Annotated in this window: 48 protein-coding genes and 1 tRNA gene (2 of these 49 cut by a window edge); 20 read left to right on the top strand and 29 right to left on the bottom strand. The window is 72.8% G+C overall.

The genetic code is table 11. The annotated features are described in order from the left end of the window. Window positions 1-131 carry the 3' end of a hypothetical protein gene (locus ACH4UK_RS27210; protein ID WP_398360462.1) on the top strand. 535 nt of this gene lie to the left of the window's left edge, so 131 of the gene's 666 nt are visible here — the last part of the coding sequence; its start codon lies off the left edge, out of view; its stop codon occupies window positions 129-131. Window positions 132-201: 70 nt separating this feature from the next. Here the strand turns inward: ACH4UK_RS27210 and ACH4UK_RS27205 are convergent, their stop codons facing one another. Both ACH4UK_RS27205 and ACH4UK_RS27200 read right to left on the bottom strand, forming a co-directional pair. Then, complete coding sequence (locus ACH4UK_RS27205) at window positions 202-984, bottom strand: HNH endonuclease family protein (RefSeq protein WP_398360460.1); 783 nt, start codon at window positions 982-984, stop codon at window positions 202-204. 183 nt (window positions 985-1,167) lie between these two features. Further along, window positions 1,168-2,103, bottom strand: a complete 936-nt coding sequence (locus tag ACH4UK_RS27200; protein WP_398360457.1) for a hypothetical protein — start codon at window positions 2,101-2,103, stop codon at window positions 1,168-1,170. 115 nt (window positions 2,104-2,218) lie between these two features. Here ACH4UK_RS27200 and ACH4UK_RS27195 point away from each other — a divergent pair, with 115 nt between their 5' ends. Further along, on the top strand, window positions 2,219-2,806 hold the full coding sequence (locus tag ACH4UK_RS27195; protein WP_398360455.1) for a TetR/AcrR family transcriptional regulator: 588 nt from the start codon (window positions 2,219-2,221) through the stop codon (window positions 2,804-2,806). Between the two features lie 145 nt (window positions 2,807-2,951). On the opposite strand, the gene ACH4UK_RS27190 is transcribed toward ACH4UK_RS27195, so the two are convergent. Genes ACH4UK_RS27190 through ACH4UK_RS27180 form a run of 3 tightly spaced genes read right to left on the bottom strand, consistent with a single transcriptional unit; the run spans window position 2,952 to window position 6,380 of the window. Next, window positions 2,952-5,012: an NACHT domain-containing protein gene (locus tag ACH4UK_RS27190; RefSeq protein WP_398360453.1), complete on the bottom strand. Its 2,061-nt coding sequence runs from the start codon at window positions 5,010-5,012 to the stop codon at window positions 2,952-2,954. A 52-nt stretch (window positions 5,013-5,064) separates the two neighbouring features. Further along, a complete protein-coding gene (locus tag ACH4UK_RS27185; RefSeq protein WP_398360451.1) occupies window positions 5,065-5,844 on the bottom strand; it encodes a GntR family transcriptional regulator in 780 nt (259 codons plus the stop codon). After that, window positions 5,841-6,380, bottom strand: coding sequence for a UTRA domain-containing protein (locus tag ACH4UK_RS27180; RefSeq protein ID WP_398360639.1), 540 nt, complete (start codon window positions 6,378-6,380; stop codon window positions 5,841-5,843). The genes ACH4UK_RS27185 and ACH4UK_RS27180 overlap by 4 nt, the downstream gene beginning before the upstream one ends. Window positions 6,381-6,523: 143 nt before the next feature. On the opposite strand from ACH4UK_RS27180, the gene ACH4UK_RS27175 reads away from it, so the two are divergent. Continuing rightward, window positions 6,524-6,916 (top strand): ATP-binding protein, encoded by a 393-nt coding sequence (locus tag ACH4UK_RS27175; RefSeq protein WP_398360449.1) that lies wholly within the window; start codon window positions 6,524-6,526, stop codon window positions 6,914-6,916. Window positions 6,917-6,988: 72 nt separating this feature from the next. Here ACH4UK_RS27175 and mfd read toward each other — a convergent pair whose 3' ends face one another. Continuing rightward, complete coding sequence (gene mfd, locus ACH4UK_RS27170) at window positions 6,989-10,522, bottom strand: transcription-repair coupling factor (RefSeq protein WP_398360447.1); 3,534 nt, start codon at window positions 10,520-10,522, stop codon at window positions 6,989-6,991. Window positions 10,523-11,086: 564 nt separating this feature from the next. Here mfd and ACH4UK_RS27165 point away from each other — a divergent pair. Beyond that, on the top strand, window positions 11,087-12,091 hold the full coding sequence (locus tag ACH4UK_RS27165) for a helix-turn-helix transcriptional regulator (protein WP_398360445.1): 1,005 nt from the start codon (window positions 11,087-11,089) through the stop codon (window positions 12,089-12,091). A gap of 61 nt (window positions 12,092-12,152) precedes the next feature. On the opposite strand, the gene ACH4UK_RS27160 is transcribed toward ACH4UK_RS27165, so the two are convergent. Further along, window positions 12,153-12,419, bottom strand: coding sequence for a hypothetical protein (locus ACH4UK_RS27160; protein ID WP_398360443.1), 267 nt, complete (start codon window positions 12,417-12,419; stop codon window positions 12,153-12,155). Continuing rightward, window positions 12,416-13,795: an amidohydrolase gene (locus ACH4UK_RS27155; RefSeq protein ID WP_398360441.1), complete on the bottom strand. Its 1,380-nt coding sequence runs from the start codon at window positions 13,793-13,795 to the stop codon at window positions 12,416-12,418. The genes ACH4UK_RS27160 and ACH4UK_RS27155 overlap by 4 nt, the downstream gene beginning before the upstream one ends. A 196-nt stretch (window positions 13,796-13,991) precedes the next feature. Between ACH4UK_RS27155 and ACH4UK_RS27150 the strand changes: the two genes are divergently transcribed. Together ACH4UK_RS27150 and ACH4UK_RS27145 are read left to right on the top strand one after the other, a co-directional pair. After that, window positions 13,992-14,168, top strand: a complete 177-nt coding sequence (locus tag ACH4UK_RS27150; RefSeq protein ID WP_003968635.1) for a thiazolylpeptide-type bacteriocin — start codon at window positions 13,992-13,994, stop codon at window positions 14,166-14,168. Window positions 14,169-14,420: 252 nt separating this feature from the next. After that, window positions 14,421-14,597 (top strand): thiazolylpeptide-type bacteriocin, encoded by a 177-nt coding sequence (locus tag ACH4UK_RS27145; protein WP_398360438.1) that lies wholly within the window; start codon window positions 14,421-14,423, stop codon window positions 14,595-14,597. Between the two features lie 77 nt (window positions 14,598-14,674). Here the strand turns inward: ACH4UK_RS27145 and ACH4UK_RS27140 are convergent, their stop codons facing one another. The 13 genes from ACH4UK_RS27140 to ACH4UK_RS27080 form a co-directional block, all read right to left on the bottom strand. Further along, window positions 14,675-16,618: a TOMM precursor leader peptide-binding protein gene (locus ACH4UK_RS27140; protein ID WP_398360437.1), complete on the bottom strand. Its 1,944-nt coding sequence runs from the start codon at window positions 16,616-16,618 to the stop codon at window positions 14,675-14,677. Next, on the bottom strand, window positions 16,615-17,370 hold the full coding sequence (locus tag ACH4UK_RS27135; protein WP_398360435.1) for an ABC transporter permease: 756 nt from the start codon (window positions 17,368-17,370) through the stop codon (window positions 16,615-16,617). Before ACH4UK_RS27135 ends, ACH4UK_RS27140 begins: the two co-directional genes overlap by 4 nt. A 53-nt stretch (window positions 17,371-17,423) precedes the next feature. Next, the gene (locus ACH4UK_RS27130; RefSeq protein WP_398360433.1) at window positions 17,424-18,380 is read right to left on the bottom strand and encodes an ABC transporter ATP-binding protein; all 957 of its coding nucleotides are present in this window, start codon (window positions 18,378-18,380) and stop codon (window positions 17,424-17,426) included. Between the two features lie 23 nt (window positions 18,381-18,403). After that, a complete protein-coding gene (locus tag ACH4UK_RS27125) occupies window positions 18,404-19,513 on the bottom strand; it encodes a M50 family metallopeptidase (RefSeq protein ID WP_398360431.1) in 1,110 nt (369 codons plus the stop codon). Next, window positions 19,510-20,616, bottom strand: a complete 1,107-nt coding sequence (locus ACH4UK_RS27120) for a lantibiotic dehydratase C-terminal domain-containing protein (RefSeq protein ID WP_398360429.1) — start codon at window positions 20,614-20,616, stop codon at window positions 19,510-19,512. The genes ACH4UK_RS27125 and ACH4UK_RS27120 overlap by 4 nt, the downstream gene beginning before the upstream one ends. Continuing rightward, entirely contained in the window at window positions 20,613-23,324 is a 2,712-nt protein-coding gene (locus tag ACH4UK_RS27115; protein WP_398360427.1) for a lantibiotic dehydratase, read from the bottom strand. The genes ACH4UK_RS27120 and ACH4UK_RS27115 overlap by 4 nt, the downstream gene beginning before the upstream one ends. Before the next feature lie 13 nt (window positions 23,325-23,337). After that, entirely contained in the window at window positions 23,338-24,930 is a 1,593-nt protein-coding gene (locus ACH4UK_RS27110) for a nitroreductase family protein (protein ID WP_398360426.1), read from the bottom strand. A 56-nt stretch (window positions 24,931-24,986) separates the two neighbouring features. Further along, the gene (locus ACH4UK_RS27105; RefSeq protein ID WP_398360424.1) at window positions 24,987-26,960 is read right to left on the bottom strand and encodes a TOMM precursor leader peptide-binding protein; all 1,974 of its coding nucleotides are present in this window, start codon (window positions 26,958-26,960) and stop codon (window positions 24,987-24,989) included. Beyond that, window positions 26,950-29,166: a TOMM precursor leader peptide-binding protein gene (locus ACH4UK_RS27100; protein ID WP_398360422.1), complete on the bottom strand. Its 2,217-nt coding sequence runs from the start codon at window positions 29,164-29,166 to the stop codon at window positions 26,950-26,952. The genes ACH4UK_RS27105 and ACH4UK_RS27100 overlap by 11 nt, the downstream gene beginning before the upstream one ends. Before the next feature lie 5 nt (window positions 29,167-29,171). Beyond that, window positions 29,172-30,989, bottom strand: coding sequence for a BTAD domain-containing putative transcriptional regulator (locus ACH4UK_RS27095; protein ID WP_398360637.1), 1,818 nt, complete (start codon window positions 30,987-30,989; stop codon window positions 29,172-29,174). 89 nt (window positions 30,990-31,078) lie between these two features. Further along, window positions 31,079-31,327, bottom strand: a complete 249-nt coding sequence (locus ACH4UK_RS27090; protein ID WP_398360421.1) for a hypothetical protein — start codon at window positions 31,325-31,327, stop codon at window positions 31,079-31,081. Between the two features lie 282 nt (window positions 31,328-31,609). Next, on the bottom strand, window positions 31,610-34,195 hold the full coding sequence (locus tag ACH4UK_RS27085; protein ID WP_398360419.1) for an ABC transporter permease: 2,586 nt from the start codon (window positions 34,193-34,195) through the stop codon (window positions 31,610-31,612). Then, window positions 34,192-34,980 carry an ABC transporter ATP-binding protein gene (locus ACH4UK_RS27080; RefSeq protein WP_398360417.1) on the bottom strand — a complete coding sequence of 263 codons (789 nt, stop codon included), beginning with the start codon at window positions 34,978-34,980 and terminating at the stop codon, window positions 34,192-34,194. Before ACH4UK_RS27080 ends, ACH4UK_RS27085 begins: the two co-directional genes overlap by 4 nt. Window positions 34,981-35,374: 394 nt before the next feature. On the opposite strand from ACH4UK_RS27080, the gene ACH4UK_RS27075 reads away from it, so the two are divergent. Further along, complete coding sequence (locus ACH4UK_RS27075) at window positions 35,375-36,979, top strand: MFS transporter (protein WP_398360415.1); 1,605 nt, start codon at window positions 35,375-35,377, stop codon at window positions 36,977-36,979. Here the strand turns inward: ACH4UK_RS27075 and ACH4UK_RS27070 are convergent. Then, window positions 36,969-37,370, bottom strand: a complete 402-nt coding sequence (locus tag ACH4UK_RS27070; protein ID WP_398360413.1) for a hypothetical protein — start codon at window positions 37,368-37,370, stop codon at window positions 36,969-36,971. The two genes, ACH4UK_RS27075 and ACH4UK_RS27070, sit on opposite strands and share 11 nt — an antisense overlap. A 55-nt stretch (window positions 37,371-37,425) precedes the next feature. Next, window positions 37,426-37,965: a hypothetical protein gene (locus tag ACH4UK_RS27065; protein ID WP_398360411.1), complete on the bottom strand. Its 540-nt coding sequence runs from the start codon at window positions 37,963-37,965 to the stop codon at window positions 37,426-37,428. A gap of 116 nt (window positions 37,966-38,081) precedes the next feature. Here ACH4UK_RS27065 and ACH4UK_RS27060 point away from each other — a divergent pair, with 116 nt between their 5' ends. Continuing rightward, the gene (locus tag ACH4UK_RS27060) at window positions 38,082-38,375 is read left to right on the top strand and encodes an ArsR/SmtB family transcription factor (protein ID WP_398360409.1); all 294 of its coding nucleotides are present in this window, start codon (window positions 38,082-38,084) and stop codon (window positions 38,373-38,375) included. Continuing rightward, the gene (locus tag ACH4UK_RS27055; protein ID WP_398360407.1) at window positions 38,372-38,761 is read left to right on the top strand and encodes a VOC family protein; all 390 of its coding nucleotides are present in this window, start codon (window positions 38,372-38,374) and stop codon (window positions 38,759-38,761) included. Before ACH4UK_RS27060 ends, ACH4UK_RS27055 begins: the two co-directional genes overlap by 4 nt. Before the next feature lie 25 nt (window positions 38,762-38,786). Here the strand turns inward: ACH4UK_RS27055 and ACH4UK_RS27050 are convergent, their stop codons facing one another. Next, window positions 38,787-39,311, bottom strand: a complete 525-nt coding sequence (locus ACH4UK_RS27050; RefSeq protein WP_398360405.1) for an ATP-binding protein — start codon at window positions 39,309-39,311, stop codon at window positions 38,787-38,789. A 137-nt stretch (window positions 39,312-39,448) separates the two neighbouring features. Here ACH4UK_RS27050 and ACH4UK_RS27045 point away from each other — a divergent pair, with 137 nt between their 5' ends. From ACH4UK_RS27045 to ACH4UK_RS27015, 7 genes are all read left to right on the top strand, one after another. Then, a complete protein-coding gene (locus ACH4UK_RS27045; RefSeq protein WP_398360403.1) occupies window positions 39,449-40,393 on the top strand; it encodes a Scr1 family TA system antitoxin-like transcriptional regulator in 945 nt (314 codons plus the stop codon). Continuing rightward, a complete protein-coding gene (locus ACH4UK_RS27040; protein WP_398360401.1) occupies window positions 40,356-40,475 on the top strand; it encodes a DUF397 domain-containing protein in 120 nt (39 codons plus the stop codon). The genes ACH4UK_RS27045 and ACH4UK_RS27040 overlap by 38 nt, the downstream gene beginning before the upstream one ends. Window positions 40,476-40,978: 503 nt before the next feature. Then, entirely contained in the window at window positions 40,979-42,847 is a 1,869-nt protein-coding gene (locus ACH4UK_RS27035; RefSeq protein ID WP_398360399.1) for an ATP-binding protein, read from the top strand. A gap of 115 nt (window positions 42,848-42,962) precedes the next feature. Continuing rightward, entirely contained in the window at window positions 42,963-43,379 is a 417-nt protein-coding gene (locus tag ACH4UK_RS27030; protein ID WP_398360397.1) for a roadblock/LC7 domain-containing protein, read from the top strand. Further along, window positions 43,376-43,732: a DUF742 domain-containing protein gene (locus ACH4UK_RS27025; protein WP_398360395.1), complete on the top strand. Its 357-nt coding sequence runs from the start codon at window positions 43,376-43,378 to the stop codon at window positions 43,730-43,732. Before ACH4UK_RS27030 ends, ACH4UK_RS27025 begins: the two co-directional genes overlap by 4 nt. Further along, window positions 43,713-44,327: a GTP-binding protein gene (locus tag ACH4UK_RS27020; protein WP_398360394.1), complete on the top strand. Its 615-nt coding sequence runs from the start codon at window positions 43,713-43,715 to the stop codon at window positions 44,325-44,327. The genes ACH4UK_RS27025 and ACH4UK_RS27020 overlap by 20 nt, the downstream gene beginning before the upstream one ends. Beyond that, window positions 44,324-45,586 carry a cytochrome P450 gene (locus tag ACH4UK_RS27015; RefSeq protein WP_398360392.1) on the top strand — a complete coding sequence of 421 codons (1,263 nt, stop codon included), beginning with the start codon at window positions 44,324-44,326 and terminating at the stop codon, window positions 45,584-45,586. Before ACH4UK_RS27020 ends, ACH4UK_RS27015 begins: the two co-directional genes overlap by 4 nt. A gap of 53 nt (window positions 45,587-45,639) precedes the next feature. On the opposite strand, the gene ACH4UK_RS27010 is transcribed toward ACH4UK_RS27015, so the two are convergent. From ACH4UK_RS27010 to ACH4UK_RS26995, 4 genes are all read right to left on the bottom strand, one after another. Next, entirely contained in the window at window positions 45,640-46,791 is a 1,152-nt protein-coding gene (locus tag ACH4UK_RS27010) for a cytochrome P450 (RefSeq protein ID WP_398360636.1), read from the bottom strand. 228 nt (window positions 46,792-47,019) lie between these two features. After that, a complete protein-coding gene (locus ACH4UK_RS27005) occupies window positions 47,020-47,997 on the bottom strand; it encodes a cellulose-binding protein (RefSeq protein ID WP_398360390.1) in 978 nt (325 codons plus the stop codon). 247 nt (window positions 47,998-48,244) lie between these two features. Further along, a complete protein-coding gene (locus ACH4UK_RS27000) occupies window positions 48,245-50,782 on the bottom strand; it encodes an SUKH-4 family immunity protein (protein ID WP_398360388.1) in 2,538 nt (845 codons plus the stop codon). Next, window positions 50,779-51,756 (bottom strand): SMI1/KNR4 family protein, encoded by a 978-nt coding sequence (locus ACH4UK_RS26995; RefSeq protein ID WP_398360386.1) that lies wholly within the window; start codon window positions 51,754-51,756, stop codon window positions 50,779-50,781. The genes ACH4UK_RS27000 and ACH4UK_RS26995 overlap by 4 nt, the downstream gene beginning before the upstream one ends. Window positions 51,757-51,991: 235 nt before the next feature. Here ACH4UK_RS26995 and ACH4UK_RS26990 point away from each other — a divergent pair, with 235 nt between their 5' ends. Both ACH4UK_RS26990 and ACH4UK_RS26985 read left to right on the top strand, forming a co-directional pair. Next, complete coding sequence (locus ACH4UK_RS26990; protein ID WP_398360384.1) at window positions 51,992-52,516, top strand: YwqJ-related putative deaminase; 525 nt, start codon at window positions 51,992-51,994, stop codon at window positions 52,514-52,516. Window positions 52,517-52,526: 10 nt separating this feature from the next. Next, entirely contained in the window at window positions 52,527-53,024 is a 498-nt protein-coding gene (locus tag ACH4UK_RS26985; RefSeq protein WP_398360382.1) for an SUKH-3 domain-containing protein, read from the top strand. Between the two features lie 339 nt (window positions 53,025-53,363). Here the strand turns inward: ACH4UK_RS26985 and ACH4UK_RS26980 are convergent, their stop codons facing one another. Continuing rightward, a complete protein-coding gene (locus ACH4UK_RS26980) occupies window positions 53,364-54,707 on the bottom strand; it encodes a sensor histidine kinase (protein ID WP_398360380.1) in 1,344 nt (447 codons plus the stop codon). 152 nt (window positions 54,708-54,859) lie between these two features. Here ACH4UK_RS26980 and ACH4UK_RS26975 point away from each other — a divergent pair. Further along, a tRNA-Gln gene (locus tag ACH4UK_RS26975) sits at window positions 54,860-54,932 on the top strand. Window positions 54,933-55,041: 109 nt separating this feature from the next. Continuing rightward, window positions 55,042-56,145: the 5' portion of a bifunctional UDP-N-acetylglucosamine diphosphorylase/glucosamine-1-phosphate N-acetyltransferase GlmU gene (gene glmU / locus ACH4UK_RS26970; protein ID WP_398360378.1), read on the top strand. It continues 345 nt past the right edge of the window; 1,104 of the gene's 1,449 nt are visible here — the first part of the coding sequence; the start codon lies at window positions 55,042-55,044; its stop codon lies beyond the right edge, outside the window.

Genomic DNA, 56,145 nt, shown 5'->3' with positions numbered 1-56,145 from the left:
GGGCGGACGGCTTCAAGGTCCTCGGGCTCGTCAAGGAGAAGACGGACTGCCCGGCGGCGACCACGGAGCCCATGCAGCTGATGATGGCGATCGGCCGCCCGTACAACGTCATCTGCGGCGGCAAGGTCTAGCCGGTCCGGTGCGGAAGGCGCCTCCGGCTGGGCCGTGCCCCCACCCCCGCCGGGGCGACGCGGGTCCGGGTCAGCCGCCGCACTGGGCGAGCATCGCCCGCTTGTCGGCCGTCGTGACCGGGAGTTCGTACTTGAGCGAGACCTGGGCGAACCGCACCGCGTAGGAGCAGCGGACCGGCTTGTACGGCGGCAGCCAGGAGGCGGGGCCCGAGTCCCGCTTGGCGTTGTTGGCCGGTCCGTCCACCGGGACGAGGTTGAGCGGGTCGTTGGCGATCTGCTCGCGCTTCGCCTCGTTCCAGCGGGCGGCGCCCATCTGCCAGTCGTAGGACAGCGGCATCACATGGTCGATCTGCACCCGGGTCGCCTGCTGCTTGCGCCACTCGATGCTCTCGCCGGTGTAGGGGTCCTTGAGAGTCATCGACATGACCACGCAGTCGGATCCGGCCTTGTGCTCGATGTCCTTGCCGTCCCGGGCGAGCAGGTCGTTGCGGGTGTCGCAGCCGTTGCGGGCGAGCGGGATGCCGTCGATCCCGTCCTTCCAGGCGTAGCCGAACTTCTTCCGCTCGTAACCGGTCTTTGGCCCGCGCCCCTTCGTGGCCACCTGCTCGATGACCTTCCGGGCGGCGGCCCGGTCCGCATCGGTGGTGAGAGGGGCCAGCCCCGGCTTCGTCCCGTCGGGGTTCTCGAGCGGACTCACGCCGAAGCCCTCGGCGGACCGCGCGCCGCCGTTCGCCCCGCCGCTCGTGCCGCCGCCGTCGGCGGAGAGGTCGTCGGGGTCGCAGCCCGCCAGGGCGAGCACGACGAGAACGCCGAGGGCGGGCAGGGCCGCTCGGTGCGTACGGGGAGATATCACGTGAAGCCGTCCTGACGGGGAGAGGACCGAACGCCGAGAATCCTATGGTCGTCTTCCCCGCCGGGGGCGCTTCCATGACTGCGCTTCAGCGAACGACGTCCACGGCCGCTTCAGGACCCTGCACGCCCCCGAGCGTGGTGTCGGCCACGCCCGGCCACGCCCCCGGGCACGCCCCCGGGCGGGTCATACCTTCCCGATGCCGAGGGTGTTCTCCGCGGGCAGCATCCCCGAGCCGATGACCTCCAGCCAGGGTTCCCCCAGCAGTTCCACCAGCCGCTCGCGCCCCGGCTCCCCCAGCGCCCGCCACGGTGCGGCGGCCTCCTCGTCGGTGCGCAGCTCCACCTGCGCGCGCAGTGCGCGCCCCGCGTCCGTGGCCGTGCCGTCCGCCGCCTGCAACAGCCCGCGCTCCCGGAGCCGCCCCCGGGCCGCGCCCCACTCCTCGGCGCTCCATCCCCGGCTCGCGAACACCTCGGGGGCCGCCGCGCCGACCGCCGCGAAGGAGACCAGCGACTCGACCGGGTCGAGGCCGGCCGCGGTCAGGGCGGCGATGTGCCCGTCGCCCCGGTGTTCGCGCAGGACGGTCGCCGCGTGCCAGAGCGCCAGGTGCGGGGCGTCCGGCCAGGGCAGGGCGGAGTTGGCGGGCCCGAGGCCGCCGGGGATCCCTGACGCCGCCGACGCCGCTGACGCCGCCGCCTCCGCTGACGCCGCCGCCGACACCGCCGTCACTGCCGACGCCGCCTCCGCGGCGCGGCGCGCCAGCGCGGCGGCCTCGGCGAACTCCGGTCCCTCCACCCGGTCCCCGAACAGCGCCCGGTAGGACCGGTCGACCGCCCGCAGCCGGGCCGCGAGCACGGCCTCGGGGGCGGCGGTCGCCCAGACGCCCGGAACGTGACGCTCCACCATCGCCGGAGCGAAGCTGTGGAACGTCCGCACCGCCTCCTCCGTGCCGACCGCGCCCAGCGGAGCCGCCCGCCAGGCGAAGTAGCCCGCCCAGCGCTCAGCGGTGTCGTACCCCAGCGCGACGGCCTCCTCGACGGCCTCGGGGGCGTAGTACAGCACGGCGTGCAGGGGCTCCAGGAGGTGCCACATCTGCCGCACACGGGCCGGTTCTCCGGTCATGATCTCCACCTTCCCGGACGGGAATCGCTAATCTTGCCAGTGACTAGATCGGATCCCCAGCATGCACACCTCCACCAGAACTTGTCAATGACTAGATGCCGGGTAGGGTGCTGCCATGAACAGCGAGCGCGAGCGCACCTACCACCACGGCGACCTGCGGCGCGCCATCCTGACCGCCGCCCTCGACGCCATCGCCGCCGACGGCCCCGGGTCCCTGAGCCTGCGCGACCTGGCCCGCCGGGCCGGCGTCTCGCACGCCGCGCCCGCGCACCACTTCAAGGACCGCACGGGCCTGCTGACCGCCGTGGCCGCCGAGGGCTACGCCCTGTTCGCCGACGCGCTGGCCGGCGCGCCGGACCTCCGGGAGCGGGGCGTGGCGTACGTACGGTTCGCGGCGACGCATCCCGCGCACTTCCAGGTGATGTTCCAGCCGGACCTGCACCGCACCGACGACCCGGACCTCCTGGCCGCCCGGTCGCGGGCGACCGAGGCGCTGCGCGCGGGCGTGGCGGACCTCCCGCCGGACGGCCGGGGCGAGGACGACCGCCTCGCGGGGGTGGCCGCCTGGTCACTGGCCCACGGCTTCGCGACACTGCTGCTCAGCGGCAATCTGTCGGAGGCGCTGGAGGGCCGGGACCCGGAGGAGACGTTCCGGGCCCTGACCGGCCTGATCTTCGCGCCGGAAAAGCGGCGCGACGGCTGAGGCGGCCGTCCCCTAGGCTGCCCCTCATGGGCGTTTCCTGAGCGACGAACGAGGTCCCGCACCGGGACCGGAAGCAGCCCGGCGTCGGAGGCCGGGCCCCTCAGCCGTGGCTTCTCGGGCTGACGCAAGACGAAGCCCCGCCCTCCTACGGAGTCCGGACCGTGGCAGGGTCAGGCGCAGGTGCGGTGGGATGCGTGAGCGGAGCGGGATGGCGCGTGAGCCACTCCTGGAACTCACGGTGCCGGAACTGGTAGACGCCGCCGGTGATGCGGATCAGCCCCGCCGTGTGACACCAGCCCAGGAAGCGGCTCAGCTTGAACGGGGCTCTGCGGAAGTGAACCAGCAACCAGCACAGGTACATCACCGTGTCCCCGCTGAGCGCGCAATAGAGCAAGCCGAACAGGACAAGGGGAGGCAAGGCAGTCCCCAGTCCCAGACCCGCGCGGAGGCCCAGGCCCAAAAGCACGCCAGCGGGACACAGCAGGGCGAGAGCAACCAGGGCGCCGCCACGAAGCCAGCCCGACGGGCCGATGACGGCAGCGTCCAGGGCGTGCCCGGCGACGAGACCGGCGTACAGAGTGAGCGTGGGCAGGATGGCCAGCGCCATGGTCCAGTCACCCATCCCACCGAGCTGCTCCGGGGCCAAAGTCCGCCACAGGACCAGGGCGGGCAGAACCGACGACACCAGGACGCCCCAGCGGTTGCGTCCCGTCAGGACTGCTTTAGCCGCTACCGCCCATAGCGGGCTGCGCCACGGCGGCAGCCCCATAGTGGCGTGAGGCAGCAGACGTATCCCCCGGGGGCGCAGGAGCAATAGAGCCATCACCGCAATGCCTACAACAAGCAACGAGACTCCCCAGTCAAGGCTTCCTCGGAGCCCATGCGGGAGATAGACCCTCAGCGTGACCAGCGTCAGGAGGCCGACCGTCACGGCGTACAGCACTCGGGCCCACAAAGCTCCTGGGGAACGCGCCAACTCCGGCAGCACGAGCGTGTTCGCCCCTCCGCCCCGCGCCTCCAACCGCAGCGCCAGCTGGTGCAACCAGGCGTGCGCTCTTTCCGGGGAGTACCGAGCGTCCTCATCCACGGCGCGCACGGACGCGGGGATGAAACGGGCGAACATCCTGTCCGTGACTTCCTGCTCCGTCCGGGCCCCCAGCAACTCCCCTGGATCGTTGCCCCGTTCGTAAGCCGTCGCCATGGCTACCAGCCGCCACGGCGTGGAAAGCGATCGAGACAGGACCCCTTGCGGATGGGCACGCAGCTCGTCCAGGACCGGACGCCAATCCCCCTCCCGGTGAACGGCGTCCTGGCGCATCGCGAGGAAGCGAACCGCCTCGTGGGCCTCCACCGGATCGATCTCGACCCGAGCGGAGTCCAGCATGGGCCTGCCAGACGCCTCAAGAACGTCATACAGGTCGGTCCGGCAGGTCAGGACGACCGGTGCCGGCTCCAGCCCGCACTGGTAGTCGGTCAGTACATCCAGCACCTGCTGCGCTCGTGACTCCGGGAGCGGCGTTCCCGGCTCGTCCAGCTCGTCGAGCCCGTCGAGGACAGGGAGCACCAAGCCCAAGTCCATCAACTGGGCGGCATGCGCGGAGGTACAACCGTAGTCCCGAACGAGATGCCTAACGCCCCAGTCGCGAAAGAACTCCTGCCGCCCCCAGTCACCGAGCGGCAGCAGCACGGGCACCGGTTCCTCCTCCGACCGGCTCCTGTTGAACTCCGCGACGAACGCTCGCGCCAGCACCGACTTCCCAGCCCCCGGCTGTCCCGTGATCACCAGGCGGCGAGGGCGGACGGCCCGGTAGTCCGCGCCCAGCCCGTCCAGCGTTCCGTTTGGAACCAGGGGCCTCGTCGCGCTCCTCGCGTGCGGAGAAGGTCGGAAGGTGAACGAGACGCGCACGGGAACCCGGTCGCCGCCGATGACGCGCCGCGACAACAGTTCGGCGCTAGTCACTGCCTGCGCCAGCCTCCCTGTCAGGGCCGCTCTGCCCTCCGCCGGAACAGCTTCCGTGCCTGGCCAAAGAGCGACGGTCTGCGCCAAGACACCCAGCGCCACGGTGACCACGGCCACCCGGTCCGTCAGGTTCTTGGCACCCTCACCGAAGGCCAGTACGTACGTCAGGCAGAACACCAGCATCACGCACGTACCCGTGATCAGAATGGTTCGGGCTCGCCGCCCTGCCAGCCGGTTCCTCTTCATCCATACCACTCTGCCACCCCTCACTGACACCCATGGGGAGAGTGCGCGGGCGTCACTCGGGCGTGAACTCGTACTGCACCTCATACAGATGCCCCGCCTTGACCATCACCGTGGCCTCGATGGGCCGGTCGTCGTCGCTGAACACCACCCGCAGGGTGCGCAGGACCGGCAGATCCCCGGGGAGCCGGAGCAATCGGTACTGCTCCTGGGTCGCGACGCGGGCCGAGACCCGGTCCACGCTGAGCCGGGGCGGGTAGCCGAGCGAGGCCAGGAGGGTGGGCGTGCCGCCCGGGATGCGACGGCGTTCGGTGATGGCGGTGCCTTCGGCGATGTCCAACGGGTAGTACGACGCGACGAGTTCTGCGGGCTCGTCGTCGATCGACAGCAGTTGGTGGCGGAGGATCGCCGTGCCGCCCGGCTGGAGCGCCAGCGCGTCCGCGACATCCGCCGGAGGTTCGGCCTCCGTGACGTCCAGGAGGGTGCTGCGGGCGCGAGCGCCGGAGTTCGCCGCCTCGGTCAGCCAGCGGTAGGGCTCTCCTGACGGGGAGGGCGCCATGTACGCGGCCGGCCGTATCGTGCGCTGCCGGTGTTCGCGTACGGTCACCGACGCGCCTGCCCGGCCGACCACGAGGTGCTCGCCCTTGAGGAGCTGCAAAGCCTTCTGAACGGTGGCGTTCGCAGCGCCGAACCGCTCCTTCAGCTGCGCGGTGGAGGGCAGGCTGTCGCCCGGCGCGAGGTCCCCGGACATGATGTCGTCCCGCAGATCAGCGGCGATTCGCTCGTGCAGGGGGCGGCCGTCGGCCTCTTCCGTCTCCGGTCCGTGCACCGTCATCCGATCCTGATCTCGTACCGCAGGTTCTGGCCTCGGGGAGGCATGACCATCACATCGACCTGGACAGGCCGGCCATCGGCGTCCAGGGTGAGCCGCGTCAGTTCGAGGACCGGCTCGTCCGCCTTCAGGTCCAGGTCAGCCCGCTCGCTCTCGGACGGCATGCGAGCAGCCACGTCCTCTTGCGCCCGGACACCGCTGTGGCCGAGTTCGGCGAGCAGCCGGACGGCTCCTCCCCGGATCTTCGCCGTGGCCGCAAGCCCGGTGCCCCGCGCGATCTCCACGGGGTAGTAGGTGTCGGTCAACTCGCACGGCTCGCCGTCGAGGTGCATGATCCGCCGCCGCGCGACGACAAGTCCGCCCCGCCCCACCGCGAGCAGGTCGGCCACGCGCTCCGGGGCGGTGATTTCCCCGGCACTCACGATCTTCTGCGTGCCCCGCCGCCCCGCCGCCGCTGCCTCGGCGCTCCAGACGTCACCTCCGCCGTCCGCCGGCGTCAGGTAACGAGTGGACGCGCTGATCACTTCACCCTCGCCCATGGCCTCCTCCTTCGCCGACGGCGGACCTTGCCGGTGCACACGGTAGGCGACTCCGTCGAACACCCCAAAGGATACCTTGCCGCCTTTCGCGAATAGCAGTACGGTCATCCCGTTACGGCCCACGAGCAAGGCGGTGAACCACCGTGTCTCTTTCGCAGTTACGGCGCTTCCCCCGACGGCGCACATCCGTCGGTGCCTCACGCACTTTCGTCGTCCACGTCCTCACGGAGTGGCAGCTCACGGATCTGATCGACGACATAGAGCTCTGCGTCTCGGAGCTGGCGACCAACGCCCTGCTCCACGGCGTCCCACCGGGGCGGGAATTCGCCGTTCGGCTCGATCTCGCGGATGACCTTGTGCGGCTGGAAGTCCGGGACACCGGCGACGGGCGGCCGGAGGTTCAGCACCCGGACGAGAGCAGTTGCTCAGGGCGCGGCCTTTTCCTCGTCGGTGAACTCGCCGCAGACTTCGGCATCGACCACCACATCGTGGGCAAGACGGTGTGGGCCGCGTTCAAGCGAACCCCAGCGCCGTAGCGTCGCACTGCCCGACGTATCGGACCCCGCCGGCAAGCCCGGCGGGGTCCGTGGGTTGGGCGCCCCCGAGGCCTAGGACCCCAGGATCGTCGTGAGGAACTCCCCCGTCCACGCCAGCAGTTCGCGGCCGATGACCGGCTTGCCGCCGATCTTCCCGGCCGTCGGGCGCGGGACCAGGATCTGGTGGGCGGTCGGCTTGATGACCGTCTTGGGGTGCAGGCGCTTCAGGCGCAGTTCCTGGGACTCGCGCAGCTCCACCGGGGCGAAGCGGATGTTGGAGCCCTGGAGGACGATCTCGCCGACCCCGCAGGCGCGGGCCAGCATGCGCAGGCCGGCCACCAGGAGGAGGTTCTCGACCGGTTCGGGCAGGGGGCCGTAGCGGTCGGTCAGTTCCTCGCGGACCGCGCGGATGTCGTCCTCCGAGGAGGCCGCGGCGATCGAGCGGTAGGCCTGGAGGCGCAGCCGCTCGCCGGGGGCGTAGTCGTGCGGGACGTGCGCGTCGACCGGAAGCTCGATCTTGACCTCCAGCGGCGGCTCCTCCTGCTCGCCGCCCTCCATCTGGGCCCGGTAGTCGGCGACCGCCTCGCCGACCATGCGGACGTACAGGTCGAAGCCGACGCCCGCGATGTGGCCGGACTGCTCGCCGCCCAGGAGGTTGCCCGCGCCGCGGATCTCCAGGTCCTTCATCGCCACGTACATGCCCGCGCCCATCTCGGTGTGCTGCGCGATGGTGGCGAGGCGCTCGTGGGCGGTCTCGGTGAGCGGCTTCTCGGGCGGGTAGAGGAAGTAGGCGTAGCCCCGGTCCCGGCCACGGCCCACGCGGCCGCGCAGCTGGTGCAGCTGGGAGAGGCCGAAGTTGTCGCCGCGCTCCACGATCAGGGTGTTGGCGTTGGAGATGTCGATGCCGGACTCGACGATCGTCGTGGAGACCAGGACGTCGAACTTGTTCTCCCAGAAGTCCACCACCACCTGTTCCAGGGCCTGTTCGGACATCTGGCCGTGGGCCGTGGCGATCCTGGCCTCCGGGATGATCTCGCGGAGGCGGGCGGCCGCCCGGTCGATGGACTCGACCCGGTTGTGGATGTAGAAGACCTGGCCCTCGCGCAGGAGTTCACGGCGGACCGCCGCGCCGATCTGCTTCTCCTCGTACGGGCCGACGAAGGTGAGGACCGGGTGGCGCTCCTCCGGCGGGGTGGTGATCGTGGACATCTCGCGGATGCCGGTGACCGCCATCTCGAGCGTACGGGGGATGGGGGTCGCGGACATCGTCAGCACGTCGACGTTGGCGCGGAGCTTCTTCAGCTGCTCCTTGTGCTCGACGCCGAACCGCTGCTCCTCGTCCACGATGACCAGGCCGAGGTCCTTGAACTTCGTCTCGGAGGAGAAGAGCCGGTGGGTGCCGATGACCAGGTCGACGGCCCCGTCCCGCAGGCCTTCGAGGGTGGCCTTGGACTCCGTGTCCGACTGGAAGCGGCTCAACGCCCGTACGTTGACCGGGAATTGGGAGTAGCGCTCGGTGAAGGTGCCGTAGTGCTGCTGGACCAGCAGGGTCGTGGGGACCAGGACCGCGACCTGCTTGCCGTCCTGCACCGCCTTGAAGGCCGCCCGCACCGCGATCTCCGTCTTGCCGTAGCCGACGTCGCCGCAGATCAGCCGGTCCATCGGGACCGTCTTCTCCATGTCCTCCTTGACCTCGGCGATCGTGGACAGCTGGTCGGGCGTCTCCGCGTACGGGAAGGCGTCCTCCAGCTCGCGCTGCCAGGGGGTGTCCGCGCCGAAGGCGTGGCCGGGGGCGGCCATCCGGGCGGAGTAGAGCTTGATCAGGTCGGCGGCGATCTCCTTGACCGCCTTCTTCGCCCGCTGCTTCGTCTTCGTCCAGTCCGCGCCGCCGAGCCGGTGCAGCGTCGGGGCCTCACCGCCGACGTACTTGGTGACCTGCTCCAGCTGGTCGGTCGGGATGTAGAGGCGGTCGCCGGGCTGGCCGCGCTTGGCCGGGGCGTATTCGACGAGCAGATACTCGCGGGTCGCGCCCTGGACCGTGCGCTGCACCATCTCCACGTACCGGCCGACGCCGTGCTGCTCGTGGACGATGTAGTCGCCGACCTCCAGCGTCAGCGGGTCGATCGTCTTCCGGCGGCGGGCCGGCATCCGGCCCAGGTCCTTGGTGGCGGTGCGCTGGCCGGTCAGGTCCGTCTCGGTGAGCACGGCCAGCTTCAGCACCGGGTCGACGAAGCCCTGGTCGATGGCCCCGCAGGAGACGTGGACCAGGGACGGCGTGATCCCGGTCAGGTCCGGGTCCAGGCGGGCCGCGATGCCCTCGCCGCTCAGCACCTCGACCGTACGGGAGGCGAGGCCCTGGCCCTCCGTCACGTACACCGTGCGCCAGCCGTCGGCCAGCCAGCCCTTGGTGTCGGCGAGCGCGCGGGCGGTGTCGCCCCGGTACGCCTCGGGGGCGTGCATGGAGAGCTGGAGGGTGTCGTCGTCGTGGTCGGCGGCGTCGGCCGCGAACGGCGAGATCGACCACCACATCATGTCCAGCTCGCGGGCCCGGTCGCGGACGTCCGCGATGCCCCGCAGCGAGGCCGCCCCCACGTCGATCGGGGCCTCGCCGCCGCCCGCGCTCGCCGCCCACGAGGCCTGGAGGAACTCCTGGCTCGTGGCGACCAGGTCGGCCGCCCGGGTGCGGACCCGCTCCGGGTCGCAGACCAGCGTCATCGCGTCCTTCGGCAGGACGTCGAGCAGCAGCTCCATCTCGTCGACCAGGACCGGGGCCAGCGACTCCATGCCCTCGACCGCGATGCCCTCGGCGATCTTGCCGAGCAGCTCGCCCAGCTCCGGATGGGCCTCGGCGAGGGCCGCCGCCCGCTCGCGGACCTGGTCGGTCAGCAGCAGCTCACGGCAGGGCGGGGCCCACAGTCCGTGCGCCGCGACCTCCAGGGACCGCTGGTCGGCGATCTTGAAGTAGCGGATCTCCTCGACCTCGTCGCCCCAGAACTCCACCCGGAGGGGGTGCTCCTCGGTCGGCGGGAAGACGTCCAGGATCCCGCCGCGCACGGCGAACTCGCCGCGCTTCTCGACCAGTTCGACCCGGGAGTACGCGGCGGCCGCCAGCGCGTCCACCACCTCGCCCAGGTCGGCGCTCTGCCCGCCGGCCAGCGCCACCGGCTCCAGCTCGCCGAGCCCCTTGACCTGCGGCTGGAGCACGGAGCGGATCGGCGCGACGACCACCGAGACCGGGCCGGTCTCCGGGTCGTCCGCGCGCGGGTGGGCGAGCCGCCGCAGCACGGCGAGCCGCCGGCCCACGGTGTCCGACCGGGGGGAGAGCCGCTCGTGCGGCAGGGTCTCCCAGGACGGGAACTCCGCGACCGTGTCCGGCGGCAGCAGGGTGCGCAGGGCGGCGGCCAGGTCCTCGGCCTCCCGGCCCGTCGCGGTGACGGCCAGCACGGTCCGGCCGGTCTGCCGGGCCAGCGCGGCCACGGCGAACGGGCGCGCGCCGGGCGGGCCCACCAGGTCGACATGCGCCCGGTGCCCGTCTCCGGCGGCCTTCACCGCCTCGGCGAGCGCCGGGTCCGTAACGACGACATCCAGCAGACCGTGCAGACTCATGAAGTTTCCGTCCGGGGATCAGTTCAGCGGTGGTTCTGGGGGTACTGGCAGCCGGCTGCGGCCAGGGGCAACGCGAAGGGCCCGACACGTGGGACGGGCCGGGGGTTCCAGGGTACGGCTCGGGGGTGACAGCCGCGTCCGCAACGGGCGAGCCGGCGGCCGTCGGACCGGCCCCGCCGCTCCTCGTGCCCGCCGCGCCGCCGGTTCTCACCGGCGCTGTCGCCCGGCCCGTGCCCGATCCGCTGCCCGTTCTCACCGGGGCCGCCGCCCGGGTCGGGCCCGATCCGCCGCCCGTCGCGCCGACACCGCCGCTCGTCGACGGTCGCGCACCGTTCATCTCGGCATCGCACGCAGTTGTGTCGGGGATCCTCACAGGAGTGATCCCAGCGTCTAGTCTTTGCCCGACTCTTGCACGAACACACGAACAAGCGCGTCGGGCAGCGTCACACAGGCAGTACCGAGCACGGTCAACGGCACGGGTGGAGCGAGCAGTGGCCGGGACGGGCGGCGCGGGGCGATCCCCCTCGGCGCACGGCCCCACGGCATCAGGCATCGGGGGCGTACGTGGGCGAGAACGAGATGTCTGTCTTCGGGGTCCCGGAGGCCGAGGAAGAGATCTACCGGCACTTCCTGCGCAACCCCGGCACGGGCGCCCACGACCTCCATCTCCTGCTGCACTCCCAGCCCCGGGAGGCCGGCGCCCGGATCGTCCGGCTCCAGGAGCTCGGGCTGCTGCACGCCGAGGACTCGGAGCGCCGGATCTTCCCGGTGGATCCCGAGGTGGCCCTCACCCGACTGGTGGACATCCGGCTGCACACGCTCCATCAGGAGCTGCAGCGCGTCACCCGGTCGCGGCACGTCATTGATGGTCTACGCGCGGAGCAGGAGGCCCGTACACCCCCTCCGCAGGGCATCGAGCAGTTAGAGGGACTCACCCAGATCCGGAACCGGATCGACGACCTCGCGTTCTTCGCCCGGGACGAGATCCTCTCCGTGGAGCCGTACACCCGGCTGTCGGCGGAGAACATCGCCCGCTCCCGCCCGCTGGACCTGCGCTGCCTGCAGCGCGGGGTGCGGATCCGCAACGTCGTCTCCAGCGTGGCGCTCCAGGACCCGCCGACCGCCGCCTATCTGCGCGAGCTGGCCGAGCACGGGGCGGCGATCCGGGTGACGACGGACACCACGGAGCGGCTCCTCGTCTACGACCGCCGGGCGGCGCTCGTCCCGCTGGACCCGCGCGACACCTCGCGCGGTGCGCTGCTCGCGCACCGCAGCGGCCTGGTCTCCAACATCATCTCCCTGTTCGAACGGATCTGGGACCAGGCCCACGACCTCTCCCGGGCGGGCGGCGCGGGGAGCGGCGAGGACGCGGCCGCCCCCCGTCCCTCCGGCATCGAGCGGCGGGTGCTCGTGTCGATGTGCACGGTGGGCAAGGACGAGGCGGGCGCGCGGGAGCTGGGGGTGTCGGTGCGGACCTACCGGCGGCATGTCGCCGACCTGATGCAGACGCTCGGCGCGGCCAGCCGGGCGCAGGCCGCGCTGCTGGCCCGCGAACGCGGCTGGATCTGAGGCCGCGGCTGGATCTGGGGCCGCGGGCTTCCAGGGCCCGGAGGGGCCGGTCCCGGGCCCCTCAGGCCCGGTCCGGAAGCTCCTCGGTCCAGCCGCGCAGGGCGGTGTCCGCCAGGACGCAGGACACCGCCCGCCGCACCGCCGTCGCGTCCGTCGCCCCGGCCAGCTCGACCCGCAGGACCACCCGGTCCTGGCCCACCTCGGGGTAGCAGGCCCAGTGCCCCGGGAGCAGGCCCAGCAGCCGTACGACGGTGGTCCACCCGGTCGGGGCCGCCCGGTCGCGGCGTACGACGACGACATCGGCCACCCCGGTCCGGCCGGCCGTCACGACGCCGCCTCCCGGTCCCCGGCGGGCCCTGGGTCCAGCACCTGGCGGGCCGCTGCCGCCAGGGCCGTGATGCCGACGGGCAGGGCGGCCCTGACGTCCGGGGCGAAGCCGGGGGCGTGGTTGGGCGGTACGGGTCCGCCTCCGGCGCGGGCGGACCGCCAGGGTCCGGCCCCGGTGGTCCCGAGCATCCAGTACGCGCCCGGCGCCCCGCCCGACGCGAAGTGCGGGAAGTCCTCGGTGGCCGCCGACCCGCCGAAGTCCAGCACCCGGCCGGGGCCGAGCAGCGCCTCGTGGGCCCGGCGCACCCGGGCGGTCAGCGCCGGGTCGGGGCGCAGCACGGGCGAGCGGGCGGTGACGGTGAAATCGGGTGCGCGCGGGGCGCCGGACGCGGTGGCCTCGGCCCGGACGACCCGTTCGGCGGCGCTCGCCAGCCGGTCGAGCGCCGGTTCGGTGAACGCCCTGATGGTGAGGGAGAGTTCGGCGCGGTCCGGGGTGATGTTGCCGCGCTCGCCCGCCCGCACCGAGCCCACGGTGAGCACGGCCTGTTCGGCGGGCGCGGTCGCCTCGGCCACCACGGTCCTCAGCCGCAGCACGGTGGCGGCGGCCATCAGGACCGGGTCGATGTTGAGGTGCGGGGTGGCCGCGTGACCGCCCCGGCCGTGCAGGACCGCCTCGACGGCGACGCTCCCCGCCATCAGGGGCGGCCCGCCGGCCGGCGGGTGGGCGAGGGTCCCGGCGGGGAGCGGGGCGGCGTGCTGGGCCAGGACCGCGTCGGGGACGCCGAAGCGCTCGTACAGCCGGCCGTCCGCCAGCATGGACCGGGCCCCGCTCAAGGTCTCCTCCTCCGGCTGGCCGACGACGAGGACCGTGCCGCGCCAGGTGTCCCGGGAGGCCGCCAGGAGCGCCACCGCCCCGGCGACCGCCGCGATGTGCAGATCGTGGCCGCAGGCGTGCATGACGCCGGGCACGGTGCTGGCGTACGGGAGCCCGGTGGCCTCGGTGACGGGCAGCGCGTCCAGTTCGGTGCGCAGCAGCACGGTGGGGCCGGGGCCGTTGCGCAGCACCCCGACGAGTCCGTGGCCGCCCCCCACGGAACGGGTGACCGTACAGCCGTGCTCCGCCAGCCGGGCGGCGAGCCGGCCGGCGGTGCGGTGCTCGTGGGCGGAGAGTTCGGGGTGGGCGTGCAGGTCGAGGTAGAGCTCGACGGCGGCGCGCAGCAGCGGTCGCGGCAGGGACACCCCGCCCGGCGGCCGGCCCCCCGGCGCCCCGCCCTCCGGAGCTCTCCCGGCCTCTCGCGCCGCCCCCCGCGCCGCCTCCGCTCCCGTCGCGTGCCCGTCGTCGTCCGCGTCCTTCGCCGTTCCCGCCGCTGTGACCACCGCGCACCTCATCTCTGCTCAACGAGCCTGCTCCGTACGGCTGTCACGTGCCGTGCCGTCGCCCTGTCAGCGGGTGCCAGCGATGTGACAGCGAAAACGCGGCCGATCTGACAGCGGCCACCCCTGCAATGGGTCCAGCACCCGGGCACCGGATCGGAACAGCCGGCCGGCCCCCCACAAAACCAGGGAGATCACCATGGCCCCCAAGACTGAACTCGCCACCCTCGCCGACGAGATCCTGGAGCTCGAGTCGGAGACCTTCGAGATCTCGGACTACTCGGACGCTTCGGAGGTCGTGCTCGCCGGTTCCACGTCGTGTTCCTCGACGTCGACCTGCTCCAGCACCACCAGCACCACCTCCTGCAGCGCCTGACGGCGCTTCACGGCCGCACGTACGGCAGCCCCCTCCCGCACGCCGGAAGGGGCTGCCGCACGTGCCGTGTCGCTCGAACGGATCGCGCGGCAGCCGCGGATCGTCCAGCACGTCACCGGTGCGGCCCGGGTGCCGGCGATGTGACACCGACAACGCGGCCGATCCGACGGCGGCCACCCCTCCGACGGGTCCAGCACCGGGGAACCGGCCCGGAACAACCGGCCCGGCTCCCATGACACCAGGGAGATCACCATGGCCCCCAAGACCGAACTCGCCACCCTCGCCGACGAGATCCTGGAGCTCGAGTCGGAGACTTTCGAGATCTCGGACTACTCCGACGTCTCGGAGGTCGTGCTCGCCGGTTCCACGTCGTGCTCCTCGACGTCGACCTGCTCCGCCACCACCAGCACCACCTCCTGCAGCGCCTGACGGCGCTTCACGGCCGCACGTACGCCGGCCCCCTCCGTCGGTCGGAGGGGGCTGACACATGTGCGACGCGGGTCCGGTCACGGGAACGGGTGCGGGACGGCCTTGATCTCGGCCGCCGGCAGATCGTCGCCCCGTCGCCCCGCCGCCCGCAGCGCGGTCCGCAGCCGGGGCATGGCCAGCGCCCGCTGCCTGCTCCAGCCGAAGTCCAGCGGCAGCAGGCCCGGGACGATGGTGGAGACGGTGTGCAGGCCCATCCGGTGCTGCTCGGGGGTCGTCTGGTCGACGGCGATGACGTCGTGGCCGGCGCCCGCCAACCGGTCCCGCAGCAGCCGCAGATCGTCCAGCAGGTCGCCGGTGCGCGGCCGCAGCGGCTGCCAGTCGGCGAACGTCTCCTCCAGGGAGAGGACGGCGACCGGGGACAGGTACTCGGCCGCGTGCCGGGCCATGGACGGCAGGCCGTAGAGCTGGGCGTGGTCCTTGAGGTGCAGGACCTTGCCGAAGTCCTGTTCCATCGCCTCCAGTTCGGTGCGGCGCTCGGTCACCTGGTAGGGCAGGTGCGGGATGTAGGTGAGGACCTCCGACAGGGCCGCCTCGACCGTGTCCGCCGGGTCGAAGCCGGCCGCCGCGCTGAAGGACAGCGTGCCGTGGCCGCCGTCCCGGCGCACCGCGAGGGCGGTGACGACGGGGACCGCCAGATCCATCCGCGTATCGAAGGCGTGCACGTCGTAGCCGTGCAGCGCCGCCCGGTCGAGCATCGAGCGCACGGCGGGCGTCCCGCAGGTGGTGAGGTCGACCGCGGTGAGGCGGGCGCGGCCGTACCAGGCGAGGAGGAAGGCGTCCCGCTCGACGAGTTCGAGGAGCCCGAAGAGGATCGCCTCCTCCAGACTGCCGCCGGTGGCGCAGCCGTTGGAGCACTCGAAGACGAAGTTGTCGGCGTCGACGCCCGCGCTGTAGTGGGCGAGCCGGGCCGGGACCAGGATCGGGGCGTCGTCGCGCAGCGAGTGGCCCCAGACCCAGGGGATCGCCCGGTCCGGGTCGAACGGGCTGACCAGGGGGTCGGCGGCGTACGTCTCGGGGGCGTAGAAACCGCAGTCGGCGGGGTTCAGGGCCTGGCCCGCCAGGTTGCGGTAGCTGTCCAGGACCGGGGAGGTGCCGCGTCGGCGGTGGGTGCCCGCGTACCGCTCCAGGCCTTCCAGGTGGGCGAGGGTGCGGCTGGTGGCGTACCGGTTGGCCTGGCCGCTCCAGGTGACGTCGTTCAGCCCGGCGTACCCGCGCACGAAGTGGGTCCCGGCGACCGGTGCGGTGGTGGTGGACGTGGGGTTGATCCAGACGTCGGAGCCGAGCGCCCCGCAGACCGGGTTGGCGAGGGCGGCGGTCGGCAGCGGGTAGGAGTCCAGCGAGCGGAGCCGGTAGCCGTCGGGGTCCGGTTTGGGGGTGGGGGCCAGCTCCATGCGGGCTGCCTCCGCCGTGTCCGGGACCTCGTGCACACAGGCGGGGCACAGCGGTTCGGGCAGCAGCGGGAAGGTGGCCGTGGCGAGGGTGCCCAGGTCGACCCGGGTGACCTGGGGCAGCGCCCGGTCGGCCGGGGTGGCGTCGGGGTGGCTGCGGTGGCCGGTCAGGACCGCGCTGTACGCGGCCCAGACGGCGTCCACCGCGTAGTCGGTGAGCACCGGCCAGTACACCGCCCCGTGCGGCTCGTGCCCCAGCTCCAGGGCCTCCCGCTCGGACCTGCTGCGCAGCCGCTGCCAGCGCATCGCGAGGCACTGGCCGCAGGCGCCGGCGTCGGGACCGCCGCCCCAGGGGCCGATGAGGACGGCCCGGGAGGTGAGGTGGACGTTGCCGGCGGGCCGGGTGTCGGCGTACGGGTCGCGGTGGCCGAAGCCGAGGGTGTCGGCGGCCCCGAGCGGGACGGTGTACGGGGCGGGCAGGCCGCCGGGGGCTGCGGCGTGGCGGGCGGCCAGGGCCGACTGGAGCCCGGCGCGCGCCAGGTCGAACGGGGTGGACGCGGTGGCCGTCGTCATGACTTGTCGCTCCAGCGGAAGGTCCGCAGCGCCACCGCGCCGAGGACGAGGGCGAATCCGGCGAGCACGGCGCAGGCGACGCCGATGTCCTGGAGGGAGCCGCCGCCGGTCAGCGCGCCGGAGACCCCGTCGTTGAGGTAGCGCAGGGGCAGGACGCGGGAGAGGCTCTGCATCCAGCCGGGCATGGCGTCCAGCGGGAAGAACGACCCGGACAGGAACGCCATGGGGATCATCAGGCAGTTGGCGACGGCGGCGACCGCCTCGGGGGTCTTCGCGTAGCTGCCGACGATGACGCCGAGCGCCAGGAACGCGGTGATGCCGAGGACCAGCACGGGCAGGGCGAGCGGCCAGCGGCCGTCCAGCTCCAGCCCGAAGGAGGGGAGCAGGGCCACGGCGACGAAGAGGACCGCCTGGACGGCTCCGACGCCGAGCGCCAGGACGTAGCGGGAGGCGAGGACGGCCGAGACGGGCGTGGGCGTCATCCGGATCAGCCGGAGGATGTCGTCGCGCCGCCACTGCATGAGGACGAATCCGACGCCGAAGACGGCGGCGTTGCCGACGCCCCAGGACAGCACGCCGGGCGCGATGTAGTTGATGTAGGGCTTGCCGCTCTCCTCGACCGTCTGGCCGTGGAAGATCAGCCCGAAGACCACCAGGAAGATCAGCGGGAAGGCGAAGGTGAAGAAGAGGGTGGTGCGGTCGCGGGTGTAGGCCCGGTATCCGGCCTGGCTCAGCGCGGTGTAGGCGCTCATCGGGGTGTCTCCGTATCGCTGGTTCGCTGCACGTGGGGGCCGGGTCGGCGGGGTCAGGGCTGCGGGGTTCCGGGGCCGGTCAGGTCCAGGTACACGTCCTCCAGGCTCACCGTCCTGGTCTGTACGCCCTGAAGCCCCGCGATCGCGTCGACGGCGGCCAGGACCCGGCCCGCCGCGAGGGTCTCCAGCACGATCGAGCCGCCCTCCTCGGTGACCCGGTCCACGTCCGGGATGGCGCGGGCCCGGTCGAGCGTGAGGCGATCGGCCGGGACCAGCAGCCGGGTGGTCGGGCTGGACGCGGCGATCAGCCGGCCGGGGCTGTCCAGGGCGGCGACCTTGCCCGCGACCATGATGGCGACCCGGTCGCAGAGCGCCTCGGCCTCGTCCAGGTGGTGCGTGGTGTAGACGATGGTGCGGCCCTTGCCCTTGAGATCGCGCAGGACCTGCCACAGCGATCGGCGGGCCTGCGGGTCGAGGGCGGCGGTCGGCTCGTCCAGGAAGATCAGTTCGGGGTCGTGGACCAGGGCGGAGGCGATGGCGAGCCGCTGCCGCTGGCCGCCGGAGAGGTCGTCGACCCGGGTGTCGCCCTGTTCGGTGAGGCCGACGGAGGCGAGCGCGCGCTCGGCGGCGGCCGCGTCGCACCGGTAGAGGGCGGCCATGGTGGCCAGGTGTTCGCGGGCGGTCAGCCGGACGAAGAACGCGGACGCCTGCGTCTGCACGCCGAGCCGGGGCAGCAGGGCGGTGTTGCGCGGCCAGGGGCTCTCCCCCAGGACCGCCACCGTCCCGGAGTCGGCCCGCCGCTGGCCCTCCATGATCTCGACGAGCGTCGTCTTGCCGGCCCCGTTGGGCCCGAGCAGCCCGAAGAACTCCCCGCGTTCGACGGTGAGCGAGACCCCGTCGACGGCCCGGGTGGCGCCGTAGGCCTTGTGGATGTCGGTCAGGGCGACGGCGGGCCCCGCGGAGGGTCCCGCCGGGGGGTCCTGCGGGGTGTGGGGGGCGGTGGACGTCATGGAACTCTCCTTGGGGTGGAACATCAGGCCGTCAGCAGATGATGGGCGCCCGCGACGACCGCCGCGAGGCCGGCGGCGAGAACGAGCACCGTGACCAACACATAGGCGGGGTAGGCGATACGGGCCCGGCGCGGGTAGGCGGCCGCTTCCGGGGAGCGGCGCAGGGCGAGCCGCAGGTAGGCGCCGGCGGCGGCGGCGAGACCGGTGGCCCCGGCGAGCTGGCCGGCGATCTTGTAGCCGTCGAGCGGCGGCAGCGGCACGAGCATCGCGAACGCCTGGACGCTGCCGAGGAGCAGCAGGGCCGCGAGCGCCTCGTGCGTGGCGTCGTCCAGCGGCGCGAACAGCCACAGCGCGCAGAACGGGAGCAGGAAGACCAGGTTCATCACCGCGCCCGCGATCGCGGTGGCGATCCGGGGCCAACGGCCGCCGAGGTAGAGGTAGTTGTCGACCGTGCAGTACATGATGACGGCGGGCAGCCGCCACCGCAGCCCGATCTCGGCGACCCGCCCGCCGTGGTGCCGGGCCACCACCCCGTGCGCCAGCTCGTGGAGGGCGGTGCTCAGCCAGAGCAGGATGGCCGTGCCGGTCAGCAGGACGGGGTTGGTGAACAGTTCCCGTACGGCGATGAGCAGTTCGCCGGACCGGGCGACGACCACCGCCTCCATCGCGAGGATCAGCACCAGCAGCGGCAGCATCGCCCAGGGCGCGAGCAGGAAGCCGAGGGCCCGGTGCAGGCGGGCGGTGGTGGCGTCGGCGTCGGCCACCAGGGGGAGGGTGCCGCGCAGGAGCGTGCGGCGCTCCGGCACGGGCGCGGGGGCCTGCCCGGCCGGCTGCGCGGGGGTTCCGGCCAGCAGCCCCCGGGTCCCGAGCAGCTTCAGGATCTGCTGCCAGTGGGCGTCCGCCAGCCGTCGCCCGTACTCCCCCGCGTACTCCTCGCCGATCTCCGCGAGGCTCCGCTCGCCGTCCATCCGGGCGATGAGGAAGTGCTCCTTGGCCCCGACCTTGAAGGAGCTGCCGGTCTCGGCGTCCTTGATCAGGTGGACGGTCGCGGCTCCGTCCAGCAGCGGGTCGCTGAGCAGGACGCGGGGCCGCAGCTCGGGGCGGTAGGAGGCGAGCGCCCCCGAGGCGCTCATACGGACTCCTCCGCCGGCTCCTTCGCGGCCCCCTCCGCCGCTCCCTGCGGGGCCCCCTCCGCGGACTCCTTGAGGACCCGGCCCAGGACGTGGCTGAGATAGGCCTCGTCGCGGATGGTGACGTGCAGCCGGTTGTTGGTCATGTGCATGTACGGGGACAGCAGCAGCGGCAACGCCACGGCGGGGTCGGTGACCCGCTCGTCCCGCTCGCCGTCCCAGGACCGGAAGACCAGGTCCCCGTCCTCGGTCAGCTTCCGCGCCCGGTCGCGGAGTTCGGCGCAGTGCTCGGCCCAGCCGGCCAGGGACCCGGGCAGCGAGCGCGCGCTCCCGGGCGGGGCCGTGGCGGACCGGACACGGGCGAAGCGGTTGCGCAGCCCGTCCGCCGTCCGGGCGTAGTTGCGGTCGTACTCGTCGGTGCCGATGAAGCCGGTGCCGGGGAAGGCGCGGTGCCAGAACTCGTAGTAGTCGTCGAGGTATGCGGTCAGTTCCGCCCGTTCGGGCAGGAAGGTCGAGGACATCACCATCATGAACTGCGCCGAGGTCCCGAGCAGGACCGTGCGCAGATGGAGGTTCTTGGTGGCGAGGGCGTCGATGACCAGGTCGCTGGAGTGACGGAAGTGCCACTCGGCCAGCTCGATCCCGGCCGGGCCGCCGTACTTCCCGAACTCCGGTTCGTAGGCCTCCCGGTGGCGGGAGTTGTTGGGGCGCAGGTTCATCCGCCCCCGCTCGTCCATGTAGTGGCCGCGCTCGCTGCCGGGGAACTCGATCTCGAAGAGCGTGTTGTAGAAGTCGTTGAGGAACCCGGAGTCGACCTCGTACAGCGCGGGCCGCTCCGTCAGGAAGGCGTCGACGGCGCGTTCGGTGCGGCGGGCCACCTCGGGTTCGGCGGCGGGCGAGGAGGGCTTCAGACGCAGCCGTACGTGGGGGCCCTCCAGCCAGTAGTTGATGAAGAAGTACCCGGCGAGCAGCCCGTCCGCCTCCAGCTCCGCGACCAGCGGGCGGACGCAGTGCAGGAGGAAGGGGCGGGGGTTGGCGGCGTAGAAGACATGGGTGGCCTGCCAGGCGCCCGTGGTGGTCGCGGCCGGTGCGGTGGGGGGTGTCATGAGGTGGTCCTCCTGCGGACGGGTACGGCCGTCTCCACGGCCAGTTCGGCGACATGGCGACCGGGGCCGCAGACGGTGGGCAGCGCGTCCTCGTCCGGCAGCATCTCCCGGAACACCACGCGGGCCTCGGGGGACTTGACGAGCGCCTCGAAGGCGGACAGGGACAGCGCGCTGTCGAAGTCGAGGTACTGCGGTTTGGCCCCGGTCGCGCCCCGGGCCCCGGTGTCCGACACGGTCGCGAAGACCCGGTCGGGCAGTCCGTGGGTGCGCCGGAAGGCGTGCCAGTCCAGGAACCAGCCGTCCTCCGGGGCGCCGGGGCGGTGCAGCGGCAGGACGGTGGCCGGGGCGCTCCAGCTGCGCCGGCTCAGGACGAGCGAGCCGTGCCGCACCCGGGGCCGCCCGCTGACCCCGCCGCGCGGCTCGCCCTCGGGGACGCCCGCCCACACGTTGAGCGGGGCCATCGAAGTCGGGGAGAGGAGGAGCAGGGTGCGGGGCAGCTCGGGCAGGGCGAGCGGGACGAGGTAGCCGAGGTAGACGGGGATCACCTCACGGTCCAGCCGGACCGAGCGCAGGACGAGCCGGTCGGCCTCGATGTCGTGCTCGAGATACAGGTCGTCCAGCGCGATCCTGAACTCCGGGTCCAGGGTTCCGCGTTCGCCGGGGCAGACGATCTCGTACGGGATCAGCCGGGCGTGCAGGTTGAGGTTGCTGGTGACCGGGCCGCCGGTGACCTCGGCCAGGACCGCGCCCTCGGGCACCAGGGCGTCCGCCTCGGTGAGGAGCTGGTCGTCGAGGCCGTCGAAGAGCTGGGTGAACCGGCTGAAGGAGAACGACACCCCGCCGTAGGACCGGTTGAGGACGACGAGCGGGTCGCCGGGCCGGTCGGCGATCTGGACGTGATGGCTCATCGGCGCGAACCGGGGTGCCACCCCGTCGAGTTCACCGGCCACCGCGTCCAGGAACGCGTCGTCGAGCCGGATCTCGGCCGCTCCCGGCTCCGCCGCCTCCCACAGCCCGGCCATCCGGGCGGTGAAGGTGCGCCGGGCGGTGTCGAGGGCGCGCAGCCGCTCCAGGCCCAGCCAGTTGACCTCGGGGACGTAGGTTCCGTCGGCGTCGTAGGGGGTGCGGCTGGCGGTGAACGTCATGTACTGGTCGAAGAAGTCCTCGTGGAAGTCGTGGACCAGTTTCAGCAGGTCATCGCACCGCCCGCCGCGTCCGTAGCGCGCCAGGAAGAAGCCCTGGAAGGTGATCCGCTGCGGCAGGGTGAGATCGAAGGCGGGCAGCACCCGCTCCACCGCCGCCAGCGGGCCGGAGGCCAGCTCCCCCCAGGCGTCGGGGTCCAGCACGACCCCCGGGCCGTCGCCCGCGCCCACCGCCGCGTCCTCGTACAGCAGCGTCTGCGGGACCTTCGCACGCGCCGCCCCGAGCTCCTCCTCCTGGACCGTGCGCAGGGCGGCCCGGACGGATTCCAGCAGGGCGCGCCGCTCGTCCGGGGCCGCGTCGGCGAAGCGCGCGGCCTGGGCGGCGGGCTCCTCCAGCCGGTCCGCGAGCCCGTCGGCCCAGGGGCGCTCCAGGCCGCGCAGCGCGCCCTGGAAGGCGCGGAGCGGGTCGATGTCGTGTACCTCGGTGCGCAGGCACGGCACCTGGACCATGCCGACGTCCAGCAGCGCCCCGAGGTACTGCTCACACTCCTCGCGCGCCGCTCCCCGGTCCTGCTCCAGCCAGGCCGCCAGCTCTCCGTAGCGGAGGGTGCCGCGTTCCTCGAACAGGCCGAGGAGCCGTTCCAGGGTGCCGCTGCGGCGCAGGAAGAACAGCCGGTCCTTGACCGCGTCGAAGGTGACGGCGGTGTCGTCGTCGCCCGCGGTGACCCAGCGCCGGACGTAGCGGACCCGGTCGTCGTCGCGCCCCCAGCCGGAGGCGAGGGCGAGGGGCAGATCGGCCCGGCGGGCCGGGTCGGCGATCACCGCGTCGGCGAGCCGGCCCAGCGCCACGACGTTGAGGCGGACCTGGGTCCGCCACTCCTCCGCGACCCGCACCCGCAGCCCGTCGGACCCGCCGAACGCGCCGGGGGCGACGCCGGTGAAGGTGGAGAAGGGGCTGGTCTTGCAGGCGGTCCGGTAGACGTAGGAGAGCAGCGAGCGTTCGATCTTGCGCTGCTTGCGGTCCGGCCGCGCCCCAGCATCGGACGCCTTTCGCCGGTAGCCGTCGAGCTGGGCGTCCAGGGTCGGCGAGGCGAGCAGCAAGCCCTTGCGCAGGCGCTCGTGACCGGCGAGCCGGGCGAGTTCCGCGCGGCTGCGGCCGGTCTCGTCCGCCAGCAGGCCGGCCCCCGCGCTCCGCCGCTCGTCCAGGGCGCGCCGGCCGGTCAGCCAGTCGGCGAGGGCTCGGGCGGCGGCCGGGTCGAGTGCCTGCACCCGGGCGAGGGCGTTCTCGGCGGCGGCAGGGTCCGGCAACCGGTTGTTGAAGACGTCCCGGCGCAGCTTCAGCAGGGCGCGGCGCAGCGGTTCGTCGTCGCTGCCGCCGATCAGCCCGTGCAGTTGGTCCCCGGCCTTCCCGGCCAGCAGCGCCAGCTGTTCGGTGGTGTCGAGGACGTCGTCGGCCCAGCGGCGGCTGTCGGGGCAGCGCAGGGCCCGGACGTCGTCGACCGGAAGTCCGGCCATGCGCAGCAGGAACGCGGGCCGGGCGGCGGGCGGGTTCGTGGTGTCGGTCATCGTCTTCCCCCGCTCAGGCGATCTCGTAGCGGAAGTCGGCGGGGGCGGGGCGTTCGTTGCCGATCATCATGATCAGCAGGGGCGCCTCGCCCGTCCCTTCGAGACCCAGCTCCTCGATGTAGGAGATGTTGTCGAAGCCGAGAGCGACCCCGCAGCCGAGGTCCACGGCCGCGGCGGCGGTGTAGAGGGACTGGGCGATGGCCCCGATGGTCGCGTTGACCAGCCGGTATCCCCGGTCTCCGACCGCGTCCAGGACGGCGGTGGTGCGGACGGTCGGCACCAGGACGGCTCCGGCCTGTTCCAGGTTGTAGTTGGCGAGGAAGTAGTTCTTCTGGAGGAACTCCCCCGGCCTGCCCTCCTTGACCCGGCGCAGGCTCCGCGCCTCGGGGTCGTAGGCGTACGAACCGGGCTCGACCCCCTCCACATGGCCGACGAACGCGTACAGCTTCGCCAGCCGGATGTCACCGGTGTCCCCGCCGAGCCGCGATCCGGCCGAGGCGGCGGCCAGACAGGCGGCCAACTGGTCGGCGGTGACCGGCTTCTGGGCGTCGAACCGGCCGAAGCTGGAGCGGCGGGCGCGCAGCGCGCTGCGCACGTCGGCGTCCAGGGGCCGGGCGGGCGGCAGCTCGACCTCCGGGAGCGCCGGGTCGGCGGGGTGCGCGGCGGCCGGGGCCAGCGCGTCGGGGGCGGGCCGGGCGGCGGCGTCGGCCGAGGTGGCCGCCTGCATGCGGAGCAGCGCGTCGAAGGACAGGACGGTGCGGGAGCGCTCGACGTCCACGTGGCGCACCGGAAGGGGCGCGGCGGAGACTTCCCCGCCCGACCGCGAACCCACCTGCGCTCCGGCCCACTTGAGCGGCACGACCGCGAAGATGCCCTCCTCGCGCGGGTCGACCCCGAGGAGGTCCGCGAGGCGTTCCTCGTCGAACCAGAGGGCCGGCTCGATGGCGAGCCCCCGGGCCGCCGCCCACATCCGCCAGGTCTGGACGCAGGCCCCCAGGTCCATGGAGACGGCGTGGAAGGAGAAGCTGTTGTACTTGAAGGAGTTCTGCCAGTACTTGATGCCGAGCACCAGGTACTGATCGGTCTCCGCCCCCGGCGCGCCCGCTCCCAGGGCGTCGCGCACCCGGCCCGAGACATCGCCGGTGAGCAGCCGCTGCATGGTGTGGTGCCGGGTGGAGTAGTAGTGCACCCCCGGCGGCACCGGGCCGCTCGGCCCGGACACCCAGTGGATGCTCACCGGGTACAGCCCGCCGCCGGATGCGGAGCCGCGCGACCAGTTGGCCAGCGGGTAGAAGGGCAGCGCGCTCAGGTCCGTGTTGGCCTGGACACCGAGGCGGCGGCCGGTCAGCCCGTACGAGTCGCGGAGCATGCCCGAGAGCGACAGGAGGTCGAACTCCCGCTGCTCCGCCGCGCTTTCGGGGAACAGGCCCCGGTCGAGCGTCGCCCCGGCCGGGTAGGGGGCGTCCGGCAGCGGGAAGCCGTCCGCGCCCGGGTAGAACTTGGCCTTGCGGGGGCCGTCCTGCCAGTTCGGTACGTAGTCCGCGGGGTCCATCGGGACCCGGCCGCGTCGCATGATCGCGGCGGCGTATTCATGGGCGTATCCCATGGCGAGCTCCTTGGTCACGGCAGAGGGGGGAGCGGAGGAAGAGGGAGAGGACGCGGTCATGGGAACGGGTGCGGGGCCGGGTTGAGATCGGCGTCGGTGAGGTCCGCCGTCCGCAGGCCCGCCTCGCGCAGGGCGGTGCGCAGCCTGGGCATGCCCAGGGCGCGCTGGCGGGTCCAGCCGAAGTCGATCGGCAGCAGTCCCGGCACGATCACGCTCACCGTGGTCAGTCCCAGGTCGCGCTGTTCCGGCATGGTCTGGTCGACGACGACCACGTCGAACCCGGCGGCGGCGACGGTGTCCACGCACCGCCGCAGGTCCTCGCGCAGATCGTCGGAGACCGGGAGCACCGACCGGCGGCCGGACCCGTCCCCGCCCCCGTACAGCTCGTCGAAGGAGCGGGCCGGCGGTCGGACGCTGCCGGGCGCGCCGAGCAGGAAGTCCGCGTGGTCGCCCATCTCCGGGATCCCGTACGCGAGCGGGTGGTCGTGCAGCGCCTCGACCTTCGCGAAGTCGTCCGCCATGGCCCGCAGCCGTTCCTCGTCGCGCTCCGTGCGGCCCTGGAGGTTGACGGCGTCGGTGGCGATCTCGCAGAGCGCCCCGGCGAGCGCCGCCTCCGGGTCGAGCCCGGCCCCCGCGCCGAAGCACATCCGGCCGGGCCCGCCGTCGGGCCGGACGGCGACGCCGGTGACGACGGGGATCGGGAAGGTGATCCGGGTGTCGAAGAACCGCGCCTCGTAGCCGTACATCTCCAGCCGGTCCACCATCTGCCGGGTGGCGGGGCGGCGGCTGGTGCGCGGGTCGATCTCGGGCAGCGCGGCCCGCCCGTACCAGGAGAGCAGGAACGCGTCCCGCTCGACGACCTCCATCAGCCCGAAGAACACGGCCTCCTCCAACGCGCCGCCGGAGGCGCAGCCGTTGGAGCTCTCCTGCACGAACCGGTTCTCCAGGCCCGGCGCGTGGTAGTACGTGAGCACCTCGGGGACCAGGACGGTGCGGGAGTCGCGCAGCGACCAGCCGCGCACCCAGGGGATCTCCCGGCCCGAGGTGAAGGGCAGGACGCGGGGGTTGGCCCGGTGGAAGTCCTCGGAGTAGAGGCCGCAGACGCGCGGGTCCAGGGCCGCCCGGCCGTCGGCGACCAGGGCGTCCAGACTGGCGTGCACCTGGGCGCGTTTGGCGCGGGACCGCATGCCCGCGTACCGCTCGAGCCCTTCCAGCACCCCGATGCGCACACTCTCCGCGAAGGTGTCGGCGTGCCCGCCCCAGAACGTCTCGCGCAGATACGGTCCCGAGCGCATCGAGAAGCAGCCGATGGTGGCGGAGGTGGACGTGGAGGAGACGTCCTGGACGACGGAGGGGCCGAGCGACCCGCAGACGGGGTTGGCGTACGGCTCGATGGGCAGCTCGTACGCCCCGATGTCCCGGACCCGGAAGCCGCCGGGCCGCAGCTTCGGCGCGGGCCGCAGGGTGAGGGCCGCCGCCGTGTCGCTGTCGGGCTCGGGGCGCCCGCAGGCCGGGCACTCCGGGTCGGGGACGAGCGGGTAGTGGCGTACGGCCAGGGTCTGGAGGTCGACGAGATGGACGGCGGGGAAGGCCCCGGTGTCCGGTCCGCCGCCGTCCCGCCGGGCGGCGATCACCGCGGAGAGGGCGTCGGCCGCGAACGGGGTGATGTGGGGGGACGGGCCCGCCGCCCGGGTCCCGGAGCCGAGCTCCAGCGCCTCGCGCAGGGCGACCGAGCGCACCCCCTGCCACCGGCGTTCCAGACAGCGGGCGCACGGGCGCTGCCCGGCCCCGTCCGGGGCCGGAAAGGGGCCGACGACGGCGTGCCGCCCGTAGTAGCGCACGGGGACGGATCCGGCCCGGCCGCCCGGACCGTCGCCCGCGAACGCGTCGCGGACGCCGAGGGGCTGGACGTCCACCGGTGCGGTGACCGCCGCCCCGCCGTGCCGGGCGAGGCTCTCCGCCAGCAGCTCCGCGAGCAGCCGGGTGGACTCCTCCAGCACCGGCACGTCCGACAGGGTCTCAGCGGGCATCGGGGCCGCCCTCGCCGTCCACCGTGAGCAGCACCCGGGCCGTGGCGATGGAGCCGGAGCGCAGGTCCGCCGGGGTCGTCGGCACGTACAGGGCGTCGCGGCCGGAGGCCCTCAGGGCCTCCAGCACCGCGTCGAACGTGGTCTGGTCCGCGTCCGCCGCGACCGACGCGCCGTCCACCGCGACGGCCCCGGGGGCCAGGTCGGCCACCAGCGGGTCGCCGAGGTCGACCGCCGCCTGGGGGTCCTCGGCGGCGAGCTGCACCGCGCCGAGGAGGTCGCGCAGGGCGGCAGCGGCCGCCGTACGCCGCGACAGCCCCGCCCCGACCGCCCAACGGGCCCCGGCGGACGGGCCGTCCGCCGCGCGGGCCAGCACCACATGGGCCGAGCTGCGGTCCGCCTCGCCCAGGTCGAGGAGGTCCACCGCGATGTCCAGGTTGGCGGCGGACTTCAGCAGGAACACCAGCTCCGGGTCGTCGCCGACCGCCAGCGGGCTCACCCGGGTGGTGCCCCGTACGGCGCGGAGCAGGGCGTCGTGGGCGAGCGCGGACAGCAGCCCCCGGCCCGCCGCCTCCGCCGCACTGCCGCCCGCCCCGGAGCCCGCGCTGGTCGCCAGGTGCGCCCGGTCGTGGTTGTGCGGCCCGAAGGGGCGCAGGGCCCCGGCGGGCACGCGGACCGGGTCCTTGCCGATCAGGGAGGTCGCGACCGCCCAGGTGACGGGCACCGCCCCGGTGCCGCCGCCGGTCGTCAGGGCGTCGGGCCCCAGCGTCCGCAGCGCCTGCGCGCCGCCGTCCCGGTCACCGCCCTCGACGCCCGCGGGCGGAACCACGTGCTCCACGTAGGCCTCGGCCGCCGCGTACAGCGCCCGGGTCCGCGCCCCGGCCAGGTGGTGCACGTCGAACGCGGCGATCCTTCGGCGCACCCCGCCCCCGAGCGCGACCTCGACGCGGCTGAGCTTCAACGGGGTCTGGGTCAGCTCCTCGTCGTCGTAGCTGCGGAAGATCCCGGTGTACGGGCGGACCAGCGCGGTGCTGATCCGGTTGAGCTCCTCGACGAGGGCCTCCGCGTCGCGGGCGGTCTCCACGGTCGCGGTGACGGGCAGCGCGAGGGTGTCGGGGAGCGGGGCGGGTTCGTCGGCCGGGAGCGCGGCGCAGCGGGCGCACCGGGGGTGGGGCTGGACCGGTTCGGCCATCACGTCCAGCGATTCCAGGTCCTGGACGAGGGCGTGCCCGGCCGTCTCGGCGGGCAGCGCGCCGGTGGTCAGGCGGAAGATCTCGTAGCCGACGAGGTTGCCGACCATCGCGGCGACCGGCCCGGACAGGGCGGCTGCGCCGTGCGGGACGGCCCCCGCCGCCTCGCTCCACAGCTCGGCCGCCGTGCCGGGGTCGACGTTGCCGCCCAGTCGCAGCAGGGCGCAGGACCAGCAGCCGGTGGAGTCGGCGGTGGCGAGCGGGCCGACGACCAGGCGGCGGCCGAACAGCCAGGCGGGGATGAGGGTCACGCCTTCGGGCACCCCGGCGACCAGCAGCCGGTGGGTCCGGGGGCCGGCCCCCGCGCCGGTGACCACGACGACGTCGTAGCCCGCCAGATCGGCCCAGCCCGCGTCCGTCCCGGCGGTGAGCTCATCGACGCGCGCGCCGTTGGCGGCGGCCTCGGCCCTGACGTCGTCCGGGGCCGCGACCGTCCCGACGCGGGCGCATCCGTTGCGCACCAGGCTCAGCGCGCACCAGCGGGCCGTCGCGTCGTCGCCGAGGACGGCGACGCGGGTGGCGCGGTAGCGGGCGAAGCGGGCGGGGGCGTCGTCGGCGTAGTGGTCGACGTAGGCGAGCTGCGCGGCGAACCGCTCGGCGGTCGTCCCGTCGAGGGTGTCCCCGGCGGTCTCGGCCTCGGGGGTGTCGCGGGCGAAGCCGCGTGCGTACAGCGTCTTGACCAGTTCGCCGGCCATCGCCCGTTGCGCGGGCCCGAATCCGGCGCACAGTTCGGCCAGCAGGTGCTGTCCGGTGAGATGCGGGACGACGAGGGAGGCGAAGCGGTAGGCGGTGCGGCCGGTGAGGTGGAAGCCGCCGTCGGCGTTGTGGAAGAGCACCCCGCCGGGGGTCTCGGTGAACAGCACGTCGCGCCGGATGCGCGGCCGGGTGCCGGCGAGCGCGTCGAACGCGGGGGGCGAGGGGGACGTGGCGGGTGCGGTGGGTGCGGCGCTCTCGGCCATGGGGATCACACCTTCTCTGTGCGGCGGTCGCGGATCCGGGCGGTTCTTCGTACGTGGGCGCGGAGCAGATCGTGGATGCGGTACGGGCCCGGCGGGCCGTCCTCCAGCAGTCCGGCGTCGGCGAGCCGCTCCCGGACGGCTTCGGGAACGGGCCGGTCGTCGACGTCCCCGCCGCCGGTGTCCGCCAGCAGCTCCGGCGGCCCCTGGGCGAGGCGCGCGAAGGCCTGCGACAGCCGGGGGTCGAGCCGGTCCAGCGCCCGGTCGAAGAGGCCGGTGACCGAGTGGTCCGGGGAGTCGGTCAGGGTGAGCCGGGCGAGCGGGTCCTCGCCCAGCCAGTCGACGGCGTCGGCGAGCCGTAGCCCCGGCCGGGTCAGCAGCCGGGCGGTGAGGATGCGCAGGGCGGCGGGGAAGTGGCCGCAGACGGCGGCGAGCCGATGCGCGGCGCCGGATTCGGCCTCCACCCGCTCGGCCCCCAGGGCGGCCAGCAGCAGCGCGTACGACTCGGCCTCGGTGAAGGCGGACAGGCGCTGCACCCAGCCGCCGTGGGTGGCGATGAGGCCGCCGAGACCCATGCGGCTGGTGACGACGACGGCGAGGTCCGGCCCGGCCCCTCCGGCGGGTGCGAGGAAGGGGCGCACCTGGCCGGCGTCGACCACGTCGTCCAGGATCAGCAGAGCGCGGCCGTCGCCCGACGTGCCGAGGGCGGCGGTCACTTCGGCGGCGACCTCCTCGACGGTGCGGGGTTCGCCGTCCGGGCGGGTCATCAGGACGATCAACTGCCCGGCGGGGAAGGCGTCCCGGACGAGCCGGGCGACGTGCTGGGCGAGCGCCGACTTGCCGATGCCGGGGGCTCCGGAGACCAGGACGGTGAGCGGCCGGTCGTCCTCGGGGCCGTGGGACGGGGGTGCGGTGAGCCGGGCGGCCAGCGCGGCGGCCTCGGCGGCGCGCCCGGTGAAGTGCGGCACGGCGGGGACGGGCCCGGTGGCGGGGGCGGCGGGCGGGGCAGCGGCGGTGACCGGGGCGGCCGGGAGGGGGACGGCCTCGCCCTGGATGACACGGGGGGCCGCCGGGCCGCCGGAGCCCAGGTCCTCGCCGCGCAGGATGGACAGTTCGAGACGGCGCAGGGAGGGCGAGGGGTCCACGCCCAGCTCCTCCAGCAGGAAGCCCTTGACCCTGCGGTACTCGGCGAGGGCCTGGGACTGGCGTCCGGTGCGGTAGAGGGCCTCGATGAGCTGCTCGTGGAAGCGCTCGTGCCCGGGATATACGCGCGTAGCCGTCCACAGGTCGACGAGCGCCTCACCGCAGCGCCCGAGCCCCAGCAGCAGGTCGCAGACCCGCTCGACCGCGCGCAGCCGTTCCTCCGCGAGCCGGGGCACCTCGTCGCGGTGCAGGACGTCGGACCGTACGTTGGCGAGCAGCGAGCCCTGCCAGAGCGAGAGGGCGTCCTTGAGCGCGCAGAGCTCCGCCTCCGGTTCCCGGTCCAGGCCGGCGGCCCGGCGCATCTGGTCACGGAAGCCGAGGAGGTCCAGGGTGGGCGGTGCGGCGGTGATCCGGTAGCCGCCGGGCACCGCCTCGATGGAGGTGCCGGTCACCCCGTGCTTGGTGAACAGCCGGCGGAGCCGCAGGACGCAGGTCTGGAGGGCGGCCCTGGCGGTGGCGGGCTGTTCCTCGCCCCACACCGCGCGCTGCAAGTACTCGGCGGAGACGGTGGAGTTGGCGTGCAGGAGAAGCGCGGCGAGCAGGTTCGCGGGCTTGGAGGGCTGGAGGACGACGGTGTCGGGTCCGTCCGCGAGGGCCAGCGGTCCCAGGAGCTGGAACCGCATCGCGCTCGGCGGCCCCAGGGGGTGGCCTGCCGGTTCCACCGCTCCTGCCGGGCCTGTCGGTCCTGCGGGTCCTACGGGGCTGGACACGCCTAGTCCCAGCCGTTGACCAGCTTGCACGCCCGGACGGGCGCGGACTCCTGGGGCAGTCGGCCGATGAGGTCGGCCGACTCCGTACAGATCAGCCGGGCCACCTGACCGGCGGTGGGCGGGGGGCCCGCGGGGGCGGTCGCCGATGCGGCGCCGGTGGAGAGGGCGAGGGCGGCGAGGGCGATACCGGTGACGAGGGCGGCGGTTATGGCCGGGCGGCGCCGATGCTGCGCGAGCGGAGACCTGGGCACGTTTTCCCCTTCGACGGTGGCGTCGGAGCCGGGGGTCGTCCCGGCACGGACGACGATGCCAGCGGGGAACGCGCCACAAGAGAGGCCGCCGTGTCAGCTTGCTGCACGGGGGCCCGCCGCCCGGTGCAGCAAGCTGACACGGTCTGCCGTGACCGGCGGACCGGGGCGGGGAAAGGAGGCGGGGGAACGGCTCGGCCCCGGGGCGTTTGGAGGAACGCCCCGGGGCCTGCCGGTCATTCTACGGTGACGCCCTGGGGGTCACCGCTGCTGGGCGGGGTGCGCTCAGCCGTCCGCCGCGATGGCGTTCAGGACGTTCATCCGGCCGGCCCGGAAGGCCGGGACCAGAGCGGCGAACAGTCCGACGAGAGCCGAGCAGGCGAAGACCGTGAGGATCGTCGGCCACGGGATCTCCAGGACCTCGAGTCCCTCCAGCGCCAGCAGCTTCTGGGCCGCGGTGCCCCAGCCCATCCCGAGTCCGAGTCCGAGCAGCGCCCCGAAGAGGGCGATGACCACGGACTCCAGCCGGATCATGCGGCGCAGTTGGCGGCGGGAGAGCCCGATGGCGCGCATCAGGCCGATCTCGCGGGTCCGCTCGACCACGGACAGGGCGAGGGTGTTCACCACACCGAGGATCGCGACGATGATCGCCAGGGCGAGCAGGCCGTACACGATGTTCAGCAACTGGCCGATCTGGTCCTTCAGTTGCTCCTTGAAGTCGGCCTGGTTCTGCACGTTGTAGACCGGGTACTCGGCGAGCGCGGTCTTCAGGGCCGCGTACGCCTCCTTCTCCTTGCCCTCCTCGGCCTTGGCGAACATCACCACGTTCTGCGGCATCGCGTCGGCCGGGACGTAGGACGCCGCCGTCGTGAGGTTGGTGTACATCGCGCCGCGGTCGATGTTGGTGTCGTCGGAGGTGATCGCCGCGACCTCGAGCTGGGCGGTCTTCCCCGCCTTGAAGGCGACGGTGAGCGTGTCGCCGATCTTGATGCCGTGCCGCTCGGCGTAGCCGTTGCCGACGGAGATGGCGTCCTTGCCGTACGCCTTCGCGAGGTCGCCGGAGATGACGGAGCGACGGACGTCCTGCTGGTACGTCGGGTCGGCGGCGGTGATCCCCTCGTCCTCCGTCTTGCCGTTCGGGGCGGTGATCTTCGCCTTGACGAAGGTGTAGTCGGTCATGTGCTCCAGACCGGGGACGGCGCGCACGGCGTCGGCGGCCTGGGGCACGATCGGGCGGCCGGTGCCGCTGTCCTGGACGATGAAGTCCGCGCCGACCGACTTGTCGAGCTCCTCGGTGGCCGAGGCCACCATGGAGGACCCGACGACGGACAGGCAGGCCACCAGGGCGAGCCCGATCATCAGGGCGGCTCCGGTCGCTCCCGTGCGCCGGGGGTTGCGCAGGGCGTTGCGCTCGGCCAGCCGGCCGACCGGTCCGAAGAGCCGCAGGACGACGATGCTCAGGCCCCGCACCACGACACCGGCCAGGAGCGGACCGATCACGATGAAGCCGATCAGGGTCAGCAGCACGCCGAGAGCGAGGAACATCGAGCCCTCGGTGGCCTTGTCCGCCTGGGTCGTGGCCCACAGGGCCGCGCCGCCCGCCGCGGTCAGGAAGAGGCCGATTCCGGCCCTGATCCAGCCGGAGCGGCCGTCGGCCGGGGTCCCGGCGTCGCGCAGGGCGGCCATCGGGGAGACCTTGCCGGCCCGGCGGGCCGGGATGTACGCGGCGAGGACGGTGACGACGACGCCGAGCACCAGACCGATGGCCGGGGTCGTCCAGGCGACGGTGAGGTCCCTGGTGGACAGCTCCATGCCGACGGCGCCCATCAGCTTCATCAGCCCGACGGCGAGGCCGACACCGGCCGCGACGCCGAGCAGGGAGCCGACGATGCCGAGGAGGACAGCCTCCACCAGCACGGACCGGTTGACCTGCTTGCGGCTGGAGCCGATGGCCCGCATCAGGCCGATCTCACGGGTGCGCTGGGCGACCAGCATGGAGAAGGTGTTGACGATGAGGAAGATGCCGACGAGGAGGGCGATTCCGGCGAAGCCGAGCATCGCGTACTTCATGACGTCCAGGAAGGCGCCCATGGAGTCCTTGTTGGCGTCGGCGGCCTCCTGCTGGGTCTGGAGCTTGTACCCGGTCGAGCCGTCGAGGGCCGCGGCCACGTTCTTCTTGAGCTGGGTGTCGTCGACGCCGCTCGCGGCGGTGACCGAGATCTGGGTGAAGACGTCGGGTGCGCCGAGGAGCTGCTTCTGGGCGGTGGCGGTGTCGAGGTAGACGACGGCCGCGCCCGGGTTGGTGACGGTGAAGGACGCTATGCCGCTGATCTTCGCCGTGATGTCGCCGGTGGCGGCGATGGTGCGCAGCTCGTCGCCGAGCTTCAGTCCGTGCTTCTTCGCGGTGTCGGCGTCGACCATCACCTCGGTGGGGCCGCGGGGCGCGTGTCCGGAGGTGATCTCCATCGAACGCAGGTCGTTCTCGGTCCAGTTGCCCGCGATGGTCGGAGCTCCGGTCTGGGAGCCCATGTTCTTGTTCTCGCTGTTGACGACGGTGACCGCCATGGAGACGACGGCGCCCTCGGCCTTCTTCACCCCGTCGGCCTTCTCGACCTGCTGGATGAGCGAGGCGGGCAGGGAGACGGGCTTGCCGTTGTCGGGCTGCTCGTCGTTCCCGCCGGCGTTCTTCGGGCTGACGGTGACGTCGGGCGAGGTCACGGCGAAGAGCTTGTCGAAGGTGGTGTTCATCGTGTCGGTGAACACGAGCGTGCCGCAGACGAACGCGACGGAGAGCAGCACCGCCACGGCGGAGAGAGCCATCCGGCCCTTGTGCGCGAGGAAGTTGCGCATCGAGGTCTTCCAGACGGTCATGACGTCCGCCCACGTGCGTCGAAGTGCTTCATGCGGTCGAGGACCTGGTCCGCGGTCGGGTCGTACATCTCGTCGACGATGGAACCGTCGGCGAGGTAGAGCACCCGGTCCGCGTAGGAGGCGGCGACGGGGTCGTGGGTGACCATGACGATGGTCTGGCCCAGCTCGTCGACCGACTTGCGGAGGAAGGACAGGACCTCGGCCCCGGCGCGGGAGTCCAGGTTCCCGGTGGGCTCGTCACCGAAGATGATCTCCGGCCGGGCGGCGAGCGCCCTGGCGACGGCGACGCGCTGCTGCTGGCCGCCGGAGAGCTGGGTGGGGCGGTGCTTGAGACGATCGGCGAGCCCGACGGTCTCCACGACCTGCTGGAGCCAGGCGGCGTCGGGCTTGCGGCCCGCGATGTCCATCGGCAGCGTGATGTTCTCGAGCGCGTTGAGCGTCGGCAGCAGGTTGAACGCCTGGAAGATGAACCCGATGCGGTCGCGCCGGAGTTGGGTGAGCTTCTTGTCCTTGAGCTTGGTGATCTCGGTCTCGTCGAGGTAGATCTCGCCCGAGGTCACCGTGTCGAGCCCGGCCAGGCAGTGCATCAGGGTCGACTTGCCGGAGCCGGACGGGCCCATGATCGCCGTGAACTGCCCGCGGGCGATGTCCACGTCGACATGGTCGAGCGCGACGACCCGGGTCTCGCCGGTGCCGTACGCCTTCACGACCTGCCGCGCTCGCGCCGCGACGGCCGTACGCCCTCCAGTGCCCCCGTGCCTGGGAATGGTTACAGCCGTTGTCACGGTTTATCTCCTATGTCGGTCAATGACTGGACGCCATTGGGTACGGTCCGATTCTGGGTTCAGGACGGTGTCCGGCGCGATGGTGCCCAGCGCAGTCTCGAGGTGGGGTTTTCCCCACCGTCCCCCCTGCGGTACGCCGTAGCAGCGACGTAGGAACAGGTTAAGGAAACGCCCCCCGCCGCCACGTCCTCCGCCGGGAGGAACGGGCCCTGGCCCCTCTGAGGGGGCGCCCCCTAGGGGACTCGGCCCTCAGGAGGAGGCGAGGTCAGGGGCACCGTTCCCGGCGCCGTCCCCGCCCGCCGTCGCCCCTCACCGTTCCCCGGGACCCTCCCCGTCCGGTGCTCCCGGATGAGACAGTGCCTCCGGGAGATACGTGCATAGGGAAGGAAACGCGGTGAGCGGCAGGGACGGCAGGAGCGACGCGGGGACGGGCGACGCCGGGACGGGCCAGGACGGCACGACCGCGCCGCCCGCCCTCACCACCCCCCGGGGCCGTCGCCCCGTCGTGGCGGCGCTCATGCTCGGCATGGCGCTGGCCGCCATCGACGGCACGATCGTGTCCACCGCCGTCCCGCAGATCGTCGGCGACCTCGGCGGCTTCACCGTCTTCTCCTGGCTCTTCTCCGGCTATCTGCTGGCCGTCACCGTCACGCTCCCCCTCTACGGGAAGCTCTCCGACACCTTCGGCCGCAAGCCGGTCCTGATAGCCGGGATCATCCTGTTCCTGGTCGGCTCGGTCCTCTGCGCCGCGGCCTGGAACATGGCCGCGCTCATCGCCTTCCGCATCGTCCAGGGCCTGGGCGGCGGCGCGCTCCAGGGCACCGTCCAGACCATCGCGGCCGACCTCTACCCGCTGAAGGAACGCCCGCGCATCCAGGCGAAGTTGTCCACGGTGTGGGCCACCTCCGCGGTCGCGGGACCGGTGGTCGGCGGGCTGCTCGCCGGGTACGCCGACTGGCGGTGGATCTTCCTGATCAACCTCCCGGTCGGGGCCGTCGCCCTCTGGCTGGTCGTCCGCCACCTGCACGAGCGCTCCCGCCCCCGCCCCGCCGCCCGGCCCCGGGTCGACTGGGCGGGCGCGCTCGCCGTCTTCGCGACCGGCACCCTGCTGCTCACGGCGCTCGTGCAGGGCGGCGTCGCCTGGCCCTGGCTCTCGGCGCCCTCGCTCGGACTGTTCGGGGTGAGCGCGGTCCTGGCGGTGCTCACCGTCGTGATCGAACGGCGGGCGGCGGAGCCGATCATCCCGGGCTGGGTCTGGCAGCGGCGGACCATCGCCTCGGTCAACCTGGCGCTCGGCGCGATGGGTCTGCTGATGGTCGCGCCGACCGTCTTCCTGCCGACGTACGCCCAGTCGGTGCTGGGTCTCGGCCCGATCGCCGCCGGGTTCGTGCTCTCCGTGATGACGCTGAGCTGGCCCGTCTCGGCGGCCCTGTCCGACCGGGTCTACAACCGCATCGGCTTCCGGCGGACCGCGATCATCGGCATGAGCGCCGCCCTGCTGATCCTGCTGGCCTTCCCCCTCCTGCCCTACCCCGGCGAGCCCTGGCACCCCGCCCTCCTCATGCTGCTGCTCGGCGCGGCCCTGGGCCTCTTCCAACTCCCCCTGATCGTGGGCGTCCAGTCGACGGTCGGCTGGGCGGAGCGCGGTACGACGACGGCGTCCGTCCTCTTCTGCCGCCAGGTCGGCCAGAGCATCGGCGCGGCGCTCTTCGGAGCCGTCGCCAACGGCGTCCTGGCCGCCCGCCTCCTCGACGCCCCGGTGGCCGGCCTCCCCGACGACCTGGACGCGGTGACCCGCGCCCTGGAGGACCCGGGCACGCTCTCCGCGGCGGCGACGGACTACCTGCGGCGGGCGGTGGACGCCGCGGTGGACCACGTCTACATCGGGGCCGCCGGAGCCGCGGCCCTCGCCCTGCTCGCCCTGATCACCCTCGCCCCGCGCCGCTTCCCGGTCATCGCCGAGCCCGCCGCCGAGAAGGACGGGGCGGCTACCACTTGACCTGGTGGAACTCCATCGTGCCGAAGGTCGTGAAGTCCATCGCGTAGCTCCACAACGCGTACCGCCGCTGATCGTTACGGCGATAGGTCCTGCCGAAACCGTTGTCGAGCGTCTCGGTCCAGCCGTCGCCCTGTCCGTAGTGCGCGAACAGCCGTTCGTTGCGCCGCGATGCGTCCTGTCCGGACTCCGCCGGGGTCTGGTAGATCACCTCGTGCAGCCGGCCGCCCCAGCGGGTGAGGAGCAGCCGGCCGCCGTCGACCGCGTAGGCGTCCACGACCGCGTCGGGAGCCTTCCCGTGAGGGACCGACGATACGAGTTCACCGGGGACCCGGACTTCGTCGGCGGCGCACAGCAGCTCCAGCAGCGGCAGATGATCGGTGAGGCAGTCCATGAGGGAGCACCCTAGGGCCTGTCCGGCGGGCACACGGTCCGGGTGCGGCCGGGCTTCAGGACCGTTGCGGCCAGTCCTGCTTCCCGATCTTCAGTGCTCGCGCCCGCTCCCCGCCGTTCTCCGGGCGGATCCGCTCGGCCAGACAGTGCCGGTGGGAGACGATGGTGTGGCTTCCCGGGCCGTCGTGACTCCGCGAGTCCAGGACGAGGGCGTCTCTCCCCGGGCCCAGCGTCGTCCGCTCTCCGCAGAAGTCGCAACTCCAGGTCAGTGCTTCCAGGTCGGCGGGCCGGATGCTGAGCCGCACCGACACCGGTGGATACCAGCGACTGATCTGTTGGATCACCGCATCGACCTGTGAACCGACGGCGGGAAAGAGCGCGAGGAGCTCGTCGTAGCCGAGTGTGGGCTGGGAGAACTGCTGGATCATGTCGATGGAGGCCGACAGACGGGCGTTCTCGTAGCCGATGATCTGCACGATGACGCCCCACGGGTGATGGCTGAGGACCTCGGCCCGAACCCGCTGGCCGGGCATCAGCGCCAGACTCTCCGTCTCGAACCGCTCCGTCTCGAACCGCTCCGTCTCGAACCGCTCCATGAACCGCTCCCCCGTCCCCGGGCCCGGCAGACCGCGCTGCCCGGCAGGACGCCATCGTAGGGAACCGGCAGGACCCCGCCTTGATAGGCAAGTCGCTACTTGCCTATCGTGGGGGCATGGCGGAAGATGTCTTCAAGGCCCTGGCCGACCCCACCCGGCGACGCATCCTCGACGAGCTGGCGGAGCGGAACGGCCAGACCCTGTTCGAGATATGCGCACGGCTGGTGACCCGACACGGGCTCGGCCTGTCCCGGCAGGCGGTCAGCCAGCACCTGGCCGTCCTGGAGGGGGCGGGCCTGGTGCTCACGCGCCGCCAGGGCCGCTACAAGTTCCACGACCTGAACACCGAACCCCTCGAGCACATCGTCAGCCGATGGCTCAGGCCGAAGGCACCGGAGAGCACCCCATGAGGATCAACCTGACCAGCGTCTTCGTCGACGACCAGGCCAAGGCCCTGCACTTCTACACGGACGTCCTGGGCTTCGAGAAGAAGCACGACGTCCCGCTCGGCGGCGAGGACCGCTGGCTCACCGTGGTCTCGCCGGAGGACCCCGAAGGCACCGAACTGCTCCTGGAGCCCGACAAGCACCCCGCCGTGAAGCCGTACACGACGGCCCTGGTCGAGGACGGCATCCCGGCCACGGCCTTCGCGGTGGACGACGTCCGGGCGGAGTTCGAGCGGCTGAGCAGGCTCGGAGTCCGGTTCACCCAGGAGCCGGTGGAGATGGGCCCCGTCACCACCGCCGTCCTGGACGACACCTGCGGCAACCTGATCCAGATCATGCAGAGCTCCTGACCCCGCGCGGGCCGGTCAACCGCCCCTAGGAGCAGGCGGCGGGCCGCTCGGCCGTCACCTCCGCCCACACCGTCTTCCCGATCGGGTTCCGGGGCTCCCACCCCCACCGCGACGCCAGGCACTCCACCAGGAACAGGCCGCGCCCCGACTCCTGATCGTCCGGCGGCAGCACCGGATCTTCGGGCGTCCGGCCGAGCACGGCGTCCGAGACCTCGATACGGAAGCGGCTCGCGGGCCCTTCGTAGTCCACCCGCACATGGAAGTTCCGCCCCCGGAGCCGCCCGTGGCACACCGCGTTGGCGGCCAGCTCCGCCACCACCAGGGCAACCGAGCACGACGCGTCCGTCATCGGCCCGAACCCCCAGTACCCCAGCTGCCGCACCACCGTGCGACGGGCGAGCCGTGCTCCCCGGGGCGTCGAGGGGAACTGCCGCGACAGGCTCCCGTAGCCGTTGGACGTCAGCCCGAAGCGGCGCGGGAGGGGCGGGGCCTCTTCCCGTCGGGCGGCCTCCGTCGCCGCGGGCGTCTTCTTGCCGGTCATGCCGACCATCCGTTCACTCGACTCCTCTCACGTCACCCACACGTGCGGGTTCCGTGACGTTCCGTATTCAAGAGTCGGCCGCGCGTCCTAGCCTCGGAAGGTGACAGCGCCTTACCTCGCAGGCCGTAAGAATCGGAAGTAGCCCCATGGCCAAAGCAATTGACCCGCAGTCCTCCATGGCGGCCCTCTTCGGGTCACGCCTGCGCAAGCTCCGCATCGCGGCCGGACTCACCCAGGCCGAGGTGGGCTCGCTCGCGCACGTGGTCAGCAGCCGGATCGCCCAACTGGAGCGCGCGACCGGGGCGAAGCCCACGCTTGAGTTGACCCGGGCCCTGGACAAGGAGCTGGTGGCGGACGACTTACTGATCGACCTCTGGCCGTACGTGTACCGGGAGGCGTTCCCGGACTGGTCGCGGGCGTTCATCGCGTACTCCGTCCGCGCGGCGGTGATCCGTCAGTACGCCTCGCACGCCGTGCCCGGTCTGCTGCAAACACCGCAGTACGCGCGGGCGTTGCTGAGCATGGGCCACACGCTGCGGGACGACGAGCACCTGGAGGAACGTCTCGCGGCCCGGCTCGACCGACAGGTGCGGCTGACCGGCCCGGACCGGCCGGAGCTGTGGATCATCCTCGACGAGGCCGTGCTCCGGCGTCCGGTCGGTGGAGCGGCGGTGATGCGCGGCCAGTTGGAGAAGCTGCTCAGGATGGCGGAGGAGCCCAACGTCACGATCCAGGTGCTGCCGTTCGACCAAGGCGCGCACGGCTCGTTGGGCGGTTCCCTCACCGTGCTGGTGATGCCGGACGGCACCGAGGTCGCTTACACGGAGGGCGCGCACTACGGCCAGTTGACCGAGGAACCGGACGAGGTCGAACGGTTCGTTCTCACTTACGATCAGCTCAGGGCGATGGCACTGCCGCCGCTGATGTCACTCGCCTTGATCCGATCCGTACTGGAGGCCGATTACCGTGCAGCAAGCGTCCCGTCCCGATCTGACCGCCGCCGCCTGGCGCAGCAGCAGCTACAGCAACCAGGAGGGCGGCGACTGCGTACAGGTGGCGGACGGATTCCCCGGCGTCGTCCCCGTCCGTGACAGCAAGAACCCCACCGGCCCCGCCCTCGTCCTCCCGGCCGCCGCCTGGACCGCGTTCCTCGCCGGAGTCGTCGTCCGCTGACGCGTGCCCGGCCGCTCTTTGCCGGGCTTGAACCGACGCCGTCCCGTTTACTGGTGTCATCGCACCTTTACCGGTGCCATCCCGGATTTACCGGCGCTGCCGACCCGCTCGAACGATCCGGCCAAGTTTTTCGGATTGACTGAAAAGAATCCTCCGCACGGGTCATTCCAGCCCCCCGGCCCGCGCCGCCGTCGACTGACGAGCGAAATGCGTCCACCCGGGTCCCGATCCCCGCAGACCGGGTCCACCGTGGCGCCTGCCATCGCGAGGCGGCATCTCGCGAATACCACAACAGCCTTGGCCTGCCGACCACTTCTCGACAAAATCACTCTGCCTACGGACTATGCCGCTCACCGGATGATCCGGCGCATCAGGATGTCTACGATGAGGTCGCTCCTTGAGAGGAAGCGCGGTTTCCGCTTCCTCCGATTTCACCAAGGTGATCTGCACCTTCTCGGAGCGGCCGCATACCTTCCGCTCGGTAGAACTGAGGGACCGCATCCATGCCAAAACCCGTACCAGCCAGTCAGCGGCGGCCGAAGAACGCATCGAAGGCGGCGATAGCACCGCTTGTGGCCGTGTTGTCGGTGAGTGCCCTCGCCGGAGTCGCGGCCGTGGCCCTGGCCCCTTCGGCGGCGCGTGACTGGGCGGTGGTGGTGGTCCTCACCGCCTGGGTGGTCCTGGCCGTCACCCTCGCCGCCTCCCACCGCCTCACCCGGCGGGCGCAGCGCACGGCCTCGGCGCAGACGGCGGAGGCCACCCGCCTCAAGGCCTCGCTGGCCGCTCTCGAAACGGACACGGCGCACACCGCCGACGTGGCGCTGCCCGCGCTGATCAGACTGGTACGCGGCGGCTGGAAGGCCGCCGACGCCCTCGGCCAGATCCCGTTGCCGCGCAGCCCGCGACAGCGCACGCTGCTGCACGTCCTGGCGACCACGGTCGAGGAGCAGGAGCAGCAGACCGCCTCGCTGCGGACCGCGAGCACGCGCTTCCGCGAGGAGAGCGAAGCGGAGACCGCGCGGCTGCGCGAGGAGCTGCACGCGGTGACCTCCGAGGTGGAGCGCTTCACCCACGAAACGCTGCCGAGCGTCACCGCCAGGCTCCGTGAAGGCGAGTCCGGCGCCACGGTGCGGGCCGAGGTGGGCCTGCCCGAACTGCCGCTCCTGCGCACCCCGGTCGAGGCGGTGCTCCGGGAGCTCGCGCTCAGCGAACGCCGGGCCCTCGCGGCCACCACCGCGTCGGCCAAGGCGCTCAGCCGGGTCCAGGCGAAGTCCGTCAGCATGCTCGCCGACCTGCGCAGCATGCAGGAACGTCACGGCGAAGAAGTGTTCGGAGATCTGCTGAAGCTGGACCACAGCACCTCCCAGCTCGGCCTGATGACGGACCGGCTGGCGCTGCTGATGGGCGGCCGGCCGAGCCGTTCCTGGAACCGTCCGATCGTCATGGAGAGCATCCTGCGGGGCGCGGTCGGCCGCATCGCCGCCTACCAGCGCGTCCGGCTGCACTGCTCGTCCACCGTCTCCATCTCCGGCTTCGCCGCCGAGGGCGTCATGCACCTGCTCGCCGAACTGATGGACAACGCGGCCAACTTCTCGCCGCCCATCGACGAGGTGCAGGTCTACGTCGAGGAACGCGGCACCGGCATCGTTGTCACCATCGAGGACAGCGGTCTGAAGATGGCCGACGCGGCGATGCGGCGGGCGGCGGACTCCGTGGCCGGCCGGCTGACCGACCTCGCGACCCTGCAGGGCACCCGGCTCGGCCTCGCCGTGGTGGGCAGGCTCGCCCTCAAGCACCGGATCAGCGTCAACTACCGCCCCTCCTCACGCGGTGGCACCGGCGTGGTCGTCCTGCTGCCACGGCATCTGATCGCGCAGGAGCCGCGCGAGAGCCACGCGACTCCGGCCCGCCGGACCGTCCCCGCGCCCGCCGCCCCGTCCCCGGCGCCCGCCGCCGCGGCACCGCCCGCCGCCCCGTCACCCGCGCCCGCGCCCGCGCCCGCGGCACAGCCTTCCGCGCCCGTCGCCGCGGCGCCGCCCACCGCGCCCCTGACGCCCACCGCCCCCGTGCCGCCCTCCGCGCAGGAGGCCGCCGCGCCACCGCCGGCCCCGCTCCGGCCGGCGGCGAGCTCCACCCCCGGCGGCCTGCCCGTCCGCACCCCCGGCCGCACCATGGGAGAGGCCGAGCGCGGCCGCCACCGGGCCACGCCCGCGCCCGGCTCCCCGGCGGAACCGCGCGGCAACACGCCACGGTCCTCGCCGCCCCGCAGCGCGGGCCAGCAGTTCGGCGCCTTCCAGCGCGGCCGGCTGCCCCAGCAGGGCAAGGACGGAGAACCGGACAGCGGGACCGTACCGCCGTCCACCGCGCCGTAGTCCGGAACCCCCCACCCGCAGGGTGTCCGGACCCCCGGACGCGCTCGCTCGAACATCCGAGATTGGAGGTACGGGCCGTCGGCCGCTCCCCGGCACCACGGTCCCGTCACTCATCATGCAGACCACAGACAACAGCCTCACCTGGCTCCTGCAGAGGCTGCTCGAGCAGACCCCCGGCACCCGGCACGCCCTGGCCCTGTCACGCGACGGGCTCAAGCTCTGCTGGACCGAGAACCTCATGCTCGACCAGGCCGACCAGCTGGCGGCCATCTGCTCGGGCATGCAGGCGCTGGCGCAGGGCGCCTCCATCGAGTTCGGCGACAGCTCCGGAGGCGTCCGGCACTCGATGACCGAGTTCCACGGGGGCCTGCTCTTCATCGTCGAGGCCGGCGAAGGCGCGCATCTGGCCGTCGTCGCCACCGAGGAGGCCGACCCGAGCGTGGTGGGCCACCAGATGACGGAGATGGTCGAGCAGATCGGCGAACACCTGCGCGCCGCGCCACGCGGCACCGCACCGGGGAGCGCGTCATGACCCGCCGGCCCGTCGACACCGGAGCCCCGGACCGGCTCTACACCGTCACCGGGGGCCGCAGCCGCTCCGCCGACTCCTTCGACCTGGTGACCCTCGTGGTCAGCGAGTGCCGGCCCACCGCCGGCATGCAGTCGGAGCACGCGCAGATCCTCGACCTGTGCCGCCACCCGACCGCCCTCGTCGAGATCGCCGCCGAGCTCTCGCTTCCGGTGACCGTGGTGCGCATCCTGCTCGACGACCTCCACGCCATGGGCCGTATCACCGCCCGCCACCCCCGCGCGGCCGCCTCCCCGACCTCGCTTCCCGACTCCGAGCTGCTGAAGGAGGTGCTCCATGGACTACGCAAGCTATGAGCTGCCCGCCCAGCGCACTCCGCTGACCGACGCGGCGGAAACCGGGCTGAAGATAGTCGTCGTCGGAGGGTTCGGCGTCGGCAAGACCACCCTCGTCCGCTCGGTGAGCGAGATCCGGCCGCTGAACACCGAAGAGGTCATGACCCAGGCCGGCGTCGGCGTCGACGAGACGGACGGCGTCGACGCCAAGACGACCACCACGGTCGCCTTCGACTTCGGACGCATCAGCCTCAGCGAGCGCATCGTGCTCTACCTGTTCGGCGCCCCGGGCCAGGAGCGCTTCTGGTTCCTGTGGGACCGGCTGTTCTCCGGCACGCTCGGCGCCGTGGTCCTCGTGGACACGCGCCGGATGGACGACTCCTGGTACGCGATCGACCGGCTGGAACACCACGGCACCCCGTTCGTGGTGGCGGTCAACCGCTTCGACGACGACCTCGCCCACTCCCTCGACGAGATCCGTCAGGCCCTGGCGCTGCCCGCGCACATCCCGATGATCGACTGCGATGCCCGGGTCCGGCAGTCCAGCAAGAACGTACTGATCACGCTCGTCGACCATCTGCGCACGATGGCCATCGCCCGGGAGGCGACACCATGAGCACCTCCAGCCCGTCCTTCGGTCTCCACGCCCCCTCCGGCTGCCCGGTCGGCTCCGATGCGGTGCGCCTGTCCGGGGCCTCCTACCAGCAGACGCCCACCGAGCTCTACCGCTCGCTGCGGCGGGAGCACGGCGCGGTCGCGCCGGTCCTGCTCGACGGTGACGTTCCGGCCTGGCTGGTGCTCGGCTACTCCGAACTGTCCTATGTCACCGCGCACGACGAGCTGTTCGCGCGGGACTCGCGACGCTGGAACCAGTGGGAGACCATTCCGCCGGACTGGCCGCTGCTTCCGTTCGTCGGATACCAGCCGTCGGTGCTCTTCACGGAGGGCGACGAGCACCGGCGCCGGGCCGGCGTCATCACCGAAGCGCTGGAAGGCATCGACCAGTTCGAGCTGGCCCGCGACTGCCGGCGCATCGCCGACCGGCTCATCGCGGGCTTCGCCGGAAGCGGCCGTACGGAGCTGATGAGCAGCTACGTCCACGCCCTGCCGATGCGGGCCGTGGTCCAGATGTGCGGCATGCCGGTGTCGGGTGCGGACACCCAGCAGCTGGTGGAAGACCTGCGCATCTCGCTCGACGCCAACGAGGGGGACGATCCGGTGGCGGCCTACGGCCGCGTCGGCGACCGGCTGCGTCAACTGGTCCAGGACAAGCGGGCGGCCCCCGGGGCCGACGTCACCTCCCGCATGGTGACGCACGAGGCGGGCCTGACGGACGAGGAGATCGTCCAGGACCTGATCTCGGTGATCGCCGCGGCCCAGCAGCCCACCGCGAACTGGATCTGCAACACGCTGCGGCTGCTGCTGACGGACGAACGCTTCGCGGTGAACGTCTCCGGCGGCAGGCTCAGCGTCGGCGAGGCCCTCAACGAGGTGCTGTGGCTGGACACGCCGACCCAGAACTTCATCGGCCGCTGGGCCGTACGGGACACCCAGCTCGGCGGCCGGCACATCCGGGCCGGCGACTGCCTGGTCCTGGGAATCGCCGCGGCCAACACCGACCCGGAGATCTGGCCGGATTCGTACGTCGGCGCGGAGAACTCCGCGCATCTGTCGTTCAGCAGCGGCGAACACCGCTGCCCCTATCCCGCACCGCTGCTGGCCGACGTGATGGCCCGTACGGCGGTGGAGACGCTGCTGGAACAACTGCCGGACCTGATGCTGGCGGTCGAGCCCGCGGAGCTCGCCTGGCGTCCTTCGATCTGGATGCGCGGACTGGCCGAGCTGCCGGTCCGGTTCAGCCCGGTGGAGCAGTAGCCGTGTGAGCGGCCGGAGTCCGCGGACCCGGCCGCTCACGATCCGGTGTCCGGTCAGCCGGACACCGGGGTGAACCGGACCGGCAGGCTCTGCGGCCCCCGGGTGAAGACACCGTGCTCGACCGGGTCGAAGCCGTCGGCCAGCCGCAGGTCCGGCATGGCGTCCAGCAACTGACCGACACCGATCTCGACTTCGGCCCTGGCCAGCAGGGCGCCGACGCAGAAGTGCCGGCCGAGCGCGAAGGCCAGATGATCGGCCGCCGCCGAGAAGGCGTTCGTGGCGGTCAGGTCCTCGCGGAAGATGTCGAAGACATCAGGATCCCGGTAGCGGCCCTCGTCACGGTTGGCAGCGCCTATCAGGCAGGTCACGGTGACACCCGCCGGTATGGTGCCGCCGCTCAGCGCCACCTCCGTCGCCGACTTGCGCATGATCATGTGCACCGGCGGGGTGTAGCGCAGCGTCTCGGCGAAGGCGCGGGGAATCAGGCTCCGGTCGGCGCGTACCGCCTCCAACTGCTCCGGGTGGCTCAGCAGGTTGGCGAAGATACCGGCGATGGCCTTGTCGGTGGTCTCTCCCCCGGCGGCCAGCAGCAGACTGCAGAACGCCTTGATGTCCTCGTCGCTCATCCGGACACCGTCGACCTCCGCGGTGCACAGCGTCGACAAGAGGTCGTCGCCGGGCGCTTCACGCCGCTCGCGGATGATCGGCAGCATGTACTCGGCGAACTCGACGCGCGTGCGTTCACCGGCCCGCTTCACCTCCGGATCGCCGGAGAGATTACCGAGAAAAGCGATGACATTCGTGTACCAGCCATGAAATCGCTCATAGTCGGACTTGTCCAGACCGAGCATGTCCGCAATGACGTTGACGGGAAACCGGGTGGCGTAGTCGGCGACCAGGTCGACGGAACCGGACCCCCGGAACGCGTCGATCAATTCGCGCGAATTGCGCTCGATGACGGGTAAGAACTTGTCGCGCAGATCGCTGCCCCGGAAAGCCGGCGCGACCAGAGCCCGACGCACGGCGTGCTCGCGCCCGCTGAGCTGGAGTATCGTCCGCCCGTGCACGGGTTCGATCTGCCAGTCGTAGTTCTCCGTGGTGAATTCGCCTTCTTTGTCCTTGAAGACGCGCTCGACGTCCTCATAACGCGAGACGATGTAACTCGCGGTGGCCTCATGCCACATGAGCGGCGTGTCATGACGCATCAGGCGATACGCGCGATAAGGGTCTCTCTCGAACTCGGGTGACAGAATGTCCGGCGCTTGGACCGACATGAGCACTCCCTCGGGCTGGGAACGGAAACGTGCCAACTGACCAGCTGACCAAGCTAATCAGCTCGCGCGAACAGGCATTCGTCAAGGGTTGCCACCCGTTGCGACCTGCCCCGCACCCGACCCCGGCCCGCCCACGCCACGAACGGCCCGCGGAGACGCTCAGCCCTCCACGCTCTGCGCGCCCGCCGCGCCCGCCGCGCCCGCCGGGTCCGCCGGGTCCGCCGGGTCCTCCGGGTCCGCCGGGTCCTCCGCCCCCGAAGCCACCCGCCCCGTCAGCGCGGCCAGCGAACTGCGCACATGCGCCATGTGCGCATGAGCCTCCTCGCGGCCCTCCTCGTGCTCCCGCAGGATCCGCTCCGTCTCCCGGACCACCCGCTCCTCGCGGACCCGGGCCTCCGCCAGCAGCTCCGCCGCCCGCGCCTCCGCGTCCTCCTGACCGTGCCGGGCCGCCTCCTGCGTGGCGGCGAGGTCCCGGCCCGCCTCTGCGAGCAGCGCCTCGGCCCGCTCGGCCAGCTCGGCCTGCCGGGCCTCCAACGCCGCTTCCCCGGCGGCCAGTTCGGCCTCGGTCGCCTTGAGCCGCTCCGCGTGCTCCTGCTCCTGGTGGGCCAGCACGCTCGCCGTGCGGCTGCGGGTCTCCGCCATCGCGGCAGCGGCGGCCGACCGCACCTCCTCGGCATCCTGCCGGGCCGCGGCGAGCGCACCCTCCGCCTCCCGGACCGCCTCGGCCACCCGCTCCCCGGCCGCCCGGACCGCCGCCCCGCGCACCGCTTCGGCCGCCTCGCGCGCCGCGTCCCCGGCCGCCCGGCCCACCGCATCTGCGGCGTCCCGCAGCGACTGGCCCGCCGCCACCGCCCCGGCGTCCAGCGCCGCCGCCTCGTCCTCGGCCAGGGCCAGGATCCGCTGCGCCCGCTCCCCCAGCTCCGCGTAGTCCTGCGCGGGCAGCGTCGCGACGGTCTCGGCGAGCCGGGCCGCCTCGGCGTGAAGCTCCTCCGCCCGGCCCGTCAGCCGCGCGAGCTCGGCGAGCGCGGCGTCCCGCTCGGCCGTCAGGGCGGCCGTGGCCCGGTCCACCTGCTCCGGGCGGTACCCGCGCCCCCGCACCCCGACGACGTCGTACGCGGACACCGGTCCAGCGCTCATCCCTGAATCCCCTTCTCGACCCGCCGACACGCTCTGCCACGCTCCGACATCCCGCAATACGTCAAGGATGCGGCAATTGGTGACGGAAGTCGGAATCGATCAGCGGTATTCAGGCCGGAAGCGACCGGCATCACAGACCCGGGCGAACCGGTATCACCGGCCCCGTCGCCCGGTACACGACGAGGCGCCCGGACCCTCCCGGGTCCGGGCGCCTCGTACGCGCTCGCCGCTCAGCCCTGCGTACGGCTCAGATCAGGCCGTCCCACATCTGCTCCAGCAGCACCGACCACCAGCTCTCCGGCGACGCCAGCGCCGCCGGGTCCAGGGCCACCAGCTGTGCCTGGAAGTCGACGGTCCAACGGCCCGCCTGCTCGGGGTCCAGCCCGAACCGCAGCCGCCACATCCGGCCCAGCAGCGCCATCGACCGCACGAACTCCGGCAGCCCGGTGTTGACGAACTGCGGCGCCACGGACTGCCCGCCGGGCCCCGCCTCCACCGGTACGGCCACGATGTTCGCGGTCCCGTACTGGACACAGATCGCCCGGCCGAAGTCCGTGCCCATCACCAGGTAGGACCCCGCGTCCGGCGCGGGCTGCACCTGGCGCTGCGCGGCCAGCTCGGCCAGGGTCGGCACCACGGGCTGCCCCGGCTGCGCCCAGAAGAACGGCCCGAAATCGGCGGGCAGCCCCGCCCAGACCAGGGTGCGCGCCACGACCTCGGGCACCCCCTGACGGGACACCGCCCGCTGGTCGAACCGCAGGATGCCCTGCGGACCGAACGCCTGCGCCAGCTCCTCGGCCACCGCCTCCGGCGGCAGCGCGGGCGCCGGCGGCACCTGCGGCAGCGGCGCCCGCAGCGGCGCGGGCCGCGCCGGGCCGTCCGCGACCTGGTGCAGCTCGCCCTGGTGCGTCAGCAGATGTTGCATGCCCTGCTGGCGGCCGGCGTGATCGGCGCCGTACGGAGCGACGCTGGTGATCCGCACCTGCGGCCAGGTCTCCCGGATCATCCGGGCGCAGTACCCGCCCGGCAGCTCACAGGACTCCAGCTCGGTGTGCAGCTCGATGACCTGCTGTGGCGGCACGTTCATCGCCCGCAGTTCGTGCAGCATCTGCCACTCGGGGTGCGGGGTGCCCGGCGCCGAGCGGCGGATCAGCTGCTGCTCGCTGCCGTCCGGAGCGCGGAACCGCAGCACGGCCTGGTATCCGGGGCCCACGGTCGGCTGACCGGTGGGCTGCTGCGGATAGCCGTACGCCGGGGGCGGCGGGGTGTGCGGACCGGGCGGCGGACCGGGCGGGCCCGGAGGGTGCGGCAGGGAACCGGGGGCCCCGCCCAGCGAAGCGCCGGGGGCTCCGGGCGGACCGGGCGGCCCGACCTGGCCCGGCCCCGCGAACATCGTCTCCGCGTGGTGCACCCCGCCACCCGGAGGCGGCGTGGCACCCGGCGGACCGGGCGGACCGGGAGGCTGCGGAGCACCCGGAACACCGGGCGGACCGGGCGGCTGCGGAGCGCCGGGGGCACCGGGCGGACCCGGCGGCCTGGGCGCACCCGGGCCGGAGAGACCCGCGCCGATGCTGCTCCCGTCGGCGAGCATCGTCATGGCGTGGTGCACCCCGCCACCCGGAGGCGGCGTGGCGCCCGGCGGCGGAGGCGGGCCGGGAGGCGGAGTCGAACCCGGCGGCGGAGGCGGCGGGCCGGGAGGCGGCGTGGCACCGGGCGGGCCGGGCGGACCGGGCGGACCGGGCGGACCGAGCTGGGAGACGAGCTGCGTCGGGAGGTAACCGCCCGCCGGGGCGCCGGGCGCACCCGGACCCGAAGGCGGCGGCGTCGCACCGGGGCGCACCCCGGGGACCCCCGGCGCACCGGGCGGCGGCGGGGTCGGCGAACCGCCCCCGCGCGTCCCGCGCGGCGGCACCACGGCCTTGCTGGTGGCCGCGTCGGCGATGTCACCGGCCCCGCCCGGGGGCCCCTGGTCCGGCCGGAGCGCCCGCGCCACCTGCGTACGCGGCAGCTGGCTGCCTCCGGACATCAGCGCGGTGGGCGCCTCCGCCGGGACGACCGGCGGCGGGGCCTCCTCGTCGTCCGTCCCCGACAGCGCCGGCGCGAACACGGTCGCGGGCAGCGGGACGGCCCCGTCGTCGGAGTCGGAGTTGGTGTCCGTACCCGCCCAGGGGGTCGCGCCGGCGGGCACGCCCTCGGACGCGGTGGGCTCGTAGGCCCCGCCGGCGGCGGGCCACGAAGCGGCGGAGGACGCGGGCGTCACGTCCGCGGCGGGCTCCGGGGGCGAAGCGGCGACAGGACCGGGGGCCCCATCCGCAGCCGAAGCCGACACCGGGGCCGGGGCCGGTGCCGACGGCTCGGCCGCCTCCCCCTCCGACTCCCGTCGCTCCGCACGGTGATCCGGGATGCCCAGCTTGTCCGCCGCCTCCTGGAGCCACTCCGGCGGCGTCAACAGGAACGACGTCTGATTCAGATCCACCCGCTGCGGCGGCTCCGGAGCGGCGGCCGGACCCCCGGCCGGAAGCCCGTACTCCTCCTCGTACCGCCGGATCACCTCGCCCACCGGCAGCCCCGGCCACAGCGTGGCCTCACCGCTGTCCCGGGCGATCACCAGCCGCTGACGGCCCCCGTCCGAGACGGGGCCCTCCGGCCGGTCCTCGGCCCACACCACGAAACCGAGGTCGAACTCACGGACCCGTACCTCACGGTGCTGGTACGCGGGCACGTCACCGTTGACCCACTCGTCCGCCCGCTCCTGCGCCTGCGCGAAAGTCACCACCGCGCTCACCCCTCCACCGGGACGGCGCGCGCGAAGCCGCCGTCCACCATCAGGTTCGCCACGGTCTCCAGCTCCGGCGGATTGCCCGCCAGCCGCTGGAGGAAGGCGTCGAAGTCCGCGCCGCAGGGCAGCAGCAGCCGCTCCGCACGCTCCTGGACACTCCAGCCGTCCTGGTCCCGGGCGTCGTCGTACGGGCAGAACCACATCGAACCGACGTCCTGACCGCGCACCTTCACCGCGAGAATCCCGCCCTGGACGAACGCGACGCCCAGGAAGTCCTTGGTGAAGTGGTCCCGCAGGCACTTGTTCACGTACACCAGGTCGTTCACCGCGGCCTCGTCACGCACCGTGAAGAACGGCTGGTCCACCAGCAGCCCCAACTCCGCGTCCAGCGCCGCACCCACCGGGGCCGAGCCGCCCGCCGCCTTCAGGAACGAGCGGTACGCGCCGGGCAGCCGGAAGCCGAGATCCTCCTCGACGCCCTGGACCTGCTGCTCGCTCACCGCGCCCGCGCCCTTCGGCAGCCGGAAGTGCACCGGACGGGTCTCCTGCAACGGGCGGGTGCCCCGCCGGTTCTGGTCCACCGGAGTCGACGCCAGACCACCGTGATGACGCAGCAGTGCCTTCACCTCGACCGGCACCAGCTCCATCCGCCGGCCGCCCGCCACGTGGTGCCAGGTCCAGCCGTGCGGGGTCGCCACCGCGGGAATCGTGTCCCACAGGTCGTGACCGCTCGCCGCCATCGCCGCGTTCGCCGACACGTAGTCGGTGAGGCGCAGCTCGTCGATGCCGAAGCCCGGAGGCGGATCGGCGATCTCGGCGGCGGCACGCGCGTACGGCGAAAGAACCGGGCGGCCGCTCTCGTCCATCCGCACACCTCTGGGGTGGCGGGACGCCCGGACCGGGTCCGGGAAGTTCACGACCTGCCCGGCATAGGCCGCGTTCGGTGGCGCGGCTTGCTGCCCGAGCCGACCTGTCGTCATGGCTGTTGCCCCCTGCTGCGTCCGGTGTTCCACACAGCCTAAGCGGTGGGGCAACAGGGGATCCCGTCCCGCCGGTTCCGTCACGAACGGTCACATTCACGTGACGGTGAGGCGACGGTCCAGCACATTCGGGCGACACGCAGGCACGTTTCCCCCACCCAGCTTCCCCACCACCCGGCACATTTGGCAGGCTGTCCCCGCAACTCGGGGGATTGCAGGGAGGGACGTCAGCACGATGCATTCCACACAAACCGTCACATCAGGGGATCCGCGACTCACCTGGAGCAGCACCGATACCAGCCGTACGCCCCGACTGACCCACCGCCGCGACGGGATCCTTCCCGCCGTGGCCGCCGCCCTGTCCGTGCGCGGCGAGACGCTCACCTGCACCGCGGGCAAAGGGGACCAGCCACCGGTACTGCACCCTCTCGTCCAGGACTTCCTCGACACCCTCACCAGCGGCCAGCGCGAACGGTTCACCGGCCGCTGCCCCGAAGCCATACTGCTCTCCCGCCAGCTCACCGCCGCCGAGACCGGGCGCTCCAAACGCGCGCAACGAAAACCCCTGACCAACGGCGAGGCCCGCCGCGCGCTCAAACACTCCCGGCTCACCGCCCGCCGCATCCGCGAGGACGGCGACCCCCTCCACGGCAGCTACGCACCGCCCTGCCGATCCTGTTCGGCACTCCTGTCGCACTTCGGCGTACGCCCCGTCGACCTGACCTCCACCGGCGCCGCGACCACCGCCGAGAAGGGCTGACCGCCCACCGATGCCCGACCGCCAGCAGCACACCTCCACCCGGTTCCCCGTCGCCGTCGACGCCGCCCTGCGCGAAGCGGGCTGGCAGCCCGGCCGCTGGGACATCCGCCAGGCGGAGGAATGGGCCGACGCGCTGCGCTCCCACGCCTCCCCGGCCGGCCACCAGCACGCCGTCTTCCCCGCCGCGGTCGAGGCCTGGGCGGAGTTCGGCGGCCTCCGCATCACCGCGTCCGCGCCCGGCCGCCACATCGCACCCACCGCGGTGCGCATCGACCCACTGAGCGGACTCCACCTGGCCCGGACGCTCGGGGACCTCGGCCGCGCCCTGGGGACGGAGGTCAGCCCGCTCGGGGCGGAGGGCGAGGAGCAGGCGGTCCTGGCGATCGACACGGAGGGCCGGGTGTACAGCATCGACCACACGGGCGACTGGTTCCTGGGCCAGGACATCGACGAGGCCCTGGCCACCCTGATCACCGGCACCCAGCCACCCCGCCTGACGTCCCCTTGACCCTCAGCCACTTCCGGCCCGCCCACTTCCAGCCCGTCCGGCGCTTGAGGACGAGCCCGTCCACACCCAGCCCGGCCACTTCCAGCCCGTCCGGCGTTTGAGGACGGAAGCGTCCGCACCCAGCCCGTCCGGCGTTTGAGGACGGAACCCTGGAGGTGGGGAGCGGCGACCCCTTGCGTGTCCGGGGAGTGATGGTGCCCGTTCGTCCCGAGCGACGGTTCCGTCCTCAAACGCCGGACGGGCTTGGGTGGGGCCCGCAAGGCCCCCCTCAAACGCCGGACGGGCTTGAATGGACGGCCCCCCCCTCACGCGCCGGACAGGCCTGGGTGGGCGGCCCCCTCAAACGCCGGACGGGCCTGGGTGGGCGGCCCCCGGCCCGGACGGGAGCACCGCCGAGACCCGGAAGCCCCCCGCATCCGTGGGCCCGGACACGAACACGCCCCCCAGCCCCAGCACCCGCTCCCGCATCCCCACCAGACCGTTCCCCCCGCTCGGCAGCCCCGCGTCCGCCGCCGCCGAGTCCGAAGGGCCGTTCTCCACCTGCATCGCGACCTCGGCCTCCCGATGCGCGAGCCGCACCCACGTCTTGGCGCCCGCCGCATGCTTGTGGACGTTCGTCAGCGCCTCCTGCACCACCCGGAACGCGGTCTGCTCGACCTCCGGCGGATACGGCCGCAGCTCACCGTCCACCGACAGCTCGACGGTCATCCCCGCCTGCCGCGACTGCGCCACCAGCGCCTCCAGCTCGTTCAGCCGGGGCCCGTCCTCCGACGTCAGGGCAGCGGCCACCGCGGCCACCTGCTTCACCGACGCCAGCGGAACCGCGCCCGCGGCGGCCGGCGCGGTCAGCGCGTCCCCGGAACGCAGCACCCCGAGCATCTCGCGCAGCTCCGTGAGCGCTTGCCGGCCCATGTCCCCGACCAGCGCCGCGTTGCGCACGGCCTTCGCCGGATCCTTCGGCGCGACGGCCTGGAGGGCGGCGGCATGCACCACCATCAGGCTCACCCGGTGGGCGACCACGTCATGCATCTCCCGGGCGATCCGGGTCCGCTCCTCCGTACGCGCCCACTCGGCCCGCTCCTCGGCCCGGTCCGCGAGCAGCGACAGCTCCCGCTCCAGCGAATCGGCCCGCTCCCGCAGGCTCTCCATCAGACGGCGCCTGGCCCCTATGTAGAGGCCGAACAGGACGGACGGGGCCGTGAGCCCCACCGCCATGAAGACGGACATCAGCGGGACGTACCAGTCCCCCGGCCCGAAGTCGGCCTGCTCGGCCACGGTCTGCCGCAGCCGTACGTAGGTGACGATGAACGTCCCCACCAGGGCCATCCCGGCCAGCACGACGGTGATCCGGCGCGGCACCTCGGACGCGGCCAGCGTGTAGAGGCCCACGAGGGCCATCAGGAAGCCCATCTCGGCCGGCGTCATCGCGATCGTCACGAGCACCACGGCGATCGGCCACCGCCGGCGCACCAGCAGCACCGAGCCCGCCAGCAGTCCGAACACCACGCCCACCGGCACCGGAATCCCGGTGTTCCGGGCGAACTCCACCCCCTCCAGGCCACACTCCAGCGCCGAAACCAGCGCCAGTCCCACGTCCAGGGCGACACTGCGTCGCCGCTCCCACCACCAGTAGCCGCGGGTGGTCGATCCCGCCGCTTCCCGGTCTGCCCCCGTTGCGGTCATGGCATCCAGCCTACGGGCGGACGCATCTCATTTTCCGGTGACCGGCAACAGCACGTTCCGAGCTCCGTCGTCGCGGAGAAGGCGCTTGGTACGGCATAGTGTTGGGTGCCGATCCGGCGAGCCGAGGCAATGTCCGGTTTAGTCGGAATTAATCCCCCATGGTGTAATCAGGCAGCACTGCGGTTTTTGGTACCGTCTGTTCAGGTTCAAATCCTGATGGGGGAGCTCCGGCACGCGGGCCCCGACCACACCGGTCGGGGCCCGCCCCCGTTTCGGGCGGAAACACCCCCGGTATCCTGCGGATGACCACCACCCGAAGCCGAAGGGCACATCCGTGAGCACAACCAGCCCGGCAGCCGTCGTCGTCCTCGCAGCGGGTGAGGGCACCCGCATGAAGTCGAAGACTCCCAAGGTCCTGCACGAGATCTCCGGGCGCTCGCTCGTCGGACATGTCGTCGCCGCCGCCCGTGAGCTGGACCCCCAGCACCTCGTCGTGGTCGTCGGACACGCCAGCGAGCAGGTCACCGCACATCTGAACGCCGGTGACGCCCCCGTGCGCACCGCCTTCCAGGCCGAGCAGAACGGGACCGGGCACGCCGTCCGCATGGGGCTGGAGGAGCTCGGCGGGGCCGTCGGCGGCACCGTGATCGTCGTCTGCGGCGACACCCCGCTGCTGTCCGGCGAGACGCTCGGCGCGCTCGCCGCCACCCATGCCGCCGACGCCAACGCGGTCACCGTCCTGACCGCCGAGGTCCCCGACTCCACCGGTTACGGGCGCATCGTGCGCGACACCGTCACCGGCGCGGTCACCGGGATCGTCGAGCACAAGGACGCCAGCGACGAGCAGCGGGCGATCCGGGAGATCAACTCCGGGGTGTTCGCGTTCGACGGGCGGCTGTTGGGCGACGCGCTGGGCAAGGTGCGCACCGACAACAGCCAGGGCGAGGAGTACCTCACCGACGTGCTCTCCATCCTGCGCGAGGCCGGGCACCGGGTCGGGGCGTCGGTGGCGGTCGACCACCGGGAGATCCTCGGCATCAACAACCGGCTCCAGCTGTCCGAGGCCCGCCGGCTGCTGAACGAGCGGCTGCTGGAGCGGGCGATGCTCGCGGGCGTGACCGTGGTGGACCCGGCGTCCACGCTGATCGACGCGACGGTGACGTACGAGCGCGACGCGATCGTGCACCCGGGGACCCAGCTGCTGGGCAGCACCCACCTCGCGGAGGACTGCGAAGTGGGGCCGAACTCGCGGCTCAGGGACACCGTGGTGCACGCGGGCGCCCGGGTGGACAACTCCGTGACGGACTCGGCCGAGGTCGGGTCGGGGGCCTCGGTGGGCCCCTACGCCTACCTGCGGCCGGGGACCCGACTGGGAGCGAAGGCCAAGGCCGGTACGTACGTCGAGATGAAGAGCGCGACGATCGGGGAGGGGACCAAG

The organism is Streptomyces sp. NPDC020884 (assembly GCF_044333935.1).
In the GTDB taxonomy this organism is placed as follows: Bacteria; Actinomycetota; Actinomycetes; order Streptomycetales; family Streptomycetaceae; genus Streptomyces.
Note: the sequence above shows the minus strand (reverse complement) of the source record. Positions and strands in the feature narration are given on the sequence as shown.

Excerpts from the sequence above, each read along its gene's own strand:
- ACH4UK_RS27120 (WP_398360429.1), bottom strand. The coding sequence starts at position 20,616 with ATGACACCCCCCACCGCACCGGCCGCGACCACCACGGGCGCCTGGCAG.
- ACH4UK_RS27190 (WP_398360453.1), bottom strand. The coding sequence starts at position 5,012 with ATGAAGAGGAACCGGCTGGCAGGGCGGCGAGCCCGAACCATTCTGATC.
- ACH4UK_RS26980 (WP_398360380.1), bottom strand. The coding sequence starts at position 54,707 with ATGACCGCAACGGGGGCAGACCGGGAAGCGGCGGGATCGACCACCCGC.
- ACH4UK_RS27005 (WP_398360390.1), bottom strand. The coding sequence starts at position 47,997 with ATGAGCGCTGGACCGGTGTCCGCGTACGACGTCGTCGGGGTGCGGGGG.
- ACH4UK_RS27105 (WP_398360424.1), bottom strand. The coding sequence starts at position 26,960 with ATGCCCGCTGAGACCCTGTCGGACGTGCCGGTGCTGGAGGAGTCCACC.
- ACH4UK_RS27150 (WP_003968635.1), top strand. The coding sequence starts at position 13,992 with ATGGCCCCCAAGACTGAACTCGCCACCCTCGCCGACGAGATCCTGGAG.
- ACH4UK_RS27145 (WP_398360438.1), top strand. The coding sequence starts at position 14,421 with ATGGCCCCCAAGACCGAACTCGCCACCCTCGCCGACGAGATCCTGGAG.
- ACH4UK_RS27050 (WP_398360405.1), bottom strand. The coding sequence starts at position 39,311 with ATGGTCGGCATGACCGGCAAGAAGACGCCCGCGGCGACGGAGGCCGCC.
- ACH4UK_RS27125 (WP_398360431.1), bottom strand. The coding sequence starts at position 19,513 with ATGAGCGCCTCGGGGGCGCTCGCCTCCTACCGCCCCGAGCTGCGGCCC.
- ACH4UK_RS27135 (WP_398360435.1), bottom strand. The coding sequence starts at position 17,370 with ATGAGCGCCTACACCGCGCTGAGCCAGGCCGGATACCGGGCCTACACC.
- ACH4UK_RS27045 (WP_398360403.1), top strand. The coding sequence starts at position 39,449 with ATGGCCAAAGCAATTGACCCGCAGTCCTCCATGGCGGCCCTCTTCGGG.
- ACH4UK_RS27010 (WP_398360636.1), bottom strand. The coding sequence starts at position 46,791 with ATGCGTCATGACACGCCGCTCATGTGGCATGAGGCCACCGCGAGTTAC.
- ACH4UK_RS27115 (WP_398360427.1), bottom strand. The coding sequence starts at position 23,324 with ATGACCGACACCACGAACCCGCCCGCCGCCCGGCCCGCGTTCCTGCTG.
- ACH4UK_RS27185 (WP_398360451.1), bottom strand. The coding sequence starts at position 5,844 with ATGACGGTGCACGGACCGGAGACGGAAGAGGCCGACGGCCGCCCCCTG.
- ACH4UK_RS27060 (WP_398360409.1), top strand. The coding sequence starts at position 38,082 with ATGGCGGAAGATGTCTTCAAGGCCCTGGCCGACCCCACCCGGCGACGC.
- ACH4UK_RS27100 (WP_398360422.1), bottom strand. The coding sequence starts at position 29,166 with ATGGCCGAGAGCGCCGCACCCACCGCACCCGCCACGTCCCCCTCGCCC.
- ACH4UK_RS27035 (WP_398360399.1), top strand. The coding sequence starts at position 40,979 with ATGCCAAAACCCGTACCAGCCAGTCAGCGGCGGCCGAAGAACGCATCG.
- mfd (WP_398360447.1), bottom strand. The coding sequence starts at position 10,522 with ATGAGTCTGCACGGTCTGCTGGATGTCGTCGTTACGGACCCGGCGCTC.
- ACH4UK_RS27030 (WP_398360397.1), top strand. The coding sequence starts at position 42,963 with ATGCAGACCACAGACAACAGCCTCACCTGGCTCCTGCAGAGGCTGCTC.
- ACH4UK_RS27195 (WP_398360455.1), top strand. The coding sequence starts at position 2,219 with ATGAACAGCGAGCGCGAGCGCACCTACCACCACGGCGACCTGCGGCGC.
- ACH4UK_RS27025 (WP_398360395.1), top strand. The coding sequence starts at position 43,376 with ATGACCCGCCGGCCCGTCGACACCGGAGCCCCGGACCGGCTCTACACC.
- ACH4UK_RS26995 (WP_398360386.1), bottom strand. The coding sequence starts at position 51,756 with ATGACGACAGGTCGGCTCGGGCAGCAAGCCGCGCCACCGAACGCGGCC.
- ACH4UK_RS27055 (WP_398360407.1), top strand. The coding sequence starts at position 38,372 with ATGAGGATCAACCTGACCAGCGTCTTCGTCGACGACCAGGCCAAGGCC.
- ACH4UK_RS26985 (WP_398360382.1), top strand. The coding sequence starts at position 52,527 with ATGCCCGACCGCCAGCAGCACACCTCCACCCGGTTCCCCGTCGCCGTC.
- ACH4UK_RS27065 (WP_398360411.1), bottom strand. The coding sequence starts at position 37,965 with ATGGAGCGGTTCGAGACGGAGCGGTTCGAGACGGAGCGGTTCGAGACG.
- ACH4UK_RS27070 (WP_398360413.1), bottom strand. The coding sequence starts at position 37,370 with ATGGACTGCCTCACCGATCATCTGCCGCTGCTGGAGCTGCTGTGCGCC.
- ACH4UK_RS27200 (WP_398360457.1), bottom strand. The coding sequence starts at position 2,103 with ATGACCGGAGAACCGGCCCGTGTGCGGCAGATGTGGCACCTCCTGGAG.
- ACH4UK_RS27110 (WP_398360426.1), bottom strand. The coding sequence starts at position 24,930 with ATGGGATACGCCCATGAATACGCCGCCGCGATCATGCGACGCGGCCGG.
- ACH4UK_RS27020 (WP_398360394.1), top strand. The coding sequence starts at position 43,713 with ATGGACTACGCAAGCTATGAGCTGCCCGCCCAGCGCACTCCGCTGACC.
- ACH4UK_RS27015 (WP_398360392.1), top strand. The coding sequence starts at position 44,324 with ATGAGCACCTCCAGCCCGTCCTTCGGTCTCCACGCCCCCTCCGGCTGC.
- ACH4UK_RS27140 (WP_398360437.1), bottom strand. The coding sequence starts at position 16,618 with ATGACGACGGCCACCGCGTCCACCCCGTTCGACCTGGCGCGCGCCGGG.
- ACH4UK_RS27130 (WP_398360433.1), bottom strand. The coding sequence starts at position 18,380 with ATGACGTCCACCGCCCCCCACACCCCGCAGGACCCCCCGGCGGGACCC.
- ACH4UK_RS27095 (WP_398360637.1), bottom strand. The coding sequence starts at position 30,989 with ATGCGGTTCCAGCTCCTGGGACCGCTGGCCCTCGCGGACGGACCCGAC.
- ACH4UK_RS26990 (WP_398360384.1), top strand. The coding sequence starts at position 51,992 with ATGCATTCCACACAAACCGTCACATCAGGGGATCCGCGACTCACCTGG.
- ACH4UK_RS27180 (WP_398360639.1), bottom strand. The coding sequence starts at position 6,380 with ATGGGCGAGGGTGAAGTGATCAGCGCGTCCACTCGTTACCTGACGCCG.
- ACH4UK_RS27085 (WP_398360419.1), bottom strand. The coding sequence starts at position 34,195 with ATGACCGTCTGGAAGACCTCGATGCGCAACTTCCTCGCGCACAAGGGC.